This window comes from Vibrio sp. 1562 (assembly GCF_033340155.1).
In the GTDB taxonomy this organism is placed as follows: Bacteria; Pseudomonadota; Gammaproteobacteria; order Enterobacterales; family Vibrionaceae; genus Vibrio; species Vibrio alginolyticus.
The window spans coordinates 1-57,671 of sequence record NZ_JAWOVY010000004.1 but is presented as its reverse complement, the minus strand read 5'-3'; the positions used below and the strand labels follow the sequence as shown (position 1 = coordinate 57,671).

Below are 57,671 nucleotides of genomic sequence, written 5' to 3'. Positions count from 1 at the left end.
TACACACTATCAACTTTGCTGCCGAATACTGGGATAACGTATTTGAGTACTTCCTTGCTGAATACAAAGCGGGCCGTACTCCGAACCCTGACATTCTTTGTAACAAAGAAATCAAGTTCAAAGCATTCCTAGAATTCGCTGATGAAGTACTTGATGCTGATTACATTGCAATGGGCCACTATGTGCGTCGCTCTTTCCCAGAAAACGGTGAAAAAACACAAATGTTACGTGGTCTAGATGGCAACAAAGATCAAAGCTACTTCCTGTACACATTAAGCAACGAGCAAATCGCACGTAGCCTATTCCCTGTTGGTGACCTAGAGAAGCCAGAAGTACGCCGCATCGCGGAAGAGCAAGATCTAATCACGGCGAAGAAGAAAGACTCTACGGGTATTTGTTTCATCGGCGAACGCAAGTTTACTGAATTCCTAGGTCGCTACCTTCCAGCTCAACCAGGCAACATCGAAACACCTGAAGGCGAAGTGATTGGTCAACATCAAGGCCTGATGTACCACACGCTTGGTCAGCGTAAAGGTCTACACATCGGTGGCCGTAAAGGCGGCGGTGGTAACGAGGACCCATGGTTCGTTGGTGAGAAAGATCTAGAACGTAACGTTTTGATTGCCGTTCAAGGTAAAGACCATCCAATGTTAAAATCAGAAGGTCTACTTGCATCACAACTTCACTGGGTAGATCGTGAGCCAATTCGCGATGTTATGAAGTGCACAGTGAAAACTCGTTACCGTCAGGAAGATATTCCTTGTACAATCATCCCTATCGATGATGAAAACATTAAAGTTATCTTTGACGAGCCACAAATTGCTGTAACTCCAGGTCAATCAGCAGTGTTCTACAAAGGTGACGTGTGCCTAGGTGGCGGCATCATCGAGCAACGCATTAAATATTCTCAAGCTTAGGAGTCGTTACGTGGCGAATACACTTTATGACCGTACTATCGCTTTCGCTGGGATTTGCCAAGCTGTTGCTTTAGTTCAACAGGTAGCGAGAAACGGACATTGTGATCAAGATGCTTTTGAAACATCAATCAACGCTATTTTGAGCACGAACCCTGCTAACACAGTTGGCGTATTCGGTCGCGAAGCCGATCTAAAGCTCGGCCTAGAATGCTTGGTTAAAGGGATTGATAGCACACCATCAGGCAGTGAAATTACTCGTTACATTATTAGTTTAATGGCGTTAGAACGTAAGTTAAGCTCTCGTAACGATGCTATGTCTCAGCTTGGCGATCGTATTCAAATGGCCAAGCGTCAGTCAGAGCACTTTGAGCTACTAGACGATCAAATGATCAGCAATTTAGCGAGCATCTATCTGGATGTCGTTAGCCCTATTGGCCCACGCATTCAAGTAACGGGCACGCCATCTGTACTGCAGCAGACGGCAAGCCAACACAAAGTTCGTGCTCTGTTGTTATCTGGCATTCGTAGTGCAGTTCTTTGGCGTCAAGTTGGTGGTAAGCGTCGCCACCTAATCTTCGGGCGCAAGAAGATGGTAGAGCAAGCACAAATCCTTCTTGCTCGTCTGTAGTAAAATATCAAATAAGCAGCTCGCGTTTATCGCGAGCTCATTTTTTTCGACTAAAACAAATCTCGCGCAAACGTTTGCGCAATATTCGTGACAATTGCCACAGTTATTGGTATAAAGCTCACGAAATTTAGAAACCCAATTCAGGAGAACATCATGGAACTGTCAGCATTGACTGCTGTTTCACCAGTAGACGGCCGTTACGGAAGCAAGACAATTGCGTTACGCGAAATTTTCAGTGAATACGGTCTACTAAAGTACCGTACTATCGTTGAAATCCGCTGGCTACAAAAGCTTGCTGCTACTGCTGAAATTGCAGAAGTGCCAGCGTTTAGCGCAGAAGCAAACCAATTCCTAGACGACCTTGCTGCAAACTTCTCTGAAGAAGATGCACGCCGTATCAAAGAGATCGAGCGTACAACTAACCACGACGTAAAAGCGGTTGAGTACTTCCTAAAAGAGAAAGTAGCAGACGTTCCTGAACTGCACGCAGTAAACGAGTTCTTCCACTTCGCATGTACTTCTGAAGACATCAACAACACATCACACGCTCTAATGCTTAAAGAAGCGCGTGAGAACGTGATTCTTCCAGAAATCCGTAACCTAATCGACGCTATCAAAGCACTAGCAGTGGAATACCGCGACATTCCTCTTCTATCTCGTACACACGGTCAGCCTGCTTCTCCATCTACTATGGGTAAAGAAATGGCAAACGTGGCGTACCGTATGGAGCGTCAATTCAAGCAAATCGAAAACGTTGAGATCCTAGCGAAAATCAACGGTGCAGTAGGTAACTACAATGCACACCTTTCTGCTTACCCAGAGCTAGATTGGCACAAGTTCTCTGAAGAGTTCATCACAGAGTCTCTAGGCGTAACTTGGAACCCTTACACAACTCAAATCGAACCGCACGATTACATCGCTGAGCTGTTCGACGCTATCGCTCGTTTCAACACTATCCTGATTGACTTCGACCGTGACGTTTGGGGTTACATTGCACTAGGCCACTTCAAGCAAAAAACTATTGCTGGTGAGATCGGTTCTTCAACAATGCCTCACAAAGTTAACCCAATCGACTTTGAAAACTCAGAAGGTAACCTAGGTCTTGCGAACGCTGTATTCGGCCACCTAGCACAGAAACTGCCTATCTCTCGTTGGCAACGTGACCTAACTGACTCAACGGTTCTACGTAACCTTGGTGTTGGTGTTGGCTACGCTATCATCGCTTACACTTCGACACTTAAAGGCATCAGCAAGCTAGAAGTAAACCGTGAAGCGCTTCTTGCTGAACTAGACAAGAACTGGGAAGTACTAGCTGAGCCAGTACAAACCGTTATGCGTCGTTACGGCATCGAGAAGCCATACGAGAAGCTGAAAGAGCTAACTCGTGGTAAGCGTGTAGACGGCGAAGCAATGCGTAACTTCATCGACGGTCTTGAGCTTCCTGAGCACGAGAAAGCACGTCTGAAAGAAATGACACCAGCGAACTATATCGGTCAAGCAATCGAGCTGACAGATAAGCTGTAATACTCCTGTAACGACCAGATACTTAAAAGGTTGACGCGAAAGCGTCAACCTTTTTTAGTTAGGGGAGTTAGGTCGGGAGAAAATAATTTTAGTTATATGGAATGGATTATTAATTGAAGATCAGCCCCATTTGTTATGGCTGCTTTTGGAAGAACAAGGTTATTGTTCCTACTTCCACACCAAACTTTTTTATTTTCGTTAGATTGAAAACGTGTCTGTCATCCTGACGATAAAGCCAATCATCAAAAGCAACCGTCACTGATGAATCCTCCATTTGTAGCTCAAAGTCATATTGCCACTGTAGCGCATTGCCCTGCTCTTCCCCTGTTGCTACACCTATAATATCGTCTGCCTTACCTTCATAACGACCGTCTTCTAATCTAGTGATAACCCAAATTCGCTGGTCCACCTCTCCGTCATCAAACACGAAGTCTTCCACCAGCGTCAGCGTATCACCCGCTACAGTACCCACTATATCGACTTCAAAGCGACGGGTTTGCTGTTCGGTATAATCTTGCACCATCCCCCACGCCTTTATGTCGCCTTCGAAATAACCGAATACGTCAAAAGTCGGTGTAGAAGAGCGGTAATTATCAATGTCTGCGGAACATGCCGAAAGAAAAACAGCTGCCACTAAAGTCGCTGATTTAAAAATTCGTTTAAGCACTATCTAACCTGCCCTATCAATTGTTTTCGGAGTTTCGGGAATTCTGTGTTGGGTGATAACCATATAGCTAAAAATGCATCGTTCATTCGTTCGTCTTCAATGATGCCAACGTTCTTTACTTGCACGTCCCCAACCTGCTTATAAAACAGCTGACCAGATTTTCCATCTGTTAGATAAGTAAGCTCGTCACCTTTTTGAATATCAGGAAACATACGATCGAGCTCGCTGATCCAGGCTTTTCGATATGAGTCCGTAAAACCCAATTTCGCCCACTGCTCATCCGTCACATCAAGCAGCTGTTGCTTACTGATGTCTCTCTTGTAATTAATTTCCAACGCAAGGGGATGTGGCGATACGTCATCGCTTACGATGAACTTTCCATCAGGCGCTTTTAATCTTGAGTGATAAATATCGAAGATGAACCAGGTAAGTTGGGCTTCTCCAACAGTTTTCCATCCCTTCCAATTAGCAATGTTGCTAGCAGCTTCGCTGTTTCCAACGGGTTGAGCTTGCAGAGCAAAAGAACCAGTTACTATTACCAACGCAAGCAACCTAGTCAGTCTCTGAGTTAAAACTCTCTTCAAGCTTTTCATTTCCGTACACCTTGAGTATCAAGAGCATCATGACGCACCATTCGACAAACAACATTGCCAGTGTAGCGCCAGTGCTAAATCCAAATTCAACGGCTTGGAGCTTATAGCCAGCAAAGTAGCTCACTGTTCCTCCGAGTCCGCCTACTATTGATACGTAGGTTTTTGGGAAACGGTACAAAATTGACTTAAGTTGATAGGCATACCAAGAAAACAAAACCCACAAGCATAATAACCAGACTGGCAGCCATGGGGTTGGAAAGACAAAGACCGAGAGTTGTTGATTGAGCGTATCAAGCACGAGCCCGCTCGTGACGATCACACCAATACTTTTGAGCGAAGATGCGTCAGTTTTCAAACAATATAGTAGGGTTGCCAAAGTAAGGAATAACGTCACCCATTGCCATTGATAGGTTCCAAGCACCGCTGCAAACCAGCAGAGTTGGAACCATGTCGAAGCAAGAAATACCTTCATAACGAACTACGGGCGTTGAAACGTCATGTGAACTGCACTGATCGTGCGAGCCAAAAAGCCCCCTTCACAGTAGCTCAAATAGTAGCGCCACATACGCACAAAGCGATCGTCGTAGCCAAACGAGCGCACTTCATTCTCTGCTCGATTAAAACGAAGGTGCCATTCGTTCAGCGTCTTGGCGTAGTCCAAACCAATATCGAACAAGTCTCGCGTCACTAAGTCACTGTACTTTGTTGTTGCTTGGGTTAGTGAGGTTACCGACGGTAAAAAACCACCCGGGAAAATGTACTTTTGGATAAAGTCGACGTTGTTACTGTAGTAATCGTAACGCTGATCGGCAATCGTAATCGCTTGAATCGCCATCAAGCCACCAGACTTCAATAAAGACTCACAGACCTTAATGTACGAAGGCAGGAATTGTTTGCCCACAGCTTCAATCATTTCAATAGAAACGAGCTTGTCATAAGTGCCGGTTAGGTTTCGGTAATCTTCTTTGAGTAGAGTGATTTTGTCTTCTAAGCCACGCTCTTTGATTTTTTGCTCCGCGTACGCGTGTTGCTCTTCAGATATCGTTGTTGTGGTGACCTGACAACCGTATTGTTCAGCCATGTAAATCGCCATAGCGCCCCACCCAGTGCCAATTTCAACAACATGATCGGTAGATTTCAGCTCAAGTTGCTGACATAGACGATCCATTTTGTTGATTTGAGCCTGCTCTAGAGAGTCGTCCGCATGATTGTAAAGCGCCGACGAGTACAGCATATTGGTGTCAAGGAACGCTTCGTATAGGTTGTTACCCAAGTCGTAATGCGCATGGATATTTTTACGTGAGTTCTCTTCAGAGTTTCTGTTTGACCAATGGCTGAACTTGTACAGTATTTTAGTCAACCAACTGCCTTGCTCTTCGAGTTTATCTAGAGCACGCATGTTAAGGGCCATCAGTTTCATTAATGAGGTTAAATCGGGGCTATCCCACCACCCATCCATATAAGCCTCACCAGCAGCAATACTGCCGCCCTGCAAGATCCGTGAATAAAAGCCTGGATGTTTTACCTCTATAGTAGCGACAACAGGTTGACCACTGTACTCCCCATTTGGCGCACTAAAACGCTCGCTTCGCTCTGTCGTTTCCGTCTTAAAACTTTCAATAACTGTTAAGCAGCCGATTTCCATTTTTTGCAGACATTGAAAAATAACTCCGCGAGCCGCTTTTTGCGTTGTCGTCAATTTACGCGGCAATGTCATAGAACTAGTATTTAACATGCAGAATTCTCCTTGTGCTTTTTATTTTTTTTGTCTGTTTTTTCAGTATCGGCTTCTATTTCTTCATGCGTTGAATATTTAGGATGAGAATAAAAAGGTGCGCCTTTCACCCAAAGTTTTAATGCGTGCCAATAAATACCAACCATTACTTTTACCGTTTGTATTGGTGTAACGATCAAACACCTCAATAAGGTTTTGCTTGAAAGTGGCTTGGCTTTCATAACCATGGTGGCATCAAAGTGTTTCTCTCCTTTGTGACATTCAAGATGAATATTCAACTTGTCTGTCAAAGGTTTAATTCTCCAGCGGTAGAGTTGGTCAATCGGGTTGAATGGTGAAACATGGAATGCTTTAACTTGTTCCCAACCAAACTTTTCTTCTTCTTTATCTGCTGACACCACGTAGTAATGTCGTTCATTCCAAGGAGTGTTACTCACCTCTGCGAGGAGATACTTCCATTCTCCTTCCGCGTTATAAACGTAGTAGAAATTAACGGGACTGAAATAAAGTCCTAGATAACGCAAGTGACAGACTGCGATTACCTTGCCGGTACAGCGAACACCTGTCAGTTCTTCAATTTTGCTGTGCACTGCCGACTTGACGCTACCTTCACCAATGTAATCACTGCGCTTGAAGCGAGCCCAATGCCACCAACGCGAACCAAAACCCCATACTTTTTTCTCTAAAGCATCGATCTCGTCTACATCAATGGCGGGCATAAATAAAGAGTAGTTCAACTCATGATTCACCGGCGTGAATCGACGGTGACGAACGTTGCCTATAAACAATCGGCTGTTCATTTGGCTATCCATATCACGCTGCGCCTTTTTCGAAAGGAACCACATTTTGTTCGCGGTACTTTTCTTCTAGTTCTTTCACAACATCAAGCGCGCTACGCACGCCATCTTCATGAAAACCGTTGTACCAATAAGCCCCGCAGAACCAGGTACTTTGTTTGCCCTGTATCTCATCTTTGCGCTGCTGCGCTGCAATAGACTCAGTGGTGAATACTGGATGATGATAAGTGAACGAACGCAAGACTTTATTTGAGTTAATTTGCTCAGTACTGTTCAACGTTACACAAAACGTGTGTTCTGATTGAATATGCTGAAGAATATTCATGTTATAAGTGAGCGAAGGGAGGCGTTGCTGTTCCTCTTCACTTCCTTCCAATAGGTAGTTCCATGATGCCCATGCTGCCTTACGTTTTGGTAGTACGGCAGAGTCGGTATGAAGAACAACTTCATTTGCTTGGTATGTCATATCCCCCAAGATTTCCTGCTCAATTGGGCTGATATCCTCTAGCATTCTCATTGCTTGATCACTGTGACAAGCAAAGATAACGTCATCAAACCAATGCGTTTCTCCGCGAACTTGAACGCCAACCCCTTTTTCGTTGCGAACCACTTTTTCGACAGGACTATTAAGACGAATATTCTCCGCAAAGCCTTTGGTCAATGGTGGAATGTATGAACGTGAACCACCTTTAATCACATACCATTGTGGCCGGTTAGTCACATCTAGCAGACCGTGGTTGAGGAAGAAACGTAAGAAGAACATAAGAGGGAATGCACGCATGTCAGCTAAAGTCGACGACCAAATCGCAGCACCCATCGGTAATATGTAGTTATCGGTAAAGAAAGCACTGAATTTGTGTTCATCAAGGAACTCACCTAACGTCTGAGAGTGCGAGGATTGCTCGCTAGCGAAGCGCTTGGCAAGTTTATTGAAACGAAGTATCTCGAAGATAAATCGATAAAATTTAGGGTTTGCCCAGTTGCGTTTTTGAGCGAACAATGTCGACACTGTGTGGCCGTTGTACTCTAGTCCGTTCCCATCGTTTCTGACACTGAAGCTCATTTGAGTCGGCAGACCTTCAACGCCAATCTCGCTCATCATTTTAATGAAATTAGGGTACGTACGGTCGTTATAGACGATGAACCCAGTATCTATCGCGTATTCTTTACCATCAAGGCTCACATCAACGGTTGCAGTATGGCCACCGATGTAATCGTTCGCTTCAAACAGCGTTACATCATGTTCTTTATGCAAGTAATAACCACAAGTAAGGCCAGAGATTCCCGTTCCCACAATTGCTATCTTCTTTCTTTCTGCTGTTTTCATTCTTATTCCTTCTTATGCTACGAGTTTAGCAGTTAGGCGAGCTTGCCAACTGTATGGAAGTAACGAGATAAAACGTAAAATACTGGTAAATCTCGCTGGGAAATAGATATAGGTCTTGTTGGCGGCTAACTGCTTCCTGATAGAGTCCGACGCTTGCTGAGTAGAAATGATCATTGGCATTTCGAAGTCGTTTTTGTCAGTCAACGGCGTTTCAACAAAACCAGGAAACACCGTTACCACATTGATCCCTTTCTTTTTCAAGTCGACGGCGAGCGTGCGTGCAAAATAACTGACTGCCGCTTTGGATGCGCCGTAAGCTTCAGCACGAGGCAGTGCCACTTCTGATGCGATAGAGCCAACAATAACAATGCGGTGCCCTCTCTCTAAATGCACTTGGCAGCCTTCAACGCAGTTGGCAACACCGACAACATTTACGTTCATCACACGCGCCATGAGTTTCGCGTCGACCACTCCCTCATCCATGTACTCACAATCGCCTGCGTTAAAAAACCATGTGTTTGGCGTAAAGGGCAATTTAGAGAGCGCCTGCTGAGTTTCCTCATAATTTGTCACATCAAACTGCAATGTATGAATTTTGGAGGAAACTGCCTCCAGTTCTGCAAGAACATCTTGATTCCGACCACAAGCAATCACATTCCATTCTGAGTTCGCGTAATCTAGGGCAAGCTGTCTTCCTATTCCGGAGGTTGCGCCTGTGATTAAGATGGTGTTGTTCATTGTCCTAACCTCTGCTTGATGGTTTTAACGACTGAACCAAGTAACGGTAAATGCTCATAGAGCATCTCTCCGAGATCAAAATAGTCTCGGTGATAAATGACCTGACCTTCGCTAAATTTGAGGTGCGAAACACCATTGACGAGAATAGGCGCACCCTTCTGAAGTTTGGGATGCTGAAGGTCCATTGTCCAAGTTAGGAAGCCTGTATCTCCTACTTGTTGATGCTCATGGATTACAAAATCACAACTGATGACGTTGGCATATAATGAGGTGAAATAATCCGAAAGTGCTGGCCATCCTTCTAAACGATGCGCTGCGTCCTCAAATACTACATCTTGGTGATATATATCCTTAAGCAGATGTAAGTTCGCTTTGTTGAGCTTTTGATAGATATTGCCAACAGACTGTATGTCCATTTTTTACTCCTACACGCCCATTAAGTTGTACAAAATTATTATATGTACAAGATAGTTCATTCCACCAAAGTTGTACAAAAATAATTTTGTATAACTTTATTTCTGTAAGTAGTACGTGATGAAGTTCGCACGCGATCAATCGGCGAAAAAAAAGGCTTGGTCAAAACCAAGCCTTTTCAGCAGATTAACAATTATTTAAGTAGGAACAATTAGTATTGCTGGCCTCGCAACGCTGCAATACGTTTATCTAGCGGAGGGTGGCTCATTAGTAGCTCAGTCAGCGACTGCTTGCCATTGATACCAAACGCCATCATGGTGCCATCCAGTTGAGATTCATGACTCACCTTCAAACGCTCTAGAGCCGCAATCATTTTTTCTTTGCCAACGAGGCGCGCAGCACCTGCGTCCGCGTGGAATTCGCGATGACGGCTGTACCACATAGTCAAGAAGCTAGCTAGGAAACCAAATACCAGTTCAAGCACCATGGATACGCCAAAGTAAACCATCATATTTGTACCTTGGCCTTCTTCATCTTCGTTCGATGCCACGATATTGGCAATAAAGCGTGATAGGAAGATAACAAACGTGTTCACGACACCTTGCATCAACGTCATCGTGACCATATCACCATTTGCAATATGGCTCACTTCGTGTGCAAGTACTGCCTCTGCCTCATCACGAGTCATATTGTGTAAAAGACCAGTAGAAACTGCGACAAGAGAGTCATCTCGTTTTGCACCTGTCGCAAATGCATTGATATCTGGTGAATCATAAATAGCCACCGTTGGCATACCAATACCCACTTGTTGAGCTTGACGACCCACAGTTTCGACTAACCAATGCTCCGTTTCGTTGCGCGGGCTTTCAATGACCATACCACCAACCGAGCGTAGCGCCATACCCTTTGACATCATCAACGAAATAAATGCGCCACCAAAACCAAATACAGCAGCCATTACAAGTAAACCTGACAGACTGCCTGGTTGCATTCCAGTTACAGCGTAAACAATATTCAGAACAACACTAAGCACTAGCACGACAGCTAGGTTAGTTGCTAGGAATAACATAATTCGCTTCATTACTTTTCTCCGAGGAAGCTTATCGTTTTTTTAAAACGGATTGTTATAAGGAACAAATGGTAATCGCTATAAAAGCCAATTCCGTTGATTTTCATGTTCCGTGCGTTATAGATATAGTCTATCCGCGATAAAAACAAGGTTAAGCAATAAATTGCAACATTTGTTTTCGGGACTGAAATATTTGATTCAAGCGATTTCAAAACATGCTTTGGTAGGAGCTGGAACCTCCGTTCATATACATTTATCAAAATGATGAAATAAGCTCTGAGCTACTCATCATCTATTGATAGATGATCTTGGTGTTAAATCTATCACCTCTTAGCAACTTAGCTAGAAATTTTTTAATAGACCAAAAACAGTACGTTAGCTCTGCTATAGACTTTGGTCTTATTGTGCGGCCACATGGACATGCTAAATTCGAATGAGATGAACAAAACAGAGCCACTCTAAGTACATTGCAAAAAGTGCATTGGGTGAGTTCAAAAACTCCATGTATTGAGGGAAAAACCATGGTAGAAACTAACGACTATCAAATGGCTATTGATTTACTACGTTGTCACCTAGGCATCTCAGAGGACGAGGCAAAGCAACAACTTGGTATTTCAACCGATCATCATATGTCTCAGCGTGTTGCAGAAACACAACAAGCATTGATGGGGCTCAGCCAAGATAAGTAATCTGACTTTTTAGGTTACACCAACAAGAAAGGGCTGCATTGCGCAGCCCTTTGGTTTTTTAGTCTTTTACCCTAAACACCATTAGTCAGTGTTTAGCAACGGCTCTACATTAATGTACTTGCCTAGCTCTTTACGTTTAGCACTTGGAATATATGGAATTTCCCCAAGCTTAGGTGCATCGATACGTGCTTCTAGCATCTCGATAATGTCAGCGTAGTGCTCTGTGCCTGGGTTGACGCGGTTTGCCACCCAGCCAACAAGATTCAAACCATCCGCTTTAATACTCTCTGCTGTGAGTAAAGCGTGGCTCAAACAGCCTAATTTAATGCCAACCACCAGTACAACAGGTAACTGCTCTTCTTTTACCCATGTAGATAAACAGTCCGTATCGGATACTGGCACACGCCAGCCTCCAGCACCTTCAACGAGAACAACATCGGCTTGCTGCTTATGTTGAGCCAGTTTTTGACTCAGAACATCGTAACTTATTTCGACATGTTCATGCTTCGCTGCAATGTGGGGAGAAGCAGGCAACTCTAAAGCGTATGGGTTCACATCATCATAGTCCACATCGAGTGTTGCGGCGTCTTGTAAGTGTAAAGCATCAGAGTTACGCCATCCGGCTTCAGTCTTGTCACTCCCTGCTGCCACTGGCTTATAACCAATAGTGTTTAGTCCTTTTGCGGCGATCGCTTGCAAAATGGCTTTAGACGCTACCGTCTTTCCAACATCAGTATCCGTACCAGCAATAAAAAAAGCATCAATCATAGATGTATTACTCCAAAACAAACCTGATAACTTGCAGGTAGAAGACCTTGATCGTTTTTAAACGCTTGGTACGCATGCTCAACTTTTAACAAAGTCTCGCGACTAGTTAAACCGTGTGAGCGCCCGCTTACGTGATTTGCACCTATACCTTTGAGGTCACGCATAACTGAAAATGCAGAGTCGTACCAAACTGTGATGGTGGTCAAGTCTAGTTGATGGCTGTCACATCGAGATTGCGCTAACGCAATTTTTACCTGATTGAGCGTTAGAAAGTTATTGACGTGTTGATATGCATCAATTTTTTCCCATGATGCACGCAGCTCATACAGTGATCCATCAACCAGTGTAGAGAACCACGCTTTCCCACCATTTTTTAGCACGCGGCGCACTTCTTTTAGTGGGTAACTTAAATCTGTACACCATTGCAGCGCTAAACTTGAAAACACGTAATCGAAGCTATCATCGTCAAATGGTAAGTTTTCAGCATCAGCAACTTGGTAATGCATTCGTACTGCACCACAACGCTGCTCTGCTTTATCTAACATGGCTTGAGAGATATCGCCGCAGACTACTTCCGCACCGCGTTGTTGAAGTAGTTGGGAGAAATAACCCGTGCCACAACCTAAATCCAATACACGTTTTCCCGTCAAGTTTTCAGGAAGTTTATCAAGCAGCTGATGCCCGACATCACGTTGAAAAGCCGCATGTTTATCGTATGTTTCTGCTGCTTTACCAAACGAAGAGGCAATCGCGTCTTTATCTTGATGGAAACTCTCTAACGCGAGCGTTTGCGCTAATGCGGTAGTTGCATTATCCATTACAGCGCTCCTAATGCTTGCTTCAATGCGATTGAAAGCGTTTTAACTTGTTCATTAGTGTGATTGGCAGTGAGTGTTATTCGAAGACGAGACGTTCCTTTAGGCACCGTCGGAGGGCGAATAGCAGTCACCCAAATACCGTTTTGGCGACAAGCACCTGCTACTCGCAAAGCCAATTCAGATTCACCAATCAAAAAGGGCTTAATCGAAGTTTGAGTCTCAACAAACCCCTCAAGGCCGCTAAGGCTATCTCGATACACTTCACTAAGCTCAGAGAGCTTTTCACGTCGCCAAGACTGCTCTTGAACCATCGAGACTGCATGAGTCAACGCATACGCTTGTGCTGGCGGTATCGCCGTGGAATACACATGGTGACGAGCAAACTGAGTTAAAAAGTCCCCCGTTGCGTGGTCACATAAAATAGCTGCGCCAGACGTACCAAACGCTTTACCGAAGGTAACGACCAATAACTCAGGCTTAACCGCGGCATGCTCGCAAGAGCCACCACCGGATTGACCAAGAACGCCAATACCATGAGCGTCATCGACAGCAAGCCAAGCATCATGACTGCGAGTGACTTCAGCTATATCGCTGAGCGGCGCACAATCACCGTCCATGCTGAACACCCCTTCAGTCACAACCAGATGGTTGTCTTCGCTATTAATCAGCGATTTCAGGTGCTCGATGTCATTGTGCTTGAAACGCTTCATCTTAGCTGGTGACAACGTCCCCGCTTCCATCAGTGAGGCATGGTTCAAACGGTCTTGGATCAATACGTCTGACTTTTCTAACAAGGTGAACAACAAGGCTTGATTAGCACTGAACCCAGAACCAAACAAAATTGCTCTGTCGTAACCCAGCCATTCGGTCAGTGCGGCTTCTAAATTGCTGTGCGCGGCACTAAAGCCAGTCACCATCGGTGATGCCCCACTACCACTGCCGTATACACTCAAACCTTGCTGCCAAGCACGAACAAGCGCTTGGTCATTGGCCAATCCCAAATAATCATTACTTGAGAAATTAATGTAGCGTCTACCTTCGTGTTCCAAAACGGACTGGTTACCGGCAAACACCACATTCATAGAACGATTCAACCCTTGCGTTTTACGCTCAGCAAGGGCGGACTCGATACGAGATTTAAACGCTGGCATCGTAGAAAAGGTCGTCTTTTGTTGGACGAGCAGCAACACGCTCTACGACGCGATCGAGTAACTCATTTTCTTCGATTTCATCAGGCTTTTGAGACACCTCTTGGCTGTTAATGCCGAGCTTATTGAACAGCATCATGTCTTTGTCTTCTGAAGGGTTTGGCGTGGTCAGAAGTTTGCAGCCGTAGAAGATGGAGTTTGCACCCGCCATAAAACACAGCGCTTGCATTTGTTCGTTCATGTTTTCACGGCCAGCGGATAAACGAACGGCTGATTGAGGCATCATGATTCGTGCAATCGCAATCAGGCGAATGAAATCAAATGGCTCAACATCACCCACTTCTTCCAACGGTGTGCCCTTTACCTTCACGAGCATGTTGATTGGAACGCTTTCAGGGTGTACCGGTAAGTTAGCCAATTCAACCAACAAACCTGCTCGGTCATTGGCACTCTCACCCATACCGATGATGCCACCAGAACAAATCTTCATGCCGGCATCACGAACGTGAGAAAGCGTATCTAAACGGTCTTGATAAGTACGTGTGGTAATGATGTTGCCATAAAATTCAGGAGACGTATCTAGGTTGTGGTTGTAGTAATCCAAACCTGCGGTTGCCAGTTGTTTTGCTTGATCTGGTGTCAACATGCCTAATGTCATACACGTTTCTAAACCCATGCCTTTCACGCCTTTGATCATGTCGGTCAAATGTGGCATGTCACGCTCTTTCGGGTTTTTCCATGCTGCGCCCATACAGAATCGAGTAGAACCAGCATTTTTGGCTTTTTGCGCAGCATCGAGTACGCGTTCTACTTCCATCAGACGCTCTTTCTCGATGTCTGTGGTGTAACGAGCACTCTGAGGACAGTACTTACAATCTTCTGGACAAGCACCTGTCTTAATCGACAGAAGCGTGCTTACTTGAACATGGTTGGTTTGTTGATATTGACGATGTACAAGCTGCGCTTCGAATAGGAGATCCATGAATGGTTTTTCCATGAGATCGCGCACTTCAGCATGCGTCCAGTTATGACGAACTTCCACGTGTATTCCTTTAGTCACTTTTGTTGTTGTGTTGACAGTCTACTGAGTCTCGATAAACTGTCAACACAACACAAAAGAACAAAGTTTACATTTGTTTGTTTTTTAATCTTAATTGTTATTGGAATCGCACATGGATCTCGCCTTCGACCGCCAGCATATCTGGCATCCTTACACTTCGACATTGACACCTCTGACCTGCTACCCAGTGGCATCAGCAAGTGGTGTTCACATTAAATTGGAAGACGGTACTGAGCTTGTCGATGGCATGTCTTCTTGGTGGTCGACGATCCACGGCTACAACCATCCGCATTTAAATCAAGCCGCTCACCAGCAAATCGATCAGGTCTCTCACGTGATGTTTGGCGGGATTACCCACCAGCCAGCAATCAGTTTGTGTAAGAAGCTACTGTCCCTAGCACCAAGTAATCTTGAACATGTATTCCTTGCCGATTCAGGCTCCGTTGCCGTAGAAGTCAGCTTAAAAATGGCACTGCAATATTGGCATGCAAAAGGCGAACGCCGACCGAAGTTTCTTACTTTGCGACACGGTTATCACGGCGATACGTTTGCGGCGATGTCGGTTACCGATCCTGACAACTCAATGCACTCTCTTTACAAAGGCTTTTTGCCTGAACATATCTTTGCGGAGTCACCAACTTGTGGTTATTGGGATGAATGGAAGCCAGAGGACCTTACCGACTTCGAGCACAAGATTGAAACGCTCCACCAAGAACTTGCTGCGGTGATCCTTGAGCCTATCGTTCAAGGCGCAGGTGGCATGCGCATCTACCATCCAGAATTTCTCAAAGGCGTGCGTAGACTTTGCGACAAATACGGTCTGTTATTGATTGCAGATGAGATCGCTACCGGTTTTGGACGCACAGGTAAATTGTTTGCCTGCGAACATGCGGATATTCAACCAGACATTCTGTGTGTCGGGAAAGCACTTACTGGCGGCTACATGACCCTCTCTGCGACCCTCGCGAGCAAACACGTAGCAGACACTGTTTGTGGTGGTGATGCTGGTTGTTTTATGCACGGTCCAACCTTTATGGGGAATCCACTCGCTTGTGCCGTAGCTACTGCAAGTTTGGAATTGATCGAGCAAGGTGATTGGAAGCAACAAACCCAACAAATTGAAACGCTGTTTTCTGAGTTACTACCAAAACTTGAAGAATACGACTTGGTGAAAAACACCCGTTGGTTGGGTGCTATTGGCGTAGTGGAGACGCTTCGCCCTGTGAATATGGAAACCATCCAAGCCTTGTTTGTTGAACACGGAGTGTGGATTCGTCCATTTGACAAACTGATTTATATGATGCCGCCGTTCATCAGCAAGCCAGAAGATATTGAGAAGCTAGTTAACGCGATTGATGCAGCGTTGCAACGTAAAGACTGCTTCGCTTCATAGTTCCATTCAATACGAAAACGGTTTGAGTATGAGACTCAAACCGTCTCGTTATTTATTAGAGCAGTAAAGCTATCGAAGTTGACTGTCTTTACTCGCTCGTCGATTGAACAATGCTTGGCGTTGAGATACCAATTCGATTGTTGACTGACATTCGATACACAAACGAACGCCTTTCATTGCAAGACGACGCGCTTCTGGGATCTCATCACCACACTCATCGCAGTAATGGGTGCTCTCACCCTTTGTGATACTGCCACGAACACGGGAAATCTCGTCGTCTATTGTGTTTTGAATTTGTTGGCTGACGCTATCGTCATTTGCCCACCCTACGGCCATAAGCCCTCCTCGTTACTTGAATGAGAAAATCTACTTACCGTGGTAAGGTGGACGATTATATCGATTACAAATAACAAGATAATTAGGGTAAATTCGAAAACACTATTGCAGCCTAGTAATAATCAATTTTCACTCGACGCAGATAACAAAAAACCCAGCACTAAGGCTGGGTTTTGGTGTTCTAGTGGTTAATGAATTAACCGATGTGCGTTGCGCCCGCCATGTACTTCTGAAGTACTGTAGGGATTGCAATGCGGCCGTCTGCTTCTTGGTTGTTTTCTAGGATAGCAACCATTGTACGACCTACAGCTAGACCAGAACCGTTTAGCGTGTGTACAAGCTCAGGTTTCTTCTCGCCTTTACGACGGAAACGCGCTTGCATACGACGAGCTTGGAAGTCCCACATGTTAGAACATGAAGAGATTTCACGGTAAGTTTCTTGAGCAGGAACCCAAACTTCTAGGTCGTAAGTCTTACGAGCGCCGAAGCCCATGTCACCTGTACATAGAACCACTTTACGGTAAGGAAGCTCAAGAAGTTGTAGAACTTTCTCAGCGTGACCTGTTAGCTCTTCTAGTGCGTTCATTGAATCTTCTGGCTTAGTGATTTGTACTAGCTCAACTTTGTCGAACTGGTGCATACGAATCAGACCACGAGTGTCACGACCGTAAGAACCCGCTTCTGAACGGAAACATGGCGTGTGAGCTGTCATCTTTATTGGTAGATCCGCTTCGTCAGAAATCGTGTCACGAACTAGGTTCGTTACAGGCACTTCTGCAGTAGGGATTAGAGACAGTTTACGTGGCTCTTCGTCGTTTACTTTTTCTACTAGCGGCTCAGTGTGGAAAAGATCTTTACCAAACTTAGGAAGCTGACCAGTACCGAATAGGCTGTCAGAGTTTACTAGGTAAGGTACATACATTTCCGTGTAGCCGTGCTCTTCAGTGTGAAGATCTAGCATGAACTGAGCGATTGCACGGTGTAGGCGAGCGAATTGGCCTTTCATCACGATGAAACGTGCGCCAGTGATCTTAACAGCACTTGCGAAGTCTAGACCGTCACCCATTTCGCCTAGGTCAACGTGATCTTTCAGTTCGAAGTCGTAAGACTTTGGCTCACCCCAACGAGAGATTTCAACGTTGTCGTTTTCATCTTTGCCATCTGGCACTTCATCTGCTGGGATGTTTGGTACAGAAAGCGTGAATTCGTCTAGTTGAGCCATTACTTGCTCAAGTTCAACTTTCTTCGCATCAAGATCGCTACCTAGAGTACCGATTTGTTTCTTGATCTCTTCTGCGCCTTCTTTGTCGCCAGCCGCCATTTTTTGGCCGATTTGCTTGGAGATGGAGTTACGCGTGGATTGTAAATTTTCTACTTCTACTTGAATGGACTTACGTTGTTCTTCAAGTTTACGAATAGTATCTACGTCTAGCTTAAAGCCACGACGCGCCAGTTTAGCAGCTGTTTCATCCAGCTCTGTACGAAGTAATTTAGAATCCAGCATTGTTAATCCTATGCTTTTTGTTGTGAAATCACGCGCACTTTCCAAGCGTACGCGTTAAAAAAATTTACTGAACAAATGTATCCAAAAACGCCTACTTTTCATAGCGCTTTTGTGGGCTATTTGCGTCTAAAGTAGCCAAGTAATCTAACTTTTCGCCGATTTTGGTCTCTAGACCACGATTTGTCGGCTGATAGTACCTACGATCGCCCATTTCAGGTGGCAAATATTGCTCACCCGCAGCGTAAGCGCCAGGCTCATCGTGAGCATAACGATACTCTGCACCGTAACCCATGTCTTTCATCAAACTGGTTGGTGCATTTCGAAGGTGATGCGGCACTTCATATTCAGGTAAGTTATGAGCGTCTGTGAGCGCTTGTTTCCATGCCACGTAAACAGCATTACTTTTCGGCGCACACGCTAAGTACACGATCGCCTGTGCAATCGCACGTTCACCTTCTGCTGGACCAACTCGGGTAAAGCAATCCCAAGCAGACAGTGCCACTTGCATTGCGCGAGGGTCAGCATTACCTACATCTTCAGAAGCGATCGCAAGTAATCGACGGGCAATATAAAGAGGATCACATCCCGCTGCAATCATACGTGCAGCCCAGTAAAGCGCCGCATCTGGGTTAGAACCACGAATGGATTTGTGGACCGCAGAGATTAAGTCGTACCAGATATCACCTTTGTTATCGAAGCGAGAGACTTTCTCCCCTGCCACTTCAGCCAGCAACTTAAGCGTGATCTCTTTTTCACCTTGCGCATTGTCTTCTGCCATGTCGTAGAGCAGCTCAAGATAATTGAGAGACATGCGAGCATCACCGTTTACCAGTTCTGCTAGGCGGTCTAATACGTTATCAGCGAAGTGTGCAGGTGTATTGCCCAAGCCACGTTCTTTATCGCTGATCGCTTGGTTCAGCGCCAATGAGATTTCATCTCTATCAAGAGACGTCAGCTTGTAGACACGTGCACGTGACAGCAATGCGTTGTTTAACTCAAACGATGGGTTTTCTGTCGTCGCACCAATAAAGGTAACCGTGCCATCTTCGATATGCGGTAAAAACGCGTCTTGTTGAGATTTGTTGAAGCGATGCACCTCATCCACAAATAAGATGGTGCGGCGGCCCGCCATTTTGTTCTCACGTGCTTTCTCGATTGCAGCACGGATTTCTTTCACACCAGACGTTACCGCAGACACACGCTCTACTTCAGCATTGGCATAGTTTGCAGCCACTTCCGCTAATGTCGTTTTGCCTGTGCCTGGTGGTCCCCAAAGGATCATAGAGTGAATGTGACCCGCCTCTAGCGCACGGCGCAGTGGCTTACCGGGGCCTAAAATGTGCTGCTGTCCGATGTATTGTTCGATCGTTTCCGGTCTCATACGAGCAGCAAGGGGACGAAAATCTTCGTCCCCCGAGAAATCTAATGTGTAATTACTCACTACCAATTAATTCCTTTGGTCATCCACTTCCACACCTTTTGGAATTGTGAATGTGAATCTGTCTGCTTTTGGTTTACCCAGCTTCACGTTGTTAAAGGTGAACAAACCTTTTTGGCCGTCTTGCTCAACCACATTGAAGCCTTTCACCACACCTTTGGCATCAATATTAATCTGGAATTGACCTTGTGTGGAGTCTACTGCAGTAGGAATGAGAGTGAACTGGTCACCTTTTTGAGATATTTTGTAGTTATTCCAATCACTTGCTCGGTTACGCGTTAGCAAAACAAATGGCGTTTGCTCTGTTGCTTGCTCTTGCCAGTAGATGCTCACTTGCTCGATGAATGGGCTGTAGTACCACAATGTCTTACCGTCAGAGACCAATAGGTTCTCATCAGGGAATGTTGTACTCCAACGGAACAGGCTTGGGCGGGCAATTTCAACCGTACCTTCTCCTTCCATCACCGTTTCGCCTTCAGGGCTGATAACCTGCTGAGAGAAATCCGCACTAAAGCCATCATTCATAGAAAGGCGTTTGTTTAATTCATCTTTAGGAGACGCTGCGTGCGCAGTAGAGAAGAGGGAAAAGCTTAAAACAAGCGCAGAGAAAAGTTTCGCTGAAAATAGTTTTTTCATTCAGATACCTATTATTAGAACCACTCACCTCAGTTGGACTGAGGTGAGTAACACAAGTTCATTAATCTTTTGGTGGCGCGGGTGCCAGTACTTCGCGGTTACCGTTATGACCCGGAGCACTTACGATGCCCTGCGCTTCAAGCTGCTCTACAATACGGGCGGCACGGTTGTAACCTATCTTAAATCGGCGCTGAACACCGGAAACCGAACCTCGACGTGATTGAACCACGTGCTCAACAACTTGATCGAAGAGCGGGTCTACATCTTCATCCGCTTCCATTTGCTCACCTGGCAATAGACTTTCTGGAGTTTGATCTCCACTGATGATCTCTTCAATGTAGTTCGGTTTACCACGCGCTTTCCAGTTGTTTACAACAGCATGAACATCATCATCTGATGCAAATGCACCGTGAACACGAGTTGTATGACTTGACCCCGGCGGTAGATACAACATATCACCCATACCAAGTAGTGATTCTGCGCCGCCTTGATCTAGGATTGTACGAGAGTCCGTTTTAGTCGATACCGTAAACGCAACACGAGTCGGAATGTTCGCTTTAATTAGACCGGTAATAACATCAACCGATGGACGCTGAGTCGCAAGAATTAAGTGAATACCTGCCGCACGCGCTTTTTGCGCCAAGCGAGCAATCAGTTCTTCAACTTTCTTACCTACCACCATCATTAGGTCAGCAAATTCGTCAACAACAACGACGATGTAAGGCAGCTTTTCTAGCAATGGCGGTTCAGTATCCATACTGTCGCCTTCTTGCCAGAACGGGTCATGGATTGGGTGGCCCGCTTCTGCTGCCATCTTCAATTTTTCGTTGAAGCCCTTCACATTACGTACACCTAATGCCGACATCAATTTGTAACGACGTTCCATCTCGCCCACACACCAACGTAGAGCATTTGATGCGTCTTTCATATCAGTCACAACTTCAGAAAGAAGATGAGGGATACCTTCATAAATAGAAAGCTCTAGCATTTTCGGGTCAATCATGATGAAGCGTACATCTTCTGGGCCTGCTTTATACAGCATGCTCAAAATCATCACGTTCACACCTACCGACTTACCAGAACCTGTTGTACCTGCTACTAGCACGTGTGGCATCTTCGCAAGATCTGCCACCACAGCTTCGCCCGCAATGTCTTGACCTAACACAACCGTTGTTGGTGACGTTGCTTGCTCAAACTGAGGGCTACTGATGACATCAGATAAATAGACCGTCTGACGACTCATGTTTGGCAGTTCCAAACCGATGTAAGGCTTGCCAGGGATTACTTCCACAACACGTACCGCCATCGCAGACAATGCACGCGCTAAGTCAGTTGAAAGACCAGAAATACGACTTACTTTCACCCCCGGCGCCAAATCAAGCTCAAAACGAGTGATCACTGGACCAGGATAAATACCAACCACATCGGCTTTGATTTTGTAGTCAGCGAGTTTGCTCTCTACCAATCGAGCGACCTGCTCTAGCGCATCACGGTCGATAAAGTTTTCACGTTTTTCTGGATGATAAAGCAACTCGAGCGTTGGGAGTGGCTCTTCCGGAACTGGCAAGTTTTCTTCTTTCTGTACCAAAAATGGGTTCTGTGTTGCAGCGACTTTGGCTTGCGCATTGGAAACCATATCTTGGAATGCGGTAACGTCTTGGTCGTTGTCTTGGACCTCTTCTACTTCCACTTTTTGAGGTGCAGGTTCAAATGTTGTTGAAGGTGTTGCTGCTTGCTGATGAGGCGTTGTTGGCTGTACTTGCTGTGCAGGCTGAGACTCCACTTCGTCTTCATCATCTAACACATCAAAGTCAGAGATCGTAGGCTCAATATGTTGGCTCGACTCTGTTTGAGCCGTGATGCTATCTAATACAGCAGAATCAATTGCAGGCTCTTCATGTACAGGATGCTCAATACTTGGCTGCTGTACTTGCTCTGCTTCAAATTGTTCGTACTCCGCATAATCTGGTTCAACACTGATCGGTTCTTCTGTAGCTGTATGTGGCTCTACATAGGAAGAGTAAGTGTCTGCAAATGATGGGGCTGCCTGTTCTTCAGTTCCCCAGTCATCTGCTTGTTGCGCCGCTGCTTCAAGCTCTTCTATCGTAACATTCAGTTGCTTGGTGCGTTCCAAGAGCGGATCAACGTTATCAGTGTTAACCGTATGGATAGGTTGTGTTTGAGGCTCAGGTTCAGCATAAACTGGCGCAGCATTAACCGTAGCCTTGCGTTGTGGTGGCGTCGGTTCTACCATCGCCTGTTCCGTAGGCTTATCAGGTTTAGCTTGCGGCATATAAATAGGATACTCATGCGTTGGCGCCGATTCTTTCGGTTCATCGACGTCGTATGCCGTTAAATGAGGAAGCGGCTCATCATCAATTTCATGGTCTACATTATGTTTAGGCGTAGAGACTTTATCTTCTACAAACTCATCAAGCTGAGGTTCTAAAACTTCCTGCTCTGAACCTCTTGCCTTATTTGCAAGCGCGGCAATTAGTGCTAATGCACGATCACCAAGCCATTCCACGATGTTAAGCCATGAGATGCCAGTGAAGAGCGTAAAGCCCGCTCCCCACAAGAACAGCAGTACCAATGTGGTACCGAGTACATTCAATGTAGGTAAAGCGAGGCTAGACAACACATCCCCGACCACACCTCCGGATGAAAAATACCAAATGTCATCAAAATTAATATCGGCAAGACCGCAACTGGTCATAATAAGGACGACAAGACCGAGCAGCCTTGTACCCCATAGCATGAAATCAATTGGCTCATCTTCTCCTCGTTTACGGCAAATCACCCATGCAGCCGCCGCTAGCAAGAAAGGGGTTGGGTAAGCGAGAGAGCCAAATGTGAAGAATAGAGTATCGGCTAGCCAAGCGCCGAAAAGGCCACCAGCATTATCGATATCCCCTCCCCATGCGGTTTGGGACCAAGAAGGATCGGCCGGACTGAAGGTAAATAGTGCAACCGCAAGCAATACCGAGCTAAGAACGCCAACGATAAAGCAGCACTCTTTTAAGCGTTGGAAGCCATTTAAGCGTGAAGACTGGGGCTCTTCACTGGTTTTGATAATGGTTTCGACTTTCTTTGCGTTCTCTTTGAACATAAATCAACTTGAATATGGAAATGAAATAGGAAATTGCAAAACATTCCGAGCGGCATCAAGCCGCTCGGTAAATTGATTTAACCATATCAAGGAGAAAAACCCAATTACTCTCTGGCGAAAGCGGAAGCATATACCGCTTTCTTTGCAAGAACTTAACGAGTTTTGATCACAAGCTGGTTAGATTGTTTCACTTCTTCCATAACAACGTATGTGCGAGTGTCATTTACGCCAGGTAGACGTAGTAACGTATCGCCCAATAGTCGGCGGTAAGCACCCATATCTGATACACGGGTTTTAAGAAGATAGTCAAAGTCACCTGAAACAAGATGACACTCTTGTATGTCGTCTAGCTTTTGAACAGCTGAGTTAAACTGCTCAAACACATCCGGCGCACCACGGTTTAGCGTAATCTCAACGAATACTAATAGTGATGCATCCAGGAACTGCGGATTCAATAATGCAGTATACCCTGTGATATAACCCTGACGCTCTAAGCGACGCACACGCTCCAAACATGGCGTTGGAGAAAGTCCCACACGTTTTGAAAGCTCAACGTTTGAAATACGACCGTCTTTCTGCAGCTCATTAAGAATGTTGCGGTCGATACGGTCTAGTTCCTTGGACGGCTTTTTATAGTTGTCTGCCATTTTTTATTCCACCTTATTACTTCCTTGCAAAAAAATATACTACAACTTTTTAATATTTGGTGCCAAATTTTACAAATCTATAACTATACTAGTTATTAATTCGACAATAACACCCTACTAACAGTTAATACAACCATTATAGAAAGAGGATACAGGATGATCATTGGCGTACCTAAGGAAATCAAGAATCACGAATATCGTGTTGGTATGATCCCAGCTAGCGTGAGAGAACTCATCTCACATGGTCACCAAGTTTTAGTTGAGACCAATGCAGGTGCCGGCATTGGTTTTTCAGACGATGATTACATCGCTGTCGGCGCATCCATTCTCCCTCATGCTGCTGACGTATTTGCGCAAGCAGACATGATTGTAAAAGTAAAAGAACCCCAAGCAGTAGAGAGAGCAATGCTCCGCGAAGGGCAAATTTTATTTACTTATTTACACCTAGCACCAGATTTTCCACAAACTGATGAGCTAATCAAGAGCAAAGCTGTCTGTATAGCCTATGAGACTGTAACAGATAATATGGGTCGTTTGCCACTGTTAGCACCAATGTCAGAAGTGGCAGGTCGGATGTCTATCCAAGCTGGCGCGCAAACGTTGGAAAAATCGCACGGCGGTCGTGGTCTGCTCCTAGGCGGCGTACCTGGTGTTGAACCTGCAAAAGTCGTTATCGTTGGTGGTGGCGTTGTTGGTGCAAACGCTGCTCGTATGGCGGTTGGCCTTCGCGCTGACGTCACCATTCTAGACCGTAACGTAGACACACTTCGTAAGCTTGACGAAGAATTCCAAGGTCGCGCAAAAGTGGTTTATTCTACTGAAGACGCTATCGAGAAGCATGTTCTAGAAGCGGACCTTGTTATCGGTGCCGTTCTAATTCCTGGCGCAGCAGCACCTAAACTGGTCACTAAAGAGCACATTGCTAAGATGAAGCCTGGTGCGGCAGTGGTTGACGTGGCAATTGACCAAGGCGGTTGTTTCGAAACTTCGCACGCGACAACTCACGCAGATCCAACTTACATCGTTGATGAAGTGGTTCACTACTGTGTAGCAAATATGCCTGGCGCAGTTGCTCGCACTTCAACATTTGCACTCAACAACGCTACACTTCCATACATCGTGAAGTTAGCAAATAAAGGCTACCGCGAAGCACTTCTAGAAGATAAAGGCTTCCTTGAAGGTCTAAACGTTATTCACGGAAAAGTAACGTGTAAAGAAGTAGCAGAAAGCTTTGACTTGGAATACGTTGAACCAACTCAAGCTATCGCTATGTTTAATTAATGACAAAATAAAACATAACTTGTCACGTTTTGTTTACAAAAGCCCACTCATAAGTGGGCTTTTTCATATAGAGCGTTTGGCTATAAAGAATAACTAAATCTTATATGCACAAATTAAAATATTTCTAGGTGTGACCGATTTAGAGCAAAACTCTGACAATCTAACACGGTAACCACGTTCTTCAAGATAAAGCACTTTATCTAATGCGAGCCAGATCTCCAACGGACGTTGAAAAACAAGTTGCACTAAGCTCATTCTCTCCATTTGCCAGAAGCGTTGTTCGCTTAACTTTTCAAAATGAGAGAAATCGATTTCTTGAGGAAGAACAATGCCTTTTTGCTCCGCTGCCCAGCGACAGAACGATTCAAAACCATCACTTAATTGCGACTTACGGATACTCGGCACAGGCTGATACTCTGCCATTCCCAAAGCTTGTCGCGTGATCAAATCAAACCCAAGACGAAACATCATTTCCTGCTGACGATGACGACGCACGCGCTCTCCTCCCGTCACCGTTTGTTGTAATGGGATACGCAGTTCTTGCTTAGACAATGAGAGAGAAGAAGCCCTGCCCGATTCCGACATCGGCTGGTATTGTTCCGACTGAATCAAGTGGTAACAACAAGGTGATATGGTCATCGCAGCAATCCCATTTTCACTGCCGTACTGCATTAGACGAACGTGAAGGTCACCGCATGCATGCAGTGCTACTGCGTGTTGCGTTGGCTTAAACACGGCTTTCGCTTTGCTATCAAACGCGTCGCCTTGAATAAACGTCATCTTCCAATGATGTTCATTGGCTGCTTGTTGTCCCGAATCGCACAGTGCTTGTTGGTATTCAAAGCTGGTTACAGGCTGATCGGTTTGCGTGGTCAGGATTCGCCCCAAGTAACCTTTACCTGAGCACCATTCTAGCCATTCTTCGCCACAGTGTTGTTGAATTGCAGCTTCACCCATCGAGCTAATTTGCTCCAACTTACGTCCCGGAATACCGTTATCTAAACCACGAGCGAGTTCCAAGCCGTTTAACGACAAAAGCTCTAAATGAGTCAGTTTTGCGAGTTGTTCAAGCTCAGGCAAAAACGGACTAAGTGCTTTTAACGCGAGTTCTGGTGCTGCTTTGTATTCTTCGATTTGAGAGGGAGTAAGAGACGCTAGCCATTGGCACAGTCGAGGATGTTGCTCCTGCCAAGGTAATGATGTGTGAATGCTGCTTTTAAAAGGCTCGAATCGCCACAAAGATTGGTTTTCGATTAAGCAGTCATTAATAAACTGAAATTGCGTTTTCATAGCTCCCCCTACAACGAGCGCATTGTAGAGGGAATCGAAACATCAATGAAGTGTTATCTCACCGGAAGCTCGATGTCTTTAAACATCTCTTCGATTTCTGCATTAGACTTCAACGAAATCGCCTGCTCAACCACTGGACGCGTTAAGTGCGGTGCAAAACGCTCCATAAAATCGAACATGTAAGAGCGTAAGAATGTACCACGGCGGAAGCCGATGCTCGTGGTGCTCGCGCCAAACAAATGGCTCGCATCTATTGCAACCAAGTCACCGTCCTGCTCTTCATCCACAGCCATGCTTGCAATCACACCCACACCAATACCCATACGAACGTAAGTTTTAATGACGTCTGCATCAGTTGCCGTGAACACCACTCGCGGGGTTAAACCTTCGCGGTTGAATGCTGTATCCAGCTCTGAACGACCAGTAAAACCGAACACGTAAGTGACTAATGGGTAAGCGGCAAGATCACTGATCGTTACTTTGTCTTTCTTCGCTAGTGGGTGGTCTTTAGGCACAACTATTGAACGATTCCAGTGATAACAAGGCAGCATGATGGCATCTTGATATAAGTGAAGAGCTTCTGTCGCAATCGCAAAATTCGCAGTGCCTTTAGCTATCGCCTCAGACATTTGTGACGGTGTACCTTGGTGCATGTGTAACGACACTTTTGGATAACGAGAAGTAAAACCTTTGATGACATCTGGCAGTGCATAACGAGCCTGCGTATGTGTCGTGGTGATATTCAGCGTCCCCATTTCTGGATGGGTGTGCTCTCCAGCCACCGCTTTGATACTTTCTACACGAGCGAGAATTTCTTGAGAGATACGTACAATTTCTTCTCCAGCTGGCGTCACTTGCGTTAAGTGCTTACCGCTACGTTCAAAAATCTGAATACCTAACTCATCTTCCAGCAACCGAACCTGTTTACTAATACCTGGCTGAGAGGTATATAAGCTTTCCGCCGTTGCAGATACATTCAGATTATGGTTTACAACCTCAACAATATACTTCAGCTGCTGCAGTTTCATCGTAATCCCTTACTTATTCATGAGAGAGTTTATTGGCCACTCAAGCGAGCGATATAATAATTAGTTATAACGCGTTCAAATCGAAATGAACAGCAATTTCTAACTTATACCTCAATCACATACTAATAATCTTCAAGCAAGAAACAATATGCACAAAGTTGAGCCAATAAATGACTGAAGTTCTATGATGTGACTTCTATCAGTAACTAAAACGTGGGAGAGACAAAATAATCAAACAAATAAGGTGCCGAGTAAGATAAGATTCATGTATTCTTTAACGCTAGCCGCAGAAAAGTAAAGCAGACGCAAAGATATGAATATTGGTTTAATAATCGCTTTGGTAGCCATCCTACTGGTGTTAATCCTAGGCTATAACATTATGTTGCAATATAAGGTTAAAGTTGAAACCGCAAAAAGGCAGGAATCAGCGCGATATGTAGCCTTGATAGATGGTACTGAAGAGTTGATTGGTCATGCGCACCATATCCCTTTTAGTAAAGAGCTGTTGCTGTGTCTAAACAATCGTATTCTTGACGCGCTAGAGAGCATGCATGAGCTGGATCCGAAGAACAAGCAACTTGCTCAACGTATCGAAAATATGAAGCAGCAGATTACGCAGCTAAAAGAGAATGGCCCTACAGGCGAGAGTACCACTTTCAAGATGCCGAGTAGTGATAAACAAGCTATCGTCATGCTTAAGCTGGTTAAACGACTTCGCGACACTATCCGTAACGAGCACAACAAAGGTCGATTGGATACCCAGACTTACGTCACTGAAAATGCGCGCTTGGAAACGATGCAAATTCGCATCAACATTGAAAATGTCATCAAAAGAGCAAACGACTCTATCGCTCGTGGCCAACCAGGCACCGCGCTTCAACTGCTGCGTAAAGGTATCGATGCTTTGAGCACTAAGAGCGATCCTTATTCTATTCAAGCGAAACAAAAGCTTGAAGAGATGTTGGGTGACTTAGATAAAAAGCGCCAAGATAAAAGCGATGCTGAAATGCAGCAGATTGCTGACAAAGAGCGTGACAATGACATGGAAGCACTCTTCGGCGAGAAGAAAAAGTGGTAACATTCACTTCAGGTCAAGAAAGGCTGCAATTGCAGCCTTTTTTCTACCCGCAAGACAACGGATATGCCCAATAAAAATGTGAAGTACTAAAACTAAAATGATGAATCTAGACGCCTATCAAGATCTTCTTGCTCCCATTAACCAATTTCTGCAATGCAGTACACCTGATGAATGGGTAGAGGAAGCAAAGAAACCAGAGAACCTTCAAACCATTTTGTTAGACCACCTACTGTGCGAACTAAAAGCTGGCCAATCTGCCATGTTTTTAATTCGTAAGTATGCCGTTGACCAATCCAGTTCACATGCTCTACTTGACTGGTTTAAGCCCTACGAAGATTTTGCTTACCGTAACGTAGGCTCATTGGAAACTTTAAAAGGCAAGAGCAATATTTCTAAGTCAATCATGGCTAAGTCCGACTCACCATACAGCCAAGATTTGATCGATAAGATGGTGCTTTTGATAAAAGAGGAGTTACACCACTTTTATCAAGTTTTAGAGATCATGGAAAGTCGTGGAATTGAGTATAAAAATATTCCAGCAAGTCGCTATGCTAAAGGACTGATTTCGCATATGAAGACTCATGAGCCAGAAACGCTGATCGATAAACTCATCATTGGTGCGTACATCGAAGCCCGATCTTGTGAGCGTTTTGCCAAACTAGCACCACATATGGATGACGATATCGCAAAGTTCTACATTTCTTTATTACGTTCAGAAGCACGCCATTACCAGGATTATCTTGTATTAGCGGAGCAAATCGCAGGCAAAGATATCAGCGAGCGCATCGCCTACTTTGGACGTACAGAGGCAGATTTAATTTCTACGCCAGATACAGATTTTAAGTTTCACAGTGGTATTCCAGCCTAGCGAGCATATTCTCCCAAGGTTGAGCATACTCTGAACTTATATAGACAGAGAATAAATAAGCCGGACATTTCGTCCGGCTTATTTATTGTAGCAATGAGGTTAGGAATAAAGCTGAAACACAACAACTAGAGCTGGAATGAACCCATTCGAGTTTTCAAGTTGTGCGCTAGGCTACTAATCTGCTGACAAGCCACAGCCGTTTGTGAAGCTCCCTCAGCCATCTCTGTTGAAGCACTATTAATATGCTCCACACTGCGATTCAGCTCTTCGGATACAGAATTCTGCTCACTGCACGCCGTTGCGATTTGTGTGCTCATTTGCGCTATGTTATCGACAGAATGTTCAATTTCTTTTATCTGGCTATCAGCGTCATTAACTTGCTCAACACACTGAGAAATACCCTCCTGACAATCACGGCTTGAATGCCCTATTTTACTGCTGCTCTCTTGTAGCTGATTAACAATTTCCACAATTTGTGAAGTGGATTCTTGAGTGCGTTGCGCCAGAGAACGAACCTCATCTGCCACAACAGCAAACCCACGTCCTTGTTCACCAGCCCGAGCGGCTTCAATTGCGGCGTTCAGTGCTAACAAGTTTGTTTGCTCGGCAATCCCGCGGATCACATCGACGACCACATTGATATTGTTTGAGCTCGATTCAAGCTCACGTGCCAGTTCATCTGATTCTTGGATCGTATGTGATACACGCTCAATTACTGCGATAGTTTGTTGTAACGTCGCCGTTCCTTGCTTTGCCACTTCCGCAGCCGAATAAGCAGAGGTTGCGCCAACTTCGGTATTTTGTGCCACTTCACTTACAGCAGCTTGCATCTCTGTCATCGCAGAAGCCACCGAGCTAAGTTCAATTTGTTGATTTTGCATACCAGAGGCGGTCTGAGAAGAAATAGCACTCACTTCCTCTACTGCTGCCGTTAGCTGAATCGTTGAGTCATTAATCTCAGAAACCAACGAATGTAAGTTTGTTTGCATACCGACAAGCTCTTTGAGCAGCGTTCCTAACTCGTCTTTGCTCAATTCGCTTTCGTCGATTTGATTATTCAATTGACCCTTGGCGATTTTGGAAGCGAATTCCAGTGCTCGATCAACAGGCCCGCAGATGACTCGAGAAAGCAACATGGCAGACATTACCATGACCAATGCGACGACAAGCGCACCAACAGCAGCGCTGTATTGTGTAAATGCCGCTTCACTTTGTACTTCTTCGCCAATCAAATTCACCAACTCATCGTTCAACGCGAGGGTATCATCCAAGCTGCTCAACGCTTTTGAGTAGGTATCGAAACTTGATAAAATTACATCATTTGCACTTTCAGCATCGCCTTGGCTTAGCAATACGTTGTAAGTCTTCGTTTCTTTGATGTATTGATTCCAAGTTTCTTTAAAAACGCTAAAGGACTGCGTTTCACGCTTATTAAGGTCGAGCTTTTCGTATTCTGCAATACCAGCCTGCACATCAGAACGCCATTGGTCGAGGCCTTTTAACCACTCACCAATTTTGGGGTGATTTGCGTTTGGCAATAAAGAGAACTCATCTTTACGCACTTTAGTAATATCAACTTGGATACCTTTCAAAATCGCAACAGAAGGTAAACTTTTATCTGTTAGCACTGAGATGTCTTTATTCAGTGTTAACAAACCTTGCACCAACATTACTGACACTAAACCAAACACGGCAAAAACGGTTAAATAACTAACCGATATTTTCTTTACGACACTTAAGTCTTTAATACGCATGCACTTTCTCCCCGCAGCCTTTCCAAACCTCTCACTTAAGTGAAAGCTTAACCTCTAAAACACACTGTTTTTTGCGCTCGATATCATTGAACGCTCTTATATACATCGGCTTGAGAGATCAAATCTTGACCAGTAATTGATAGTTTTATCACATGCTATTTTAGAGATAGGCTCGCATGCTCCGTATTGTGTCTACATCTTTTCATGAGCGCTTCTCGGCGCAGATCCAAGATCTCATCGATGAGCTTTTCTTTCGCATTTATCCCAAAATGCTGGGCATAATTTTTTACTTTTGCTATCTCATTAGGTTGCAAGCGGTACACCTCTTTCTTTAAACGCGCTTCTGCTTCACTTCTAATCAAACCTTGCTCTTGCAACAATTTAATGATGGTTTCATCGGTTGGATTTACTGCTCTAGCCATGGTGCTCCATCTATCAATTTGAGTTCTAGCCATATGGCTAGATGAATGACGCCGCACAACTTATAGAGCAAAGATGACAGCTTGATTGCAGTGAATGCAATTCGTTGACTGTTGGTATTATTTTCCACCGCTTCAACGGCCACACACTCAATGCCTCCACCCTCACCATTGAATAAAGATCACATTCTGATAACAATTTTCAGCACTGGCTTAGATGTCATCCATATTTAACGTGCAAGTAACATTTATAAACAAGAATGATTGCTCTAGTTCAAATGATGGAAAAATAAGATGAAATTTTCGCAGTGGAGCCTTTTATTAAGTAGCTTGATAGCGTTACCCAGCATTGCAGATACCGACGTTTACCTAACGAATAACTCTGATCAACCGTTAACTATTCAAGTAAAACATGAAGGTAGTGATTTGCTTCAATACGGAGAAGAGTGGCAACAACATGTGCAGGTACTTGGTCCGTGGGAAACTAAATCTGTATTAAGCTTCAACCGCTGGGAGGGCGTGAAATCAAATCAAACTTACCGTTTTGAAACGGTGGTTTCTAGCCCCGAAGGTGAAAGCATAACACTCAATCAAATAATGGAAGGCCATTGGTACAATTCGACCATTGAATACGGCTTATCCGCAGCCGATGTCGAGTTATCTCTCAAAGATGATCGTAACATTCATCGTGCCAACACTAACGCTTTTGGTACGAGAGAAACCGAACTGGCATTTAAGTCAGACAGTACCGCTCGATATGATGATCTTTACTACACCATCACGCCAAGCAAGGTAGCGGAGTCTGTCGACAGCGAAGAACAAAACCTTAAGTTGATGACTTATAACATCTGGGCGTTGACGGCTATTGCATCGCACATTGGAGATCGTTACGAACTGATTCCTCAACATGTAAAAGGTTACGATGTTTTGGCGCTGCAAGAGGTGTTTGCCAGCGGCCGTGAAGCATTCTTACGTGAGTTAGCCAAGGAATATCCTTACCAAACAAAGATGTTAGATAAAGAAGGCGTTAATATTCATGATGGTGGCGTAATCATAGTTAGTCGCTACCCTATCGTGAATGAAGCGCAATATGTCTTTCCCGATTGCTCTGGTACAGACTGCTTTGCCGATAAAGGCGTAAATTATGCGGAAATAATTAAAGGAGGTCAGGCTTACCATGTGTTTGCTACCCATACCGCATCTTTCGATACAGACACCGCCCGTGAGTATCGTCAGCGCCAGTTCAAACAAATCCGCGCACTCGCCCAATCTCTTGACATTCCTTCGAGCGAAACTGTGGTATACAGCGGCGACTTTAACGTAAACAAAAGAAAGTTCCCTGGTGACTACCAACAAATGATCGCTAACTTAAGCGCCATAGAGCCTCACTACTCTGGTTACACGGAGTCAACCTTTGATCCCCGTATCAATAACTTCGCAGGTGAAGCGTTATCAGGTGGCGAAAACGTGGAATACCTTGACTATGTTATGGTGAGTAGTGAATACGGGGTGAAATCATTCAATGACAACCGTGTAGACGTGCCGCGCACAACCGTAGAGAGTTTATGGAAACACTATAACCTTTCTGACCATTTCCCAGTAAGCGCAACAATCAAACCATGAAGAAAATCGCTTTGATAATCATGTCCGCCATTATGGCGGGCATGATATTTTTAACTTTCAGTCACGATGTTCAAAAAGAAGAGCTCGCTTCCTCTCCTTCCCCTAAGACAAAAAATCAGAGTGTCTCCAGTACATCACCACAAACAAGCAGCATCGTGCCCGATACAGATACTTCACCACAAACAGCTAAGCTCCCTTCCACAGTTCAAATAACGACTGAGCGATTAACTCAACTCAAAGGCAGGAAACTTGTCGCTGAACTTGAGACGTTTTGGCATGAGTGTATGTTGAACCGTAGTTGTGAAGAGCAGATCGCCTTGTTTGAGGCGCATTTATCTTTAGCTCGATTCCAGCTTTTGGCGAACTACCCTCAGCTCAGCAGCCAATGGCAAGAGAGTGTAGGAAATTTGTTATTTGATGAGCAACAATCACTGGCATCGCGTATTGCACAGCTGAAGAACGAAGCAAGACGCATCTGGGGAGAATTGGCTGATGTTGTTTTCGCGGATGAGTTCGCGCTGTACGATTTCAACTTAGAAGCCCAAAAGCTGGACACTCAAAGCCCAGATAACTTTTTGCGAGCTTTCGAGCAACTCACCATTGACTGGCAAGAACATGCAGGTGCTATCGGGCTAACAAGCGACCAGGAAAAATATGAGCGTGCGGTCACCCTGATTCCTAATAGTATATGCCTACCAGATCGCTTGGCGCTCATCGCAGAGCTAGAACGAACTTACTTAACGAAAGAAGAAAGTAAAAACATTCATGCTCGTCAGCAGCAAATTACAGAGCAAAAAAAACAAGTCAAAGATTATCAACAAGCATTACAGCAACTTGAGTCCAAACTAAGAACGCAAAGAGCCTCTAGCCATTTACATTTGTCAGAACCGGAATGGCAAAGCTATTACCAACAAGAAGTCGCGGATTTTCGTCGTGAATTTTTTTCTTCTTAATAATGCGCTTTGACTGACTGGGAACTTAAAAAGGCACGTTGCTAACCAGCCGTCGTGCCTTATGTTCAACTCTCTACTTTTAATTCAGAACAAATTTAAACCAAATACATCTTTCACATCAAATAGCACTTTTTCGGTTTTCTCGCGAGAACGCTCACTACCTTGTTTTAAAATATCAATCAGCTGCGCTTTATCATTCAAATACATAGCGCGCTTTTCTCGAATAGGGCGAAGCATCTCTTGTAAGCATTCTTCTAACACTTTCTTGGTCAAACCATCACCTAATCCACCTCGTCGATAATGGTCTTTTAGCTGTTCGACATAATTTTTATCAGGATGAAAAGCATCGAGGTAGGTAAATACAATATTCCCTTCGACTTGGCCAGGGTCGTCAATTTTCAGGTGATTAGGGTCGGTATACATAGATTTCACCGCCGCAGAAATCTCCTTTTCAGACGCCCCTAGGTTGATTGCATTCCCCATGCTTTTAGACATCTTATTTTTGCCATCAGTACTCGGCAAACGAGGTGCATCACTAAGTAATGGACGGCATTCCCTAAGAACCTCTTTTCCACCCAGGTGGTTTATTTTTCTTACGATTTCATTAGTTTGCTCCAACATCGGCAGCTGGTCATCACCCACTGGTACTAGCGTCGCATGAAACCCCGTAATATCAGCAGCTTGAGAAATTGGATACGTTAAAAAGCCTGCGGGAATAGAGCGTTCAAAGCCTTTACTTTGAATCTCATTTTTAACCGTGGGGTTTCGCTCTAATCGTGCGATAGAGACAAGATTACTGTAATACATTGTCAACTCGGCTAACGCTGGAATTTGAGACTGCAACGTGATCGTAGTTTGAGCGGGGTTGATACCAACAGCCAAATAATCTGCAACGACATTGAGAATATTAGAGGATACCTTTGATGGATTATGCGCGTTATCCGTCAGCCCTTGCATGTCCGCAACCAAGATCGTTTGCTCGTGCTCCGTTTGCAATTTGACTCGTTGTTTCAATGAACCAATATAGTGCCCGAGGTGTAATGGACCTGTTGCTCGATCTCCGGTAAGTATAATTTCACGCTGAGATGTATTTTTATGGCTATTCATATTTGTCTCCAAGTATTTAATAGATCGCTACTGGAGATAAAAAGATCAAACACTCTTAGCTACCATCCAGCAGCTTAAGAATGTAAGCATTCCGCGCCGCTCTATTTAGAGCGCCACCAAGAGAAGGTTGTTAATGAAGGGCGAACGTGTATTTTCATGTTTTTTAAACTAACAGCACATACCGCAGAACTCAATCTGTTTTGTACTGAATTAGAGTGAGTGTTCCAACAGCCAATTAAGAGGATTACATTGGTAAAGACATCGCAATGACCAAAACCGCACCAAATACCGAACCAGAGACAAACGCACACAGTACAGTTTTGTTGTGTTTCCTTTTCATTGATGAACTCCTATCCATAACTACGATGACCAGCCCTCACATCTAATACGCATGTGGATGCATCACGACAACGAGTTAACCAACATATCGCACGTAGGACCAGTACCGCTTTGTTAAATTGGGACCTCGTCCATAACTTGGAGTGTAAATGACTCCGGAACCTACAACAGAAGAAAATTTCATCACGTTACTGTCCTACCCTCCGGGTTTGTGGCTTAATAGGCAACAGGAACACTTTTTTCTTTTGCTGCGGATACTTACATGGAAGCTGTTTTACATCAGTTGCAATTCTCTTTGTCGATAACCGGACCTATCTGTTTGATGTTGGTACTTGGCGTTCTTTTTAAGCGCTTTGGTCTAATCAACGATAATTTTATCGAAGTAGGCTCTAAACTGGTGTTTCAAGTTACCTTGCCTGCAATGTTATTTGTCAGCATTGTGGCTTCAGAACACGACTTTTCCGCGGCAAGTGGATTCGTCAATTTCGGCGTCATCGCTAGTATTTCGTTTTTCATTTTCACCTACCTTTCCGTCAAACTTCTGTTCAAAGCATCGCCTGACCAAGGCGTTCTCATCCAAGGTGGGTTCCGAGCAAATACAGGTATTATTGGTATCGCTTACGTTGCCAATGCGTATGGTTCTCAAGGTGTGGCGCTAGCAGCGCTCTATGTCGCGGTCACCACATTTATTTATAACGTCCAAGCGGTAATTTGCTTATCGCCCAAGGGGGCAACGTCTGCCTCGCAAGCAGCAAAGATGATGGGCCGAACACTGACTAGGAATCCGCTCATAATCTCCATTGTTCTAGGAATGGCTTTTTATTTACTCGCTATCCCAGTACCGAATGTGGTTATTGACGCAGGAGACTACTTGTCCAAAATGACATTGCCTTTGGCGCTGTTGTGTACGGGTGGCTCACTTGACTTTAGCTTGATGAGAAAAGAGAAAGGTCCATCTTGGTTTGCGAGCAGTTACAAGCTCATCGTAGCACCGGTCATCATCACCATGGGGGCTTACTTAGTAGGATTTCGAGGAATTGAGCTAGGTATTCTTTTCTTTATGAACGCCTCTCCAGTCGCTGCTGCCAGCTATGTCATGGCGCGTTCCATGGGAGGCAATGCCACGTTAGCTGCAAATATCATCGCACTCACTACGGTGCTTTCTATCGTGACCTGTACGTTGGGCATCCTATTTCTTAAGTTCTACAACTTAATATAATTGGTCCGCGATAAAATAAAGACGCTAAACGGCATTGATGTCAGTTACTGGTCGTGATTCGCAAAAGTGAGCTTTCTTACCAGACGAAAAAATTCACTCGCTTCAGATTCCGACAAACAAGAAAAAAACTCTTTCTGTAAATTCGTCATGATTTGATGAACTTGCTTTAAAGCATTTGCTCCCTCTTTTGTCATGCTTAGCATTTTAAGGCGCTGATTCGATTTACTTTTAGAAACTTGAACAAACCCTCTCTTTTCCAGATTGTCCACCATCCGCTTTGCTACACTTCGCTCAGTTCGAACCGCATCAGCCAACGCTTGCTGGCTCATAGGTTGAAATTCTTCTAAAGCGGCCAGTGCACTTGCCATTTCTAGTGTCATCAAATTTTGCCGAGAGAGCTCGGCTTGGGCACGATTGCGGTACATGCGCTGCATCACACCGCAGACAAACATAGGGCTTTGATCCAAAACGGAAATTGGAGAAATTTTCTGATCTTTCATCGTCGTTTTTCTTCTTTAGGCTTCCATTCGGTCGAAAAGGCTGTGCTGATACTGCACACAACACGCCGTCTTTCAGGCTCGCGTCATAGACGGTAACCACCAAGTGAAAACATAAAATAAAGAGCGCCGAAGCGCCCTTTAATCGTGTTAATTATCACTAGTATAACTCAGTTAAAACAACCGAGTCCTACTCGCTTTGCTGAGTGGGTTTAGTGCTGGTCTCAGACAGCTCTTCCTCCGACTCTTTTCTCGCACGTCGATCAAATAATCGCTCAACCACTACAAAGAAGATTGGGACGAAGAATATACCCAATATCGTGGCACTGATCATGCCACCAAGTACGCCGGTACCTACTGCGTTTTGACCTGCCGATCCCACACCTGAACTGATGGCAAGTGGTACCACACCCAAACCAAAAGCAAGCGATGTCATGATAATTGGGCGCAGACGAACGCGAACAGCATGTAAGGTTGCTTCGATAAGCCCAGCGCCTTTCTCATAGTAGTCCTTTGCAAACTCAACAATCAGAATCGCGTTTTTGGTTGCCAAGCCGACCGTCGTTAATAAGCTCACCTGGAAGAACACATCGTTATCCATACTGCGCGTCATTACCGCAAGCACAGCACCAAGCACACCAAGAGGAACAACTAACACCACGGCGAAAGGTACTGACCAACTTTCATACAAAGCGGCAAGAACTAAGAATACGACGAGGATAGATAGCGCATATAGCATTGGCGCTTGGTTTCCGGAAAGGCGCTCTTCATACGAAATACCATTCCAGTTCACCGTGAAACCTTCTGGTAGCTTTTCTACCATTGCTTCAATTTCTTCCATGGCTTCACCAGTACTTACACCAGGAGCTGCGCCGCCTTGAATGTTCATTGCTGGCAAACCATCAAAGCGCTGCAAAAGAGGAGAACCATAGGTCCACTCGCCACTCGCAAAAGCAGAGAAAGGCACCATCTCTCCTTTAGCGTTGCGTACGTACCATGAATCGAAGTCTTTTGGCTGCATGCGGTATTCCGCATCACTTTGCACCATCACTTTCTTCACACGACCGCGGTCAATATAATCGTTAATGTAAGCCCCGCCCCATGCAGCTGACAGGATTTGGTTTACGTCATTGATACTGACATCCAAAGCACGAAGTTTGACGTGGTCAATGTTCACTTTGTACATTGGCGCATCTGCCTGACCGTTTGGACGAACACCAACAAGTTTCGGGTTTTGTGCTGCCATGCCCAGAAGCTGCCCTTGAGCCGCAACTAATGCATCGTGCCCTTTATTCAACGAGTCTTGGAGATAGAAATCGAAACCTGTCGAGTTACCTAGCTCTTGAATCGCTGGAGGGGCGAACGCAAACACCAAAGCTTCTTTAATAGTAGAGAAGTACCCCATCGCTCGACCAGTAATGGAAGCTGCATCGGCGCCTGGCGCTTCACGCTCAGACCAATCTTTCAGGCCGATAAATGCCATACCCATATTTTGGCCTTGGCCTGCGAAACTAAATCCAGCAACGGAGAAGACGGATTTTACATTGTCTTTTTCGTCTACTAGGTAAAAGTCACGCATTTTCTCAAGTGTTTTTTCCGTCTGTTCTTGTGTTGAGTTAGGCGGCAAAATAGCCATTGAGAATACTGTGCCTTGGTCTTCATCTGGCAAAAATGACGTTGGAAGGTTCATAAATAACCAGCCAGCACCTGCACTCATTGCCAAAAATACAACCAACATGCGACCTGTGCGTTTTAGAAGTTTAGCAACACCGGTTTCATAGCCAGCTGTCATCGCATCAAACTTGCGGTTAAACCAGCCAAAGAAGCCTTTCTTCTCTAGAAGCTCAGCATCGCCTTTTTTCAGCAACGTAGCGCACAATGCCGGAGTCAGAATTATCGCAACCAAAACGGAAAGCGTCATAGCCGCCACAATAGTTATCGAGAACTGACGGTAAATAACCCCGGTAGAACCAGACATAAACGCCATAGGGACGAATACCGCTGAAAGCGTCAACCCCACACCAATCAGGGCACCAGTGATCTGCCCCATCGATTTTTTGGTCGCTTCTTTGGGCTCTAAACCATCTTCATGCATCACACGCTCGACGTTTTCCACCACAACGATGGCATCATCCACCAGCAAACCGATAGCCAGAACCATCGCGAACATGGTTAACGTGTTTACGCTAAATCCAGTCGCGTACAAAATAGCGAAGGTTCCGAGCAATACGACAGGCACTGCGATCGTTGGAATGATCGTCGCACGGAAGTTCTGCAAGAACAGGTACATGATTAAGAACACAAGAAGAATAGCTTCTAATAGCGTTTTAACCACTTCTTGAATCGAGGCTTTGACGAATGGTGTTGTTTCAAATGGGTAAGCAATCTGCAACCCTTCTGGGAACGTTGCACTCAGTTGTTCTAAGCGCTCTTTTACCGCATTGGCTGTCTCAAGCGCGTTTGCGCCAGTACCTAATGAAATACCTAACCCCGATGCTGGGAAGCCATTATATTGGCCTCGAATATCATAACTTTCTGCACCACGCTCAACGCGAGCTACATCTTTCAAATAAACATTCGAACCACTGGCGTCGGACTTAAGAATGATGTCTTGGAACTCTTCTACACTGCTCAAACGACTTGCAGAAGAAATCGTAGCATTCAACAACTGACCCTCCTGCGCAGGTGCCGCACCAAGTTGACCTGAAGAAACTTGCGCGTTCTGTTCACTGATTGCATTTGCTACGTCGATCGCGGTCAAGTTGAATTGCGTAAGCTTAAATGGATCCAGCCAAACTCGCATCGCATACTGCGCACCAAACGCCTGCACTTGTCCTACGCCAGTTACACGACTTATCGGGTCTTGAATATTCGTTACAACAAAGTCGCCGATATCGTTTTCTGTAAAGTCAGGATCTTCAGAATAAACTGCGACAACCATGAGAAATGCCGTATTGGATTTATTGACGACAATACCTTGGTTTTGTACCTCCATCGGTAATGAAGTCAATGCCAATTGCAGTTTGTTCTGCACCTGTACTTGCGCGATATCAGGGTCAGCTTCGCTATCAAACGTCAGGGTAATTGTCGCATTACCAAATGCATCACTGCTCGATGATAGGTAGCGAAGGTAATCTAATCCTGTCATGTTTTGCTCGATAACTTGCGTTACCGAGTCTTCAACGGTTTTTGCTGATGCACCTGGATAGCGAGCACTGATGGTGATCGTCGTCGGTGAAATCGTTGGGTATTGCGAGACGGGTAAATTGAATAATGACATTACCCCCGCCAACATCGTTAGAATCGCGAGAACCCAAGCAAATACCGGACGATCGATAAAAAATCGTGCCATGATTACTCCTGTTCACCGTTTTGGATAGTTACCGAACTGCCTGGCCCTACCTTTTGTAAACCGGCGGTAATGACTTTATCACCCGCGTTCAAACCATCGATAATGCGCCATTGGCTATTGATCGCTTCAGCAGTCTTCACTGGTTTCGCTTCCACTTTGTTCTCGCCATTAACCGTCATCACTGTCGCTTTACCCGTCGCATCACGAGATACCGTATTTTGTGGTATTAGAATCGCATCAGGGTCGACACCAGTAATGACCGTCGCACGAACAAACATTCCAGGTAGCAACAAACCGTCAGGGTTTGGGAATTCGGCACGAAGCGTCACGCTGCCCGTACTTTCGTTCACATTGACCTCAGTAAATTTCATTGTGCCTTTGTGTTCGTAAGTGCTGCCATCTTCAAGCATCAATGTAACTTGCGCAGAGTCATCTTCTTGCATATGGCCTTGGGAGAGTGATGCTTTCAAACGCAGCAGTTGCGCGGATGATTGCACAATATCAACATTGATAGGGTCAAGCTGCTGAATGGTCGCTAATTTGGCAGCTTGGTTAGCCGTAACCAACGCACCCGCTGTCACACTCGATTTACCGATCACCCCGCTAATCGGAGCTTTGACTTGCGTATAATCTAAGTTGATTTTTGCTGTGTTGATCTTGGCTTTTGCGACTAGGACCTGCGCTTTCGCTTCTTTGTATGCCGCTTCTGCTTCATCCAAGTCTTGTTGGCTGATGGATTTTTTGGTGATCAAGGTTCTGTAACGCTTCACCGTGGCATAGGTCGACTCTGCCGCAGCTTGCGCACGGATTAATTCCGCTTCAGCGCTCAGCAAATCCGCCTGAAATGATGAATCATCAATTTGATATAGCGACTGTCCTTGTTCAACAAGGCCACCTTCAACAAAATTTCGCTCCGAAATAATGCCAGTGACTTGCGGACGAACTTCTGCTTCTTTGAATGCTCTGCTACGACCCGGCAACTCTACTGTCAATGCTTGGCGCGTTGGCTGCACTGTTAACACTTCTACTTCGGTTGCGGGCGCAGGCCCCCCTCCTTGGCTCGATCCTTCTTCGCTAGGTTGACATCCAACCACAAAAAGGCTCGACGCAATCAGCAGAGATAGCGTGGTTTTACGTCTCATGAATTTTTCTCTCTTATCTACCGACAAGCCTTCAAGATTCCTTATTAAAAGCTTCTAGAATGACTTAATAATGACTAATGGATGTATATCCAGAACAAATTAATTAGGATGATAAATACCCAGTGTTGTACATACAACAAAATTTACAGTTCTATACGCTTACGAAAAACGTTTATGGTAAAGGTGTTATGAAGTTCTCAAATTTGAAGATTTTGGGTTGGAAATCACATTTTCCTGTGTGCAATTGCAATGGTTAAAAAGCAGCAAAAGTGATGATAAAAGCATCATCACGCTGTACAGAGTTTGTTACCGCTGTCTAGGGTTATTTGCCCACTCTGGTATACGAACTAAAGTGAGAAAGGAATGTAAATATAGTCGAAATTTCACAAGTCAGGTTCGCCACTTATCTAAAAAATAACCCGCTAAGAAGCGGGTTATTTCGTCAGTGAGATTGCTGTTCTCAAGCTTATACTTTGAACTGACTGACCTGATGATCTAAACGTTGAGTTTGCTCTGACAACATGGCTAAAGAAGCTTGCGCTTGGTTTACGATTTCCACAATTGAAGTGCTACTGTCTGCAATGCCTTGTACGTTGCTATTTACTTCGTCACTTACTGTACTTTGCTGGCTCGCAGCCGTTGCAATGTGTGTATTCATCTCGTTCATACGTGAAATCGCGTTCAAGATTTCAGAAAGGGATTCACTCGCTCGGCCAGCGGACTTGATCGTTTCATCACTGCTATTTTGGCTACCGCGCATCACTTCTACAGCTTGTCCTGCACCAGATTGTAGCTTTTCAATCATGGTTTGGATTTCTCCCGTACTCTGTTGCGTACGACTGGCTAAAGAACGAACCTCGTCCGCTACCACAGCAAAGCCTCGCCCTTGCTCTCCAGCGCGAGCCGCTTCAATGGCTGCGTTAAGCGCTAATAAGTTTGTTTGCTCGGCAATACCACGAATTACATCCAGTACGGACGCAATGTTACTCACATCATGATCCAATGTGTTAATGACGTGGCTTGCGCTTTCGATTTCACTTGCGAGGCTACGAATTGAGCTAACCGTTTGATCCAAAATAACATTGGTATTGGTAAGTTCATCATTCGCTGTTTGGCTCGCAACCGCAGCTTCGTTAGCGCTATCGCTTACATTTCTGCTGGTGACTTGCATTTCATGCACTGCCGCCGCTACCGCCTCGCTATCTTTTTGCTGAGAAACGGTCGAGTTCGCGATGGTCGTGGTCAAAGAGCTAAGATTTGCCATTTCGTTACGTAAGGTATTTGAGCTTTTAATTACCTGAGCGACTGTCACTTGAATTTTGGACACAAACTGGTTAAATGCGTCTGCTAAATTGCCAATTTCGTCTTGTGTTTTTACATCGATTCGCTGACTTAGATCACCTTCACCGGACGCAATTTCTGTCATCGCATTTTTAATATCATTGATAGGCTTCACAACCGTTTGTAACAACAAAAAAGCCATCGCGATAGCGGCAAAAATAACAATCACAATGCCAGCCTCAAGAATGAGTTCTGCTCTTGTTGCAGCCGCTGATATTTCGTCCTTCAATTGGCTTTGCTTTTCTTCTATTGCATCTTTTACAACGTTAAGCTGCGCTCTAACCTCGATAAATTGGTCTTCAAAGGTATGTTTGTGCTCATTGTAGTAACCACGCCATTGAGATTGAGGTAAACGTAGCATCGCCTCATAACTTGCTAACCACTTTTCACCCAAAGAGACAAGCGTTCGAACTTCATTACCATGTGTAGAAGGCATCACACCGGCTTGTGATAGCTCAATCATTTGTTCCATACGTGGCAGTGCTTTGTAGGCGTTGTCTTTGTATTCACCGATGTGATGATCAATATCGTTTTGAGTATCAGAAAGTGCAACACCTTGGATTGCAGATGTTGCTTGGTAAAGATCGCGATAAGCATCCTCAATCGTTAATAAGTTCGGCACGATCTCTTCGTTGAGTGTCTCACTCAATTCAGATTGCTTCCAACTTGTCATAACGTTTAATACAGAGCTCACAATAAACAATCCAATAATCAATGACAGCGGAATCACTATCTTCTGCTTGATCGTTAAGTTCTGGAACATGAATAGACTCTCTTTATTTATGGTATACAAACTGCCGGAAATTATATCAAACAAATAGAGTATGCCATTAGGTAAAAGAGGCTATTCAACATGAAATCTAATGACTTTTTGACAAGGGTTCTAATTTCAACAATTAGTTGATTTTATACAAAATTTAACAAATAGATCTTTTCAAAAGATGCAAATTAAAATGCTCTTTCAAAACGAAAAATATGTAACAGAAAGTGAATTAAAAGGGACCACATTTTGAAGAATAGATCGACTCAATGATTTACTGAGAACACATACAAAACACAGTTCTTGGATTGAGCACCACCGCGGAATATGCAAAGGTCCGAACATTGCTTCTAAAGCTCAAAAAAACCATTGTTTATCTGACGTATTTAAGGGTACTCCTTGATGATGTTAGTCGTGATGTTGGCAGACAGGATGCTTACAAGTTTTCGAAGTTAACCAGTAGCACAGTGAACGATTCAGATTTTCTTGAGCGCCAAGGCAATAAAAAAGTTTGCTATTTTCCTCTCAAGAGACGCATTAAAGAAAATAATGCAACCTAGTCACAAAGTCTTGCTACATCTTCAGAAAAGAATGATGTTGCTAAACAAATCTGGTGCAGCATACACATTGAAGCTAAACTCGTTTAAGGAACTTTTTCATATCAATATGAGAAAACATAGATTTCTCAAAGTTACACCGACCATTCAACGATTAAACTAATGTTAGCGTACCGGTACGTCCGAAAACTCCATGCATGAACCATTTAAAAGAGCCAAAATGTTCCAACCCAACTTCGCCTCAGTGGAGTGGCGAGTCGTTTCGCTCGCTCTCCTACTCTCTCTACCTCATACTGCTCATGCGGATCCACTAGATAAGGAAATTAGCAACCTTCTTCAACAACGTTTTTCTATCGCGGTGTTGCTGTCCGATACTGACGCAATTGCGTTTGGTATTGGCGACTTTGATCCGAATGCATTATTTGATACCGCCAACCCAGAGTTCGGGACTGACGAGTCAATCAATGAACGTCGAAGCAAATCCGTATATGTTCTCCCTTACACGACTAACTTTGACATAGAGGGCAGCGAGGATTTACATGAGCTGTCGTTTAAGGCATTTACGATACAAACAGAGAATGATCTCAAACTATTCGGCACAAGTAAGGATCTTCTCAAGGAAAGGACATACGGTGCATCGATTGGTTATGGGTATCTATACAAAGCAAGTGAAAACGTCACCCTTAGCACCAGAACGACGACTCACCTTATGCGTTATAAAAACTCATTCTCTACCGATAATAAACTTTCATCCATCATTGGAAGAATCCTAGACGGCCGTGCCGTTAACGTTTCAGCATGGGCGGCAATAGTTCAACCATCCATTAAAGCCAAATACACGTCTCCCACAAGTTGGGGGAAATGGCATGCCAGTTCGACATTGAATTCATTCATTGGGCACAGCTGGGGAAGCGCAAATAACGGCAATATAGGCAACCCTAAAGGTTGGTACCTATCTAATGAAATCACCGGTTACTACAATATTTATCACGGTGAGCAAGCTTTATTTACTGGGATTAAAAGAGTCGACCTTTCGCATGATTTAAGCGACGAACTTGGAAGTCCGCATTACTACGAAGCTTCTATAGGATGGCTATTTTATGCACCAAAGCCCTTTGATTGGTTGGACAATTTCGGCATAGGCGTTAACTTCAACTACGGCTCGACTCTCAGAGGTGGCAGCATTCAACTTTACTACAACAAACAATAAAGCCGTCAGTACAGGAACCAGTTGGTAGCATATATAACAAGAAGAACTAGAAGACACAAAAGGAATGGCAGAGTTAGCGTCTTCGCAAACTTTTTCATGAGACTTGGGTTATCAAACACCACACCTTCCGCTTCTCTTACCCTTCGCTCTTCGTCAAAATGCCATTTAATGGCTAAGTAGGCTCCTATCCCTAATACAATAAGCTTAAAAGCTCCAGCAAAGTAAGGAAAGAAATTAGCCCAACTGTCGTTCATTATCCATCTCCATCAAATTCAATATCAGCTTTGCGGTGGCAGAATCCAAGATTCATGTAGAATGCTCCCTCAAAGTCAGACTCTCTGGCTAGCGCCAGTCTACTGCTCGAGATAGCTGTCCACAACTCTCTTTACCAGATCGGCATTTATTAATTATTTAATAAATAACAAGAAAGACACTAGCACACTTGCTGAAAAGTAAGTGTCAGTTTGGATTGAAACTCATCAGAAATCGAAAATGGTCCGCAGTCGACTTGTTGATCTAGTGAAAGCCGAATTACCTAGCGCCAAATCGTTCGCTAGTATAAAAATGTAGCCTATCGCACTTCTGGTCGAGTGCTAACGAACTTATGATGCATATGTCATTAGCAGTGCAATTTTAAGTTTATCAATTAGCTAAAGTTTCCCACCTTAACTGCCAGTAAGTTTGCTGTGTTTGAGATGATCTCGACATGACTAGTGTATAAATAGTATGGAGGTTCAAAGTGAAGGCAAGGCAATTTTCCTTACTAAAAATATTGTTTTTGTAATTTTATTTCAGGATTATCGAAACCATCATAAGGATAATTCGAACTAATCTTAATCCATGCTCCTTCAGTTACATTTGCTTTCTTTTACTCACTTCTCGCGACTATTAGTGGCATTTTGAGACAATTTCCTACACTCCTTTCTTTCCCTTAGTTGATATAAATCATGGTTAGAAGAAAACAGAATCACCTGTATTTCTCGATACATGAATCCAAACTGCCCGACTTTTCGTAACTAAATTACAAATAGACACGATTTTTAGTATGGCACGTTTTTGAGGAACCAAGATGTTAGATACCCTCATGCTGTCGCGGATCCAGTTCGCGGCCAATATCAGCTTTCACATTCTCTTCCCGACCATCACCATCGCGTTGGCATGGATGTTGGTGTTTTTCAAGTGGCGATATAACCGCACCCAAGCCCCCGTATGGCTCGATGTTTATTACTTCTGGGTCAAGATATTCGCTCTTACTTTCGCCTTAGGTGTGGTATCCGGCATTACGATGAGTTTCCAGTTTGGTACCAACTGGCCAGGCTTTATGGAACGAGTCGGTAACGTAGCAGGACCATTGCTCGGATACGAAGTGATGACCGCCTTCTTTATGGAAGCCACCTTCCTTGGCGTGATGCTTTTTGGACGAGGACGAGTGCCGGAATGGGTTCATACTCTCGCCACCGTTCTGGTTGCTGTTGGGACAAGTATGTCCGCGTTTTGGATTCTAGTGCTTAACAGCTGGATGCACACACCAAGTGGCTATGAAGTGATTGACGGAATTGTACATGTAACCAGTTGGAAGGAAGTTATTTTCAATCCTTCTTTACCTTACCGTCTTCTGCACACGCTATTAGCATCGGCGCTGACTGCCAGCTTCTTGATTGCGGGTATCTCAGCTTATCAAATAATGAAAAAGCCAGATCACCGCTCAGCCAAACTTGGCCTAAAAGTCGCGCTGTTCGCGGCGGCTGGATTCATCCCAATTCAAATCTTTGTCGGTGACCTTCACGGGTTAAACACGCTTGAACATCAACCTGCAAAAATCGCAGCGATGGAAGGCGTGTGGGAGACCGAGCAAGGCGCGCCTCTTCTTCTGTTTGCGATGCCAAATGAAGAAACTCGCAGCAATGATTTTGAAGTGGGCATCCCAAAGCTGGCGAGTTTGATTCTTACGCATGACTTAGATGGGGAAATCCAAGGACTTAACGAGTTTGCACCTGACCACCCGCCAGTGAAGCCCTTGTTCTTTGGTTTCCGCGTGATGGTTGGTGTTGGTGTCCTTATGTTGCTTGTTAGCTGGTATGGCGCGGTGAAGCTAGCACGTAAAAAAGCGCTACCTAAACCTTACCTGTACACGGTATTAGCCATGACGTTCTCTGGTTGGATAGCCACACTGGCGGGTTGGTATGTTACTGAGATTGGTCGACAACCTTGGTTGGTCAGCGGTGTATTGCGAACATCCGAAGCCGTCACCACGGTTGCGAGCAGTAGCGTGATGACTTCGCTCATTATGTACTTAGCCATTTATGCTGCATTGCTGGTTGCGTACATCCATACCCTATTCTATTTGGCGCGCAAAGACGTTGCAGCCCATGAAGTCCCACTGACACAACAAGAGGCCTAATCATGCTCGACTATCTACCAGAAATTTATCTTCTGCTGCTTGGCTTCTCGGTCTTTATGTATGCCGTGCTCGACGGCTACGATCTTGGCGTCGGTATCCTTTTACCGAGTGATAATGAAGCGCAACGTGACCGAATGATAGCGTCTATCGGCCCTTTCTGGGATGCGAATGAAACGTGGTTGGTGTTAGCCGTCGGTATTCTGCTGATTGCCTTTCCTACTGCTCATAGCTTGATTTTGACGGAACTTTATATGCCGACCGCGATTATGCTTATCGCACTGATCATGCGTGGCGTGGCGTTCGACTTCCGAGCCAAAGCGAACTCGGATCATAAACCTCACTGGGATTGGTGCTTCAGAATTGGCTCGTTAGTCACCGCGCTAACCCAAGGCTACATGGTGGGTCGTTACATCATGGGATTTGAACAATCAACCGAAGCATTTGGCTTTGCTTGGTTAAGCGCACTTTGTGTAGCGGCGGCGTACGTTTACATCGGTGGCGCATGGTTAGTACTAAAAACGGAAGGTGATTTGCAAATACGCTCGGCCCGTTGGTCTCGCCGTGCTGGTTGGTTAGCAGCCTTAGGAATCTTGGTGGTTAGCGTTGTAAACCCAATTGTAAATCAACAAGTTGCCTTGCGTTGGTTCAGCTTCCCAGAAATCTTGTTGCTTGCCCCAGTTCCGTTAATTGTATTGGCAACCATCTTCCTAGTTGATCGCTATTTGCGTCAGGTTCCAATGGTGAATGATCTGGGTGTGCGCTGGCCTTTCTTTGGTGTCACTGTCATTTTCGCGTTGAGCTTTCTCGGGCTTGCGTATAGCTTCTTCCCAGAAGTTGTGCCGGGATTAATGACCGCACAACAAGCTGCCTCCTCGCCTGCGACGTTAATAATCGTGGGCTACGGTGTGATGATTGTTATGCCGGTGATATTGCTTTACACCTTTGTGGTATACCGGATCTTCAAAGGCAAAGCGACAGAACTTAGCTACAAGTAGGAAAGGGAATTCCTCAACAAAGCGCCGCTGCTCATGCGGCGTTTTTTTGCAGTACTCAACGACTAAAGTATCTACCCAAGGCGACTGAGTGGGAACACTGAGAGAATGTAACGGCAGCCAGTAGTTTGTTCCTAACTAGAACGAGATAACCGTTTCTCAACTATAGCGATACAGGCACAAAAACAGAAAGAATATTTGATGTTACAAAAGGTAGACCGCCACTTTAAAACGCTTTGAGTATTTTTTGCGCTCAATGAGGTGCAAGTATACTTATGCTTTTTATGACTTGTGAACACTCAATTGCATGTTATGTTGCTGTTGAAATCGTACATGAAATAAGGACAAGAACATGAAGATAAGATGCAAAACGACGCAAAGCATTGAAAAATTTAACCCTGATGACCTCAATCTAAACACAGATCTCTTTGGTATGATTGCTGTTGTATTCGTGTTCATGGCTGTTTTGCTTAGCATCTAGTAGCACTACGTTCATTCTTGTGGCCGTATTCATACCTCATGTGATATGGGTGCTAAATTCTAGATTAAAGCGGATGTGCTAACCCGCACCAATCAGATTATGGCTGCCTCTGTATAGCATCTTCAATTTTGGCGTTGTATAGAGGTGAGATGTGAATAGTTGGCTTGTAGATAGAATGGCGCTTGCACCTTGAGCACTCTTGTGTACTTTCAATGACGCATTACTTTAGTGTAGATACGAAAAAAGGCCTGATAAATCAGACCTTTTTAGAATGTGGCGGTGAGTGAGAGATTCGAACTCTCGATTGCAAGCTGCCGAATTTAAATTATTTAATATCAATGAGTTAATACTACTTTAATTCTTAGCTTTGTACCAGTTCTTTGTACCATCTGCCCCCCAGAGAAGGAGCAGGACTGATAAGTCGACTCCTAAGAACCTTAGGTACTTGCAGCGATATACTTAAGTAACTCTATACCTTCATCTGTTAACTGATCATCGGTATCAATTATTTCTATCATTTGATGACCACTAGAAAACAAACATCTAATACCGGTTAAAGCCCCACCGTTAAGACCGACCACTAAACCGTTGTGAATTCTGTTTGTCACCACTCTAAAAAAAGTTCTGATTTCACCGTGAGTCATAGACAGCGTCTGCTCTGCTCCGATAACATCATTAACTATTGTCTGAAGTATGAATACCTTCGGCGGGCTAATCTCGATACCTTTATAGTCCATCGCTTCTGGAAAATTAGGCTTCTTATCAATCGTGGGGTTGTTCATTTCCACCTTTGCTCCTTTAATAGCAGTGACAACAGTATCAACATCCATCACAACATCGTTATAAGTTTCTACAGAACACTCTCCTTCTGCATGAATATACTTTTTTCCGCCACTAGTAAAACTATCGCTTATCCGAACCCCAAAATTATCTTCGTCACCGTCATCAACATCATAAAAGCCAAAGTATTCTTTACAATCAGGACACCTACTAGGTCTTGTGGGAAGCAGCATAGTGATATTCAATCCACAATTAGAACAGTTGACATGATACTTTTTCATTTACCTCTCCACATCCGTATCGTTGAGCTTTACAACACCTTTATTAGATGCCTTTGCAACTCTTTCGTAGTTCTTTACCCTGCCTCCGTTAATTATTACTTCTCCTCCAGAATCAGCTTCGAATGCTCTTGACTTCGACTGAGGCCTTAGCGGTACAACGTTATCAACTTCATTACTTTGTACTCTCTCTTGATGCTCTAAGTAACGATTTACTAATATCAGAACAACACCCAAAATCATTGTAAATACTGATAGCAACAGGGTGGCAGGAGACGCACTATAGCCGTCTGATTCTGATGCTAAGTTTAAAGTGTTTCTTATTACGTCCTCAGCCAATGGGTACCAAAATGGAGATGAGCTACCAGCCAAGCCCGCAGTGATCAAAGTGCCTCCTATCAGATAACATTGATTCGGTTTCATCGCTTTTATTAGCTTTATAACGGAATCCACTGTCATATCTCACCCTCTATTATGCGAAACTGCCTACATATGTATATGGTAGTATTTGTGCAAAATTCAAGCCCTGCCTTTAGCACCCTCCCTAATCTTCTACGGTAATAAACAACCCACGGAAGGCTCTATATTCTTTAGTCATCGTGCCTATTAGGAATACCTAGCTCAAAACCATTCGTTTTCGAACCTACCCGCATAGTATGAGACAAAAACGTCTCATAAGTACCCCCTTGACATTTTGACCTAGGCTCATAAAATCCATACTACTTTTTCAGAGTGGTATGCGAGGGCTAATGAGTACGAGGACTTATTTCTATTGTCGAGTCTCTACAACAGAGCAGACAACAGCGAACCAAATACAAGCCTTCAAAGACAGAGGATATGAAGTCAACGAAGCTTTTGTAGTTGAAGATGTTGTATCAGGTGGTGTTTGTGCTTTGGAACGTAAAGGCTTCAGGATTCTTATTGAGCACAAGCTTGTTGCAGGTGACACGCTGGTGGTCTTAAAGCTAGACCGCTTGGGACGTGACAACATAGATGTACAACAAACGATCAAGCTTTTGATGGACAAAGGTATCAATATCCACTGTTTAGATTTACCACATAACGACCTAAACAGCCCTGAAGGTCAGTTAATGTTGAAAATGTTTTTAGCTTTTGCTGAGTTTGAAAAAGATCGTATTAGAGAACGAACAATTGAGGGTCAAGCAAGAGCAAGGGCTGAAGGCAAAACTATTGGTCGTCCTGCCAAAGCAAGTGCAGATAAAGTGGCAAAGCTAAGGAATGAAGGATTGTCCATATCCAAAACCGCAGAGAAGCTTAACATCTCTCAATCAACGGTTAAGCGCCTCTACGCAGAATCAAAGAAGAGTAAGGAGAAAAATGGAAACAACAGTAACTAGCAACGCTAAAGAAGTAATTAACGCCTACACAGACGGTTCATGTATTACGCAGAAATGCATAGGCGGCTGGGCATTCATACTAACCAGAGCAGACAAAAAACTAGAACGCTCTGGACATGAAAGAAAGACCACCAGCAACAGAATGGAACTAACGGCAGCAATTAAAGCGTTAGAGGTTATATATAAGAAATATCCGAACAACCCTATAACAGTCCACACAGACAGCCAGTATGTAAAAAATGGCATTACTACATGGATACGTAGCTGGAAGCGTAATGGTTGGCGTAGGAGTGACAGAAAACCCGTCCTTAACGCAGACTTATGGCAAAAATTGGACGAACTGAACGAATCAATGAATGTTTCTTGGGAGTGGGTAAAAGCACACAATGGTCATCCTCTAAACGAGAGAGTTCACATGCTTGCTTACTCTGCTATTCCACAAAAGTAAAATTACAAAGGTATAACAACATGGAACAAACTACATTAGTTGAAGATTTTATCCTACCAGAAGTTGAACTTAACGAGATAGACAACTACCACCGCATACCTGAAGTCAAAGCATGGTTTGTCTGTTCAGTGAAAAACGCAAAGAAAGCGGCAAAAGATGGTCTACCCGTAATCCGAACGCATGTAGGCAACTGGTATGGTCGTCTCTCTTAAAAAAATGAACTTTTGTAAATCACATTTTGTGTAAACGTCAGGGGGCGATGCAATCGAAGTAGGAACAAACTCGGAAGCTAACGCCCCCCTACCCACAATTATCAAGAGGTAGAGTGTTTGTGAGGTTCAATCATACTAACCAACCACAAGATAGAGTTATACCAGCAGTAAACGATGATGAAACAGTGCACTTTAGAGCAAATTGACCCTAGACAGCTTGTTCTCGATGAAAGGTTTCAAAGCAGACAAACACAGTTAATAGCTAAAAGAGCAGACAGAGCAGCTTCAGAAAACAGTAGACAAAGGCAACTCAGAAACATTCTTACTAGTTTAGAGAACGGTAATGGCATTAGGGAACCAATAGAAGCCTATGATATTTACGGTGAGTTGTATGTAGTGAGCGGTTTCCACCGCACAGAGGCATGCCACAAGTTCCTTAAAGACAACCCAAGCCAAAACCTTTTAGTCCCCGTAAAAATTTATCGAGGCTATACAGAAGCAGAGGCTTATTTAGATTCTCTTACTAAGAACGTGGAACACGGTACAGCCTTAGATCAGTCTGAGATATGGCAAAACAAGTTTAAGCAGTCTTTGATGCAGGGGGAAAACCTAGAACTACTTTCAAAGCGCGAAACCGCTAAGTTATTTGATTGCAGTGAAACCCAAGGATTACATATTTTGAACGCTCAGAAAGCCTGTATCGAGGTTGGTTTACCTAATGTGAAAGAGTGGTCGAGTGATTATCAAAAGGCGGCAGAAAAGCTTAGAAAAAAGCTATTAAAGAGATTTGAGGTAATGCCTGACGATTTCGATAAGGATGGATTTCCAATTATCAGCAGATTATCAAAAGCTTATAAAGGTAATAGGTTTGAGGCTGCTTTATCTGAAGAAGAACTAGAACTCAATGAAATAAGTTATCAGAAAGAGTCCCTCAAGGATTTAATCCAAAGAAACCCTATGGCCTTCAGAAAGGCATTAAATACTTTAGATAAAAGAGCTTTAGGAATTGTCGTAAAGCGTAGTTGGGATGAAAACGAAGTCATTCTAAAGTACGGTGATGGTGACGTTAATGAATACGAGAAATTCGAAGAAAAAGCCACGGTGAAAACCTAGCACTTACACCAGAAAACCCACAGAGAGATCTTAGCGGTATCCCCAAGCTGGTGGCTATCTTTGAGAAAACGCTAGGGTGGTCACTCGTGACCGCTGAGACCTCTAGGTGGTCACTATAGGAGTATTTAAACTTAAAGATATAAATTTAATATTTTAAAAACAACAACTTAAACAAAAACCTTTCAGAAAAGATGTTTAAACAATAGCACCTGTAAACTCTAACTAAGTAATGTTCTTATAGCCTGCTTAAAGCTAAACGAGGGAGACGGTCGATAGCTTCTTTCTTCGTCTCCAACTCAACCGTACCATATGAACCGCCTACACCCGCTGGAGTATGACCAGTAATAGCGTCACTAACAGTGTCAGCAATACCCAGTCTGCGCAGAGCCGTCTTGAAAGTATGCCTAAACGCATGAGCCGGTTGGGTTGTGTGTATACCTAGAGACCTGACTGTTTGACCCCACCACTTACTGAGTGCCGCTGATTTCTTGCCGTATTTGTTCTCTTTAAGCTCTGGGAACAAGAAGCCGCCTGACTCCGCAACATAATCTAAGAAACCTAGTTCTATCAGATGAGCAGGGATAGGTACGTGTCTCAGTGAAGAGTTATTCTTAACGCTTTGCCCCTCACCTCGACGGATATTGAGGTAATGTATGCCTGAGTCTGATTGGGATACATCTGACTTATGTAGTTGAGACATCTCCTCTAGGCGTGCACCTGTATATCTGCACAACAAAGGAACCCAATAACAAGCCATACCATAAGGTTTACGAGCATTAACATCATTAAATACGTCAGCTTGGAACAGTCGACGCATTTCTGAGTCAGTGTAGCCTTTTCCCTCATTAGCTTCAGTTTTCTTCTCCGCTGTGGCAACACGCACACCTACGTGTGGATTAGAGTCGATGATGCCTAGTTCAACGGCATAGCTAAACACAACAGAGGTCTTGCGTAGACAGTTCTTCACCGTAGTAGCACTTAAAGTCTCTAGACCTTGTATCTTTACAAGTTCAATTTGCTCTAGAAGAGGTCTATTCCTGATACTTGCAATTTTAGACTTAGGTAACTGAAGCAATGTATCTCGAAACTCAACGATATGCGCACGAGTTACTTCAGTAACATCCAGATCTCCGATAACTTCGATTAGACGCTCAATCTGAAGGCCTGCCTCATACAATGCTTTAGCGTCTTTGTCCTTAAGAGTTTCAGACTGGTGATACCTCTTAAACACATTAGATATAGAGTATTGAGATGCCTTTTTGCGTTTAGGCTGGTGTTTGTTAGCTAAAGGGTTGACTGACAGTGGTTTGTCTGCAATAGGATTAGATACTGCTTCGTAGCCATAGTCACGGTTGTAACGTGCTCTACATAGCGCTTCGATGCGATGAATGTAGTGATAGAAAGCTACTGCTAATTGACGGAAAGACTCACTGTGAGAAGAGACAACTAAACCCTCTCTATCTAGTTGAGCAACAATAAACTCTTTTAGTTCATCTGCTAGCTCTTGAAGCTGGTCAGGAGTAGCAGTATCAACCTCGTTGCCACATATGGACAAAGTATCAGACAAGCCAAATTCACGGACTGTGCCTTCCGCATCTACATCCCTTTTTAGGAAAAGATCGTAGTTACCAGAGGTATCAACTTCATTCTTTACGTGTTCATACCAACGCTCTGCGATGATTGCACAGTCTCTAACATTGAGTTCGACATTGGATGAATTAGATAGTTTTAACTGAGCAACGGCGATCTGCTTCTGCGCATCGAATAGACACTCAGTAAATCGTGGTTTAGCTTCAGAAAGGTTTTTCGTTTGAAGAGATTTCTTGAAGACTGTCTTACCGATTATAGGAACCAGCTTTTTGGGGACAGCCATTCTAAAGTAGTAAACACCAGTTTTAGGATGCTTATAAGGACTTGCCATGATGTTCGACATTGTACCTACTCTTTGTACCAGTAGGCAGCTTACATTAAAACACCAAACCCCTGTATTATAAGAAGTTCTTACACTACAAGGGCTTATAGAATGTGGCGGTGAGTGAGGAATTACACCTTGCAATATAACACATTGATTTCATTGAAAATAACTCCAAGAATCAAAGCGAACACCTACACTTAAACCTACACCAAAAAAAAAGACAAACAAATCAGAAGGTTACAACCAACACACTAAAAATTTCATTCTTTAACAAAAATCGATAATTGCCTGTTTAACAACACCTACTATAGTACAGTTCCCATTTATCGGCATTGCGGGATATTGAGGGTTTAAAGGCTTTAGATACTTCTGGTCACCATCAATGACCAACTGCTTAAAGGTTGCTTCTATAGAATCATCCAGACGCGCAACAACCAAAGAGCCTGATGAATAAGGTAACTCAGGATCAACAATAATGACTGCCCCTTCAGGTATCGATTTTTTACCGTTTGGATTTTCCATGCTGTCGCCTTTTACACGAAGTGCGAAACAGCCCTCATGTGCTTTCCCAGTGACTTCACGCCACTCTTCAGCATCTTCATGAGCAAATCCTTCCGCTATTTCAGTCCAATCACCGGCCTGAACCCAGTTAATGAGAGGAATTCTTCCCTTAATATCAGGCCCGACTTCTACATTACCGACCCCCAAACCAATCTCGCCATCACCTGTGGCGAGCCAATGAGCATTCACGCGAAGCGCCTCCGCGATCTGCATGGTGTAACGAGACCTAGCCGATTTACCAGAGCAAATCTGGCTGATCGACTGCTGTTTGATACCAATGCGACGAGCCAACTCAGACTGAGTCACCCCAGTAAGCTGCAAGGCATGGTTTAGTCGTTCGGATAAAGTTTTCATAAGCCCGTATTCTACAAATAAAACTGTAGCCTTTCAACAATTTTAACTGTTGACTTATCTACAGTTTAAACTGTAACATTCAATCTTGTAACAGTTTTTATTGTAAAAGGAGACGGTATGGAAGTGTTCAACACGACACAAAAACATCTCCGCCGTGCCATTGACTTGGTCGGCGGGCAATCAGCATTAGCGCGAGCCATCAACTCAAAACAGCAAAACGTCTGGTTTTGGTTGAATAAATCAGGGCGTGTTCCCGCTGAATTCGTTTTACCCATCGAGCAAGCTACGCAAGGACAGGTAACCCGATCCCAGTTAAGACCGGACATCTATCCCGAATGCCCAAGCGAGCTGAAAGCCAGTAACCAGTAGGATTAAGGGCAAATAATGGTCAGCATTTTACGTAAACACAAAAGCGAGTTCCTCCATGCGTGATTATGGCAAGGTCTATACCCGCTTTTGGCTAAAGCAAAACGTTTTGTCCTGGAGTGACTCAGCGAAGTTGCTAGGACTGTATTTGCTTACATGCCCACATTGTAATTTGCTTGGCTGCTTTCGATTGCCGATTGGTTACGTTGCTTCTGACTTGAACTGGGATGAGCAACAGGTTGCTAAGGCTCTAAATGAGTTAGAACAAGATCAGTTCCTCATTCGTTGCGAGGAATCCGGTTGGACTTTGATTCGGAGCTTTCTGAAGCACAACCCAATCGAAAACCCAAACCAAGGTAAAGCAGCCTTTCGGTTGCTTAAAGATGTACCTGCCGACTTCATTGGTATGGCATCGCTTTTGAAATCTCTTGCCGCTTTTCAAGCTCGGCTACCAGAAGAATTTTCATCATTGTTTATGCCTGATGGCAACCCGGTAAAGGACTCTCAACGGTCGGATGACTCTGAGAGAAGCAATAAACCAACAGTTAAAACTGTTAACCACATACAGTTTGAAGACTTCTGGGATGTACAAATACGCAAAGAAAAAAAAGCGAAAGCCAAAGAAGAATGGCTACGCAT

The 57,671-nt window shown here is 44.3% G+C and carries 54 protein-coding genes (1 of these 54 running past the window's edge); 21 read left to right on the top strand and 33 right to left on the bottom strand.

The window, feature by feature from the left end; translation table 11 throughout:
- The 3 genes from mnmA to purB all read left to right on the top strand — a co-directional run.
- Nucleotides 1–917, top strand: the 3' portion of a protein-coding gene (gene mnmA / locus R7Z49_RS05455; RefSeq protein ID WP_054576398.1) for a tRNA 2-thiouridine(34) synthase MnmA. It extends 208 nt beyond the left edge of the window; 917 of the gene's 1,125 nt are visible here — the last part of the coding sequence; the start codon falls outside the window, past its left edge; it ends in the stop codon at nucleotides 915–917.
- A gap of 10 nt (nucleotides 918–927) precedes the next feature.
- The gene (gene hflD / locus R7Z49_RS05450) at nucleotides 928–1,545 is read left to right on the top strand and encodes a high frequency lysogenization protein HflD (protein WP_005378194.1); all 618 of its coding nucleotides are present in this window, start codon (nucleotides 928–930) and stop codon (nucleotides 1,543–1,545) included.
- Between the two features lie 153 nt (nucleotides 1,546–1,698).
- Entirely contained in the window at nucleotides 1,699–3,069 is a 1,371-nt protein-coding gene (gene purB / locus R7Z49_RS05445) for an adenylosuccinate lyase (protein WP_005378198.1), read from the top strand.
- 133 nt (nucleotides 3,070–3,202) lie between these two features.
- Here purB and R7Z49_RS05440 read toward each other — a convergent pair whose 3' ends face one another.
- From R7Z49_RS05440 to htpX, 9 genes are all read right to left on the bottom strand, one after another.
- On the bottom strand, nucleotides 3,203–3,736 hold the full coding sequence (locus R7Z49_RS05440; RefSeq protein ID WP_170897163.1) for a DUF3833 domain-containing protein: 534 nt from the start codon (nucleotides 3,734–3,736) through the stop codon (nucleotides 3,203–3,205).
- Nucleotides 3,736–4,329 (bottom strand): chalcone isomerase family protein, encoded by a 594-nt coding sequence (locus R7Z49_RS05435; protein ID WP_025766881.1) that lies wholly within the window; start codon nucleotides 4,327–4,329, stop codon nucleotides 3,736–3,738. Before R7Z49_RS05435 ends, R7Z49_RS05440 begins: the two co-directional genes overlap by 1 nt.
- A complete protein-coding gene (locus R7Z49_RS05430) occupies nucleotides 4,289–4,801 on the bottom strand; it encodes a DUF2878 domain-containing protein (RefSeq protein ID WP_025766882.1) in 513 nt (170 codons plus the stop codon). Before R7Z49_RS05430 ends, R7Z49_RS05435 begins: the two co-directional genes overlap by 41 nt.
- Before the next feature lie 6 nt (nucleotides 4,802–4,807).
- The gene (locus tag R7Z49_RS05425) at nucleotides 4,808–6,064 is read right to left on the bottom strand and encodes an SAM-dependent methyltransferase (RefSeq protein WP_025766883.1); all 1,257 of its coding nucleotides are present in this window, start codon (nucleotides 6,062–6,064) and stop codon (nucleotides 4,808–4,810) included.
- Nucleotides 6,058–6,876, bottom strand: coding sequence for a DUF1365 domain-containing protein (locus tag R7Z49_RS05420; protein WP_025766884.1), 819 nt, complete (start codon nucleotides 6,874–6,876; stop codon nucleotides 6,058–6,060). Before R7Z49_RS05420 ends, R7Z49_RS05425 begins: the two co-directional genes overlap by 7 nt.
- Nucleotide 6,877: 1 nt before the next feature.
- Nucleotides 6,878–8,188: an NAD(P)/FAD-dependent oxidoreductase gene (locus R7Z49_RS05415; RefSeq protein WP_318111433.1), complete on the bottom strand. Its 1,311-nt coding sequence runs from the start codon at nucleotides 8,186–8,188 to the stop codon at nucleotides 6,878–6,880.
- 12 nt (nucleotides 8,189–8,200) lie between these two features.
- On the bottom strand, nucleotides 8,201–8,926 hold the full coding sequence (locus tag R7Z49_RS05410) for an SDR family oxidoreductase (protein WP_085569595.1): 726 nt from the start codon (nucleotides 8,924–8,926) through the stop codon (nucleotides 8,201–8,203).
- Complete coding sequence (locus tag R7Z49_RS05405) at nucleotides 8,923–9,342, bottom strand: nuclear transport factor 2 family protein (protein WP_005378211.1); 420 nt, start codon at nucleotides 9,340–9,342, stop codon at nucleotides 8,923–8,925. The genes R7Z49_RS05410 and R7Z49_RS05405 overlap by 4 nt, the downstream gene beginning before the upstream one ends.
- A 209-nt stretch (nucleotides 9,343–9,551) precedes the next feature.
- The gene (gene htpX, locus R7Z49_RS05400; RefSeq protein ID WP_085569596.1) at nucleotides 9,552–10,421 is read right to left on the bottom strand and encodes a protease HtpX; all 870 of its coding nucleotides are present in this window, start codon (nucleotides 10,419–10,421) and stop codon (nucleotides 9,552–9,554) included.
- A 473-nt stretch (nucleotides 10,422–10,894) separates the two neighbouring features.
- Here htpX and R7Z49_RS05395 point away from each other — a divergent pair, with 473 nt between their 5' ends.
- Nucleotides 10,895–11,098, top strand: coding sequence for a hypothetical protein (locus R7Z49_RS05395; RefSeq protein WP_054575128.1), 204 nt, complete (start codon nucleotides 10,895–10,897; stop codon nucleotides 11,096–11,098).
- 81 nt (nucleotides 11,099–11,179) lie between these two features.
- Here the strand turns inward: R7Z49_RS05395 and bioD are convergent, their stop codons facing one another.
- From bioD to bioB, 4 genes are read right to left on the bottom strand one after another with little or no spacing between them, the layout of a single operon-like run.
- Nucleotides 11,180–11,866 (bottom strand): dethiobiotin synthase, encoded by a 687-nt coding sequence (bioD, locus tag R7Z49_RS05390; protein ID WP_025766887.1) that lies wholly within the window; start codon nucleotides 11,864–11,866, stop codon nucleotides 11,180–11,182.
- Nucleotides 11,863–12,684, bottom strand: a complete 822-nt coding sequence (gene bioC, locus R7Z49_RS05385; RefSeq protein ID WP_005388087.1) for a malonyl-ACP O-methyltransferase BioC — start codon at nucleotides 12,682–12,684, stop codon at nucleotides 11,863–11,865. The genes bioD and bioC overlap by 4 nt, the downstream gene beginning before the upstream one ends.
- Complete coding sequence (gene bioF, locus R7Z49_RS05380) at nucleotides 12,684–13,835, bottom strand: 8-amino-7-oxononanoate synthase (protein WP_025766888.1); 1,152 nt, start codon at nucleotides 13,833–13,835, stop codon at nucleotides 12,684–12,686. Before bioF ends, bioC begins: the two co-directional genes overlap by 1 nt.
- A complete protein-coding gene (gene bioB / locus R7Z49_RS05375) occupies nucleotides 13,822–14,874 on the bottom strand; it encodes a biotin synthase BioB (protein WP_318111431.1) in 1,053 nt (350 codons plus the stop codon). Before bioB ends, bioF begins: the two co-directional genes overlap by 14 nt.
- Nucleotides 14,875–15,004: 130 nt before the next feature.
- Here bioB and bioA point away from each other — a divergent pair, with 130 nt between their 5' ends.
- A complete protein-coding gene (bioA, locus tag R7Z49_RS05370) occupies nucleotides 15,005–16,285 on the top strand; it encodes an adenosylmethionine--8-amino-7-oxononanoate transaminase (protein ID WP_064368027.1) in 1,281 nt (426 codons plus the stop codon).
- 69 nt (nucleotides 16,286–16,354) lie between these two features.
- Here bioA and R7Z49_RS05365 read toward each other — a convergent pair whose 3' ends face one another.
- The 6 genes from R7Z49_RS05365 to lrp all read right to left on the bottom strand — a co-directional run bounded on the left by R7Z49_RS05365 (nucleotide 16,355) and on the right by lrp (nucleotide 23,955).
- Nucleotides 16,355–16,621, bottom strand: coding sequence for a DksA/TraR family C4-type zinc finger protein (locus R7Z49_RS05365; RefSeq protein WP_033905078.1), 267 nt, complete (start codon nucleotides 16,619–16,621; stop codon nucleotides 16,355–16,357).
- Nucleotides 16,622–16,817: 196 nt separating this feature from the next.
- Nucleotides 16,818–18,125 (bottom strand): serine--tRNA ligase, encoded by a 1,308-nt coding sequence (serS, locus tag R7Z49_RS05360; protein WP_005437179.1) that lies wholly within the window; start codon nucleotides 18,123–18,125, stop codon nucleotides 16,818–16,820.
- A 91-nt stretch (nucleotides 18,126–18,216) separates the two neighbouring features.
- On the bottom strand, nucleotides 18,217–19,572 hold the full coding sequence (locus R7Z49_RS05355; RefSeq protein WP_242531641.1) for a replication-associated recombination protein A: 1,356 nt from the start codon (nucleotides 19,570–19,572) through the stop codon (nucleotides 18,217–18,219).
- On the bottom strand, nucleotides 19,573–20,199 hold the full coding sequence (lolA, locus tag R7Z49_RS05350) for an outer membrane lipoprotein chaperone LolA (RefSeq protein WP_005388103.1): 627 nt from the start codon (nucleotides 20,197–20,199) through the stop codon (nucleotides 19,573–19,575).
- A 61-nt stretch (nucleotides 20,200–20,260) separates the two neighbouring features.
- On the bottom strand, nucleotides 20,261–23,308 hold the full coding sequence (locus tag R7Z49_RS05345; protein WP_318111429.1) for a DNA translocase FtsK 4TM domain-containing protein: 3,048 nt from the start codon (nucleotides 23,306–23,308) through the stop codon (nucleotides 20,261–20,263).
- Between the two features lie 152 nt (nucleotides 23,309–23,460).
- Nucleotides 23,461–23,955 (bottom strand): leucine-responsive transcriptional regulator Lrp, encoded by a 495-nt coding sequence (gene lrp / locus R7Z49_RS05340; RefSeq protein ID WP_005378234.1) that lies wholly within the window; start codon nucleotides 23,953–23,955, stop codon nucleotides 23,461–23,463.
- A 156-nt stretch (nucleotides 23,956–24,111) separates the two neighbouring features.
- Here lrp and ald point away from each other — a divergent pair, with 156 nt between their 5' ends.
- On the top strand, nucleotides 24,112–25,236 hold the full coding sequence (ald, locus tag R7Z49_RS05335) for an alanine dehydrogenase (protein WP_005378241.1): 1,125 nt from the start codon (nucleotides 24,112–24,114) through the stop codon (nucleotides 25,234–25,236).
- A 93-nt stretch (nucleotides 25,237–25,329) separates the two neighbouring features.
- Here ald and R7Z49_RS05330 read toward each other — a convergent pair whose 3' ends face one another.
- Nucleotides 25,330–26,526, bottom strand: a complete 1,197-nt coding sequence (locus tag R7Z49_RS05330; RefSeq protein WP_318111428.1) for a methyltransferase — start codon at nucleotides 26,524–26,526, stop codon at nucleotides 25,330–25,332.
- A gap of 53 nt (nucleotides 26,527–26,579) precedes the next feature.
- The gene (cysB, locus tag R7Z49_RS05325; RefSeq protein ID WP_005388967.1) at nucleotides 26,580–27,554 is read right to left on the bottom strand and encodes an HTH-type transcriptional regulator CysB; all 975 of its coding nucleotides are present in this window, start codon (nucleotides 27,552–27,554) and stop codon (nucleotides 26,580–26,582) included.
- 313 nt (nucleotides 27,555–27,867) lie between these two features.
- On the opposite strand from cysB, the gene R7Z49_RS05320 reads away from it, so the two are divergent.
- Both R7Z49_RS05320 and miaE read left to right on the top strand, forming a co-directional pair.
- Nucleotides 27,868–28,632, top strand: a complete 765-nt coding sequence (locus tag R7Z49_RS05320; RefSeq protein WP_005378247.1) for a hypothetical protein — start codon at nucleotides 27,868–27,870, stop codon at nucleotides 28,630–28,632.
- A 97-nt stretch (nucleotides 28,633–28,729) separates the two neighbouring features.
- Complete coding sequence (gene miaE / locus R7Z49_RS05315) at nucleotides 28,730–29,500, top strand: tRNA isopentenyl-2-thiomethyl-A-37 hydroxylase MiaE (RefSeq protein ID WP_206949116.1); 771 nt, start codon at nucleotides 28,730–28,732, stop codon at nucleotides 29,498–29,500.
- A 125-nt stretch (nucleotides 29,501–29,625) separates the two neighbouring features.
- Here miaE and R7Z49_RS05310 read toward each other — a convergent pair whose 3' ends face one another.
- Together R7Z49_RS05310 and R7Z49_RS05305 are read right to left on the bottom strand one after the other, a co-directional pair.
- Nucleotides 29,626–31,254, bottom strand: coding sequence for a methyl-accepting chemotaxis protein (locus tag R7Z49_RS05310; protein ID WP_206949117.1), 1,629 nt, complete (start codon nucleotides 31,252–31,254; stop codon nucleotides 29,626–29,628).
- A 155-nt stretch (nucleotides 31,255–31,409) separates the two neighbouring features.
- Nucleotides 31,410–31,676, bottom strand: a complete 267-nt coding sequence (locus tag R7Z49_RS05305; RefSeq protein ID WP_017634954.1) for a hypothetical protein — start codon at nucleotides 31,674–31,676, stop codon at nucleotides 31,410–31,412.
- Between the two features lie 291 nt (nucleotides 31,677–31,967).
- Here R7Z49_RS05305 and R7Z49_RS05300 point away from each other — a divergent pair, with 291 nt between their 5' ends.
- Both R7Z49_RS05300 and R7Z49_RS05295 read left to right on the top strand, forming a co-directional pair.
- A complete protein-coding gene (locus tag R7Z49_RS05300) occupies nucleotides 31,968–33,296 on the top strand; it encodes a sphingomyelin phosphodiesterase (protein ID WP_206949118.1) in 1,329 nt (442 codons plus the stop codon).
- Nucleotides 33,293–34,249, top strand: coding sequence for an ATP-dependent dsDNA exonuclease (locus R7Z49_RS05295; protein ID WP_206949119.1), 957 nt, complete (start codon nucleotides 33,293–33,295; stop codon nucleotides 34,247–34,249). Before R7Z49_RS05300 ends, R7Z49_RS05295 begins: the two co-directional genes overlap by 4 nt.
- Nucleotides 34,250–34,333: 84 nt before the next feature.
- Here the strand turns inward: R7Z49_RS05295 and trpS are convergent, their stop codons facing one another.
- Entirely contained in the window at nucleotides 34,334–35,356 is a 1,023-nt protein-coding gene (trpS, locus tag R7Z49_RS05290; protein WP_206949120.1) for a tryptophan--tRNA ligase, read from the bottom strand.
- Nucleotides 35,357–35,957: 601 nt separating this feature from the next.
- On the opposite strand from trpS, the gene R7Z49_RS05285 reads away from it, so the two are divergent.
- On the top strand, nucleotides 35,958–36,914 hold the full coding sequence (locus R7Z49_RS05285; RefSeq protein WP_318111425.1) for an AEC family transporter: 957 nt from the start codon (nucleotides 35,958–35,960) through the stop codon (nucleotides 36,912–36,914).
- A gap of 44 nt (nucleotides 36,915–36,958) precedes the next feature.
- Here the strand turns inward: R7Z49_RS05285 and R7Z49_RS05280 are convergent, their stop codons facing one another.
- From R7Z49_RS05280 to R7Z49_RS05265, 4 genes are all read right to left on the bottom strand, one after another.
- Entirely contained in the window at nucleotides 36,959–37,414 is a 456-nt protein-coding gene (locus tag R7Z49_RS05280) for a MarR family winged helix-turn-helix transcriptional regulator (protein WP_017635039.1), read from the bottom strand.
- 187 nt (nucleotides 37,415–37,601) lie between these two features.
- Nucleotides 37,602–40,763, bottom strand: coding sequence for an efflux RND transporter permease subunit (locus R7Z49_RS05275; RefSeq protein ID WP_206949121.1), 3,162 nt, complete (start codon nucleotides 40,761–40,763; stop codon nucleotides 37,602–37,604).
- Between the two features lie 2 nt (nucleotides 40,764–40,765).
- Entirely contained in the window at nucleotides 40,766–41,905 is a 1,140-nt protein-coding gene (locus R7Z49_RS05270; RefSeq protein WP_042522092.1) for an efflux RND transporter periplasmic adaptor subunit, read from the bottom strand.
- Between the two features lie 466 nt (nucleotides 41,906–42,371).
- Nucleotides 42,372–44,009: a methyl-accepting chemotaxis protein gene (locus tag R7Z49_RS05265; protein ID WP_206949122.1), complete on the bottom strand. Its 1,638-nt coding sequence runs from the start codon at nucleotides 44,007–44,009 to the stop codon at nucleotides 42,372–42,374.
- Nucleotides 44,010–44,783: 774 nt separating this feature from the next.
- Between R7Z49_RS05265 and R7Z49_RS05260 the strand changes: the two genes are divergently transcribed.
- A complete protein-coding gene (locus R7Z49_RS05260; protein ID WP_104978953.1) occupies nucleotides 44,784–45,773 on the top strand; it encodes a Solitary outer membrane autotransporter beta-barrel domain in 990 nt (329 codons plus the stop codon).
- Between the two features lie 5 nt (nucleotides 45,774–45,778).
- Here R7Z49_RS05260 and R7Z49_RS05255 read toward each other — a convergent pair whose 3' ends face one another.
- A complete protein-coding gene (locus tag R7Z49_RS05255) occupies nucleotides 45,779–46,027 on the bottom strand; it encodes a hypothetical protein (protein ID WP_005378271.1) in 249 nt (82 codons plus the stop codon).
- An 815-nt stretch (nucleotides 46,028–46,842) separates the two neighbouring features.
- Here R7Z49_RS05255 and R7Z49_RS05250 point away from each other — a divergent pair.
- The 3 genes from R7Z49_RS05250 to R7Z49_RS05240 all read left to right on the top strand — a co-directional run bounded on the left by R7Z49_RS05250 (nucleotide 46,843) and on the right by R7Z49_RS05240 (nucleotide 49,647).
- Nucleotides 46,843–48,174: a cytochrome ubiquinol oxidase subunit I gene (locus tag R7Z49_RS05250; protein ID WP_005388402.1), complete on the top strand. Its 1,332-nt coding sequence runs from the start codon at nucleotides 46,843–46,845 to the stop codon at nucleotides 48,172–48,174.
- Nucleotides 48,175–48,176: 2 nt separating this feature from the next.
- Entirely contained in the window at nucleotides 48,177–49,169 is a 993-nt protein-coding gene (locus tag R7Z49_RS05245) for a cytochrome d ubiquinol oxidase subunit II (RefSeq protein WP_017820054.1), read from the top strand.
- A gap of 349 nt (nucleotides 49,170–49,518) precedes the next feature.
- Nucleotides 49,519–49,647, top strand: coding sequence for a hypothetical protein (locus R7Z49_RS05240; protein ID WP_005378275.1), 129 nt, complete (start codon nucleotides 49,519–49,521; stop codon nucleotides 49,645–49,647).
- Between the two features lie 437 nt (nucleotides 49,648–50,084).
- Here the strand turns inward: R7Z49_RS05240 and R7Z49_RS05235 are convergent, their stop codons facing one another.
- A complete protein-coding gene (locus R7Z49_RS05235) occupies nucleotides 50,085–50,708 on the bottom strand; it encodes a hypothetical protein (RefSeq protein ID WP_031791932.1) in 624 nt (207 codons plus the stop codon).
- Nucleotides 50,709–51,164: a hypothetical protein gene (locus R7Z49_RS05230; RefSeq protein ID WP_031842384.1), complete on the bottom strand. Its 456-nt coding sequence runs from the start codon at nucleotides 51,162–51,164 to the stop codon at nucleotides 50,709–50,711.
- 290 nt (nucleotides 51,165–51,454) lie between these two features.
- Between R7Z49_RS05230 and R7Z49_RS05225 the strand changes: the two genes are divergently transcribed.
- The 4 genes from R7Z49_RS05225 (at nucleotide 51,455) to R7Z49_RS05210 (ending at nucleotide 53,836) form a co-directional block, all read left to right on the top strand.
- On the top strand, nucleotides 51,455–52,063 hold the full coding sequence (locus tag R7Z49_RS05225; protein ID WP_005459841.1) for a recombinase family protein: 609 nt from the start codon (nucleotides 51,455–51,457) through the stop codon (nucleotides 52,061–52,063).
- Nucleotides 52,044–52,511: a ribonuclease HI gene (rnhA, locus tag R7Z49_RS05220; protein WP_025592914.1), complete on the top strand. Its 468-nt coding sequence runs from the start codon at nucleotides 52,044–52,046 to the stop codon at nucleotides 52,509–52,511. The genes R7Z49_RS05225 and rnhA overlap by 20 nt, the downstream gene beginning before the upstream one ends.
- A 20-nt stretch (nucleotides 52,512–52,531) precedes the next feature.
- The gene (locus R7Z49_RS05215; RefSeq protein ID WP_005459836.1) at nucleotides 52,532–52,723 is read left to right on the top strand and encodes a hypothetical protein; all 192 of its coding nucleotides are present in this window, start codon (nucleotides 52,532–52,534) and stop codon (nucleotides 52,721–52,723) included.
- 174 nt (nucleotides 52,724–52,897) lie between these two features.
- Nucleotides 52,898–53,836: a hypothetical protein gene (locus R7Z49_RS05210; protein ID WP_005459809.1), complete on the top strand. Its 939-nt coding sequence runs from the start codon at nucleotides 52,898–52,900 to the stop codon at nucleotides 53,834–53,836.
- Between the two features lie 235 nt (nucleotides 53,837–54,071).
- On the opposite strand, the gene R7Z49_RS05205 is transcribed toward R7Z49_RS05210, so the two are convergent.
- Nucleotides 54,072–55,769 (bottom strand): site-specific integrase, encoded by a 1,698-nt coding sequence (locus R7Z49_RS05205; protein ID WP_005459819.1) that lies wholly within the window; start codon nucleotides 55,767–55,769, stop codon nucleotides 54,072–54,074.
- Between the two features lie 249 nt (nucleotides 55,770–56,018).
- Nucleotides 56,019–56,666, bottom strand: a complete 648-nt coding sequence (locus tag R7Z49_RS05200; RefSeq protein ID WP_025587953.1) for a LexA family protein — start codon at nucleotides 56,664–56,666, stop codon at nucleotides 56,019–56,021.
- Nucleotides 56,667–56,783: 117 nt separating this feature from the next.
- On the opposite strand from R7Z49_RS05200, the gene R7Z49_RS05195 reads away from it, so the two are divergent.
- Together R7Z49_RS05195 and R7Z49_RS05190 are read left to right on the top strand one after the other, a co-directional pair.
- Nucleotides 56,784–57,035: a helix-turn-helix domain-containing protein gene (locus tag R7Z49_RS05195; RefSeq protein WP_000451746.1), complete on the top strand. Its 252-nt coding sequence runs from the start codon at nucleotides 56,784–56,786 to the stop codon at nucleotides 57,033–57,035.
- A 55-nt stretch (nucleotides 57,036–57,090) separates the two neighbouring features.
- On the top strand, nucleotides 57,091–57,671 hold a 581-nt coding region (locus R7Z49_RS05190), incomplete at its 3' end, for a hypothetical protein (protein WP_318111419.1).

What these genes read in the sequence shown, in the direction of transcription:
- purB (WP_005378198.1), top strand. Translation starts at nt 1,699, where the DNA reads ATGGAACTGTCAGCATTGACTGCTGTTTCACCAGTAGACGGCCGTTAC.
- R7Z49_RS05435 (WP_025766881.1), bottom strand. Translation starts at nt 4,329, where the DNA reads ATGAAAAGCTTGAAGAGAGTTTTAACTCAGAGACTGACTAGGTTGCTT.
- R7Z49_RS05430 (WP_025766882.1), bottom strand. Translation starts at nt 4,801, where the DNA reads ATGAAGGTATTTCTTGCTTCGACATGGTTCCAACTCTGCTGGTTTGCA.
- R7Z49_RS05425 (WP_025766883.1), bottom strand. Translation starts at nt 6,064, where the DNA reads ATGTTAAATACTAGTTCTATGACATTGCCGCGTAAATTGACGACAACG.
- R7Z49_RS05420 (WP_025766884.1), bottom strand. Translation starts at nt 6,876, where the DNA reads ATGGATAGCCAAATGAACAGCCGATTGTTTATAGGCAACGTTCGTCAC.
- R7Z49_RS05415 (WP_318111433.1), bottom strand. Translation starts at nt 8,188, where the DNA reads ATGAAAACAGCAGAAAGAAAGAAGATAGCAATTGTGGGAACGGGAATC.
- R7Z49_RS05410 (WP_085569595.1), bottom strand. Translation starts at nt 8,926, where the DNA reads ATGAACAACACCATCTTAATCACAGGCGCAACCTCCGGAATAGGAAGA.
- R7Z49_RS05405 (WP_005378211.1), bottom strand. Translation starts at nt 9,342, where the DNA reads ATGGACATACAGTCTGTTGGCAATATCTATCAAAAGCTCAACAAAGCG.
- htpX (WP_085569596.1), bottom strand. Translation starts at nt 10,421, where the DNA reads ATGAAGCGAATTATGTTATTCCTAGCAACTAACCTAGCTGTCGTGCTA.
- bioD (WP_025766887.1), bottom strand. Translation starts at nt 11,866, where the DNA reads ATGATTGATGCTTTTTTTATTGCTGGTACGGATACTGATGTTGGAAAG.
- bioC (WP_005388087.1), bottom strand. Translation starts at nt 12,684, where the DNA reads ATGGATAATGCAACTACCGCATTAGCGCAAACGCTCGCGTTAGAGAGT.
- bioF (WP_025766888.1), bottom strand. Translation starts at nt 13,835, where the DNA reads ATGCCAGCGTTTAAATCTCGTATCGAGTCCGCCCTTGCTGAGCGTAAA.
- bioA (WP_064368027.1), top strand. Translation starts at nt 15,005, where the DNA reads ATGGATCTCGCCTTCGACCGCCAGCATATCTGGCATCCTTACACTTCG.
- R7Z49_RS05365 (WP_033905078.1), bottom strand. Translation starts at nt 16,621, where the DNA reads ATGGCCGTAGGGTGGGCAAATGACGATAGCGTCAGCCAACAAATTCAA.
- serS (WP_005437179.1), bottom strand. Translation starts at nt 18,125, where the DNA reads ATGCTGGATTCTAAATTACTTCGTACAGAGCTGGATGAAACAGCTGCT.
- lolA (WP_005388103.1), bottom strand. Translation starts at nt 20,199, where the DNA reads ATGAAAAAACTATTTTCAGCGAAACTTTTCTCTGCGCTTGTTTTAAGC.
- R7Z49_RS05345 (WP_318111429.1), bottom strand. Translation starts at nt 23,308, where the DNA reads ATGTTCAAAGAGAACGCAAAGAAAGTCGAAACCATTATCAAAACCAGT.
- lrp (WP_005378234.1), bottom strand. Translation starts at nt 23,955, where the DNA reads ATGGCAGACAACTATAAAAAGCCGTCCAAGGAACTAGACCGTATCGAC.
- ald (WP_005378241.1), top strand. Translation starts at nt 24,112, where the DNA reads ATGATCATTGGCGTACCTAAGGAAATCAAGAATCACGAATATCGTGTT.
- R7Z49_RS05330 (WP_318111428.1), bottom strand. Translation starts at nt 26,526, where the DNA reads ATGAAAACGCAATTTCAGTTTATTAATGACTGCTTAATCGAAAACCAA.
- cysB (WP_005388967.1), bottom strand. Translation starts at nt 27,554, where the DNA reads ATGAAACTGCAGCAGCTGAAGTATATTGTTGAGGTTGTAAACCATAAT.
- R7Z49_RS05320 (WP_005378247.1), top strand. Translation starts at nt 27,868, where the DNA reads ATGAATATTGGTTTAATAATCGCTTTGGTAGCCATCCTACTGGTGTTA.
- miaE (WP_206949116.1), top strand. Translation starts at nt 28,730, where the DNA reads ATGATGAATCTAGACGCCTATCAAGATCTTCTTGCTCCCATTAACCAA.
- R7Z49_RS05310 (WP_206949117.1), bottom strand. Translation starts at nt 31,254, where the DNA reads ATGCGTATTAAAGACTTAAGTGTCGTAAAGAAAATATCGGTTAGTTAT.
- R7Z49_RS05305 (WP_017634954.1), bottom strand. Translation starts at nt 31,676, where the DNA reads ATGGCTAGAGCAGTAAATCCAACCGATGAAACCATCATTAAATTGTTG.
- R7Z49_RS05300 (WP_206949118.1), top strand. Translation starts at nt 31,968, where the DNA reads ATGAAATTTTCGCAGTGGAGCCTTTTATTAAGTAGCTTGATAGCGTTA.
- R7Z49_RS05295 (WP_206949119.1), top strand. Translation starts at nt 33,293, where the DNA reads ATGAAGAAAATCGCTTTGATAATCATGTCCGCCATTATGGCGGGCATG.
- trpS (WP_206949120.1), bottom strand. Translation starts at nt 35,356, where the DNA reads ATGAATAGCCATAAAAATACATCTCAGCGTGAAATTATACTTACCGGA.
- R7Z49_RS05285 (WP_318111425.1), top strand. Translation starts at nt 35,958, where the DNA reads ATGGAAGCTGTTTTACATCAGTTGCAATTCTCTTTGTCGATAACCGGA.
- R7Z49_RS05280 (WP_017635039.1), bottom strand. Translation starts at nt 37,414, where the DNA reads ATGAAAGATCAGAAAATTTCTCCAATTTCCGTTTTGGATCAAAGCCCT.
- R7Z49_RS05275 (WP_206949121.1), bottom strand. Translation starts at nt 40,763, where the DNA reads ATGGCACGATTTTTTATCGATCGTCCGGTATTTGCTTGGGTTCTCGCG.
- R7Z49_RS05270 (WP_042522092.1), bottom strand. Translation starts at nt 41,905, where the DNA reads ATGAGACGTAAAACCACGCTATCTCTGCTGATTGCGTCGAGCCTTTTT.
- R7Z49_RS05265 (WP_206949122.1), bottom strand. Translation starts at nt 44,009, where the DNA reads ATGTTCCAGAACTTAACGATCAAGCAGAAGATAGTGATTCCGCTGTCA.
- R7Z49_RS05260 (WP_104978953.1), top strand. Translation starts at nt 44,784, where the DNA reads ATGTTCCAACCCAACTTCGCCTCAGTGGAGTGGCGAGTCGTTTCGCTC.
- R7Z49_RS05255 (WP_005378271.1), bottom strand. Translation starts at nt 46,027, where the DNA reads ATGAACGACAGTTGGGCTAATTTCTTTCCTTACTTTGCTGGAGCTTTT.
- R7Z49_RS05250 (WP_005388402.1), top strand. Translation starts at nt 46,843, where the DNA reads ATGTTAGATACCCTCATGCTGTCGCGGATCCAGTTCGCGGCCAATATC.
- R7Z49_RS05245 (WP_017820054.1), top strand. Translation starts at nt 48,177, where the DNA reads ATGCTCGACTATCTACCAGAAATTTATCTTCTGCTGCTTGGCTTCTCG.
- R7Z49_RS05240 (WP_005378275.1), top strand. Translation starts at nt 49,519, where the DNA reads ATGAAGATAAGATGCAAAACGACGCAAAGCATTGAAAAATTTAACCCT.
- R7Z49_RS05235 (WP_031791932.1), bottom strand. Translation starts at nt 50,708, where the DNA reads ATGAAAAAGTATCATGTCAACTGTTCTAATTGTGGATTGAATATCACT.
- R7Z49_RS05230 (WP_031842384.1), bottom strand. Translation starts at nt 51,164, where the DNA reads ATGACAGTGGATTCCGTTATAAAGCTAATAAAAGCGATGAAACCGAAT.
- R7Z49_RS05225 (WP_005459841.1), top strand. Translation starts at nt 51,455, where the DNA reads ATGAGTACGAGGACTTATTTCTATTGTCGAGTCTCTACAACAGAGCAG.
- rnhA (WP_025592914.1), top strand. Translation starts at nt 52,044, where the DNA reads ATGGAAACAACAGTAACTAGCAACGCTAAAGAAGTAATTAACGCCTAC.
- R7Z49_RS05215 (WP_005459836.1), top strand. Translation starts at nt 52,532, where the DNA reads ATGGAACAAACTACATTAGTTGAAGATTTTATCCTACCAGAAGTTGAA.
- R7Z49_RS05210 (WP_005459809.1), top strand. Translation starts at nt 52,898, where the DNA reads ATGATGAAACAGTGCACTTTAGAGCAAATTGACCCTAGACAGCTTGTT.
- R7Z49_RS05205 (WP_005459819.1), bottom strand. Translation starts at nt 55,769, where the DNA reads ATGTCGAACATCATGGCAAGTCCTTATAAGCATCCTAAAACTGGTGTT.
- R7Z49_RS05200 (WP_025587953.1), bottom strand. Translation starts at nt 56,666, where the DNA reads ATGAAAACTTTATCCGAACGACTAAACCATGCCTTGCAGCTTACTGGG.
- R7Z49_RS05195 (WP_000451746.1), top strand. Translation starts at nt 56,784, where the DNA reads ATGGAAGTGTTCAACACGACACAAAAACATCTCCGCCGTGCCATTGAC.